Origin of the sequence: Alkalinema sp. FACHB-956 (genome assembly GCF_014697025.1) — a bacterium.
GTDB lineage: Bacteria > Cyanobacteriota > Cyanobacteriia > Leptolyngbyales > Leptolyngbyaceae > Alkalinema.
Window position 1 is genome coordinate 56206 of record NZ_JACJRC010000021.1, and the last position, 42315, is coordinate 98520.

The 42315-nt window shown below is 51.9% G+C and carries 29 protein-coding genes (1 of these 29 only partly in view); 16 read left to right on the forward strand and 13 right to left on the reverse strand.

What is annotated here, in order from left to right; genetic code table 11:
• Positions 1–110, reverse strand: partial view of a hypothetical protein gene (locus tag H6G21_RS19135; RefSeq protein WP_242041937.1) — the 5' portion only. The gene continues 82 nt to the left of window position 1, outside the view; only the first 110 of its 192 coding nucleotides appear in the window; it begins with the start codon at positions 108–110; the stop codon falls past the left edge of the window.
• 102 nt (positions 111–212) lie between these two features.
• On the opposite strand from H6G21_RS19135, the gene H6G21_RS19140 reads away from it, so the two are divergent.
• A complete protein-coding gene (locus H6G21_RS19140; protein ID WP_199307318.1) occupies positions 213–1328 on the forward strand; it encodes a GGDEF domain-containing protein in 1116 nt (371 codons plus the stop codon).
• Between the two features lie 55 nt (positions 1329–1383).
• Here H6G21_RS19140 and carB read toward each other — a convergent pair whose 3' ends face one another.
• The 5 genes from carB to galE all read right to left on the reverse strand — a co-directional run bounded on the left by carB (position 1384) and on the right by galE (position 9283).
• Positions 1384–4620 (reverse strand): carbamoyl-phosphate synthase large subunit, encoded by a 3237-nt coding sequence (gene carB / locus H6G21_RS19145; protein ID WP_190575015.1) that lies wholly within the window; start codon positions 4618–4620, stop codon positions 1384–1386.
• 384 nt (positions 4621–5004) lie between these two features.
• Positions 5005–6057, reverse strand: a complete 1053-nt coding sequence (locus H6G21_RS26310) for a helix-turn-helix domain-containing protein (protein ID WP_190575016.1) — start codon at positions 6055–6057, stop codon at positions 5005–5007.
• Positions 6058–6378: 321 nt separating this feature from the next.
• The gene (locus H6G21_RS19155; RefSeq protein ID WP_190575017.1) at positions 6379–7296 is read right to left on the reverse strand and encodes a HetZ-related protein 2; all 918 of its coding nucleotides are present in this window, start codon (positions 7294–7296) and stop codon (positions 6379–6381) included.
• 517 nt (positions 7297–7813) lie between these two features.
• A complete protein-coding gene (locus tag H6G21_RS19160) occupies positions 7814–8128 on the reverse strand; it encodes a hypothetical protein (protein WP_199307319.1) in 315 nt (104 codons plus the stop codon).
• Between the two features lie 135 nt (positions 8129–8263).
• Positions 8264–9283: a UDP-glucose 4-epimerase GalE gene (gene galE, locus H6G21_RS19165; protein WP_190575044.1), complete on the reverse strand. Its 1020-nt coding sequence runs from the start codon at positions 9281–9283 to the stop codon at positions 8264–8266.
• Between the two features lie 896 nt (positions 9284–10179).
• Between galE and H6G21_RS19170 the strand changes: the two genes are divergently transcribed.
• On the forward strand, positions 10180–11382 hold the full coding sequence (locus H6G21_RS19170; RefSeq protein WP_190575018.1) for a YdcF family protein: 1203 nt from the start codon (positions 10180–10182) through the stop codon (positions 11380–11382).
• A 252-nt stretch (positions 11383–11634) separates the two neighbouring features.
• On the forward strand, positions 11635–12414 hold the full coding sequence (gene panB, locus H6G21_RS19175) for a 3-methyl-2-oxobutanoate hydroxymethyltransferase (RefSeq protein WP_190575019.1): 780 nt from the start codon (positions 11635–11637) through the stop codon (positions 12412–12414).
• Between the two features lie 138 nt (positions 12415–12552).
• On the opposite strand, the gene H6G21_RS19180 is transcribed toward panB, so the two are convergent.
• Both H6G21_RS19180 and gltB read right to left on the reverse strand, forming a co-directional pair.
• Positions 12553–13116: a Uma2 family endonuclease gene (locus H6G21_RS19180; RefSeq protein ID WP_190575020.1), complete on the reverse strand. Its 564-nt coding sequence runs from the start codon at positions 13114–13116 to the stop codon at positions 12553–12555.
• A gap of 311 nt (positions 13117–13427) precedes the next feature.
• Entirely contained in the window at positions 13428–18056 is a 4629-nt protein-coding gene (gene gltB, locus H6G21_RS19185; protein ID WP_190575021.1) for a glutamate synthase large subunit, read from the reverse strand.
• Positions 18057–19353: 1297 nt separating this feature from the next.
• On the opposite strand from gltB, the gene H6G21_RS19190 reads away from it, so the two are divergent.
• The 9 genes from H6G21_RS19190 to H6G21_RS19230 all read left to right on the forward strand — a co-directional run bounded on the left by H6G21_RS19190 (position 19354) and on the right by H6G21_RS19230 (position 29108).
• The gene (locus H6G21_RS19190) at positions 19354–21207 is read left to right on the forward strand and encodes a phosphodiester glycosidase family protein (protein WP_190575022.1); all 1854 of its coding nucleotides are present in this window, start codon (positions 19354–19356) and stop codon (positions 21205–21207) included.
• 587 nt (positions 21208–21794) lie between these two features.
• On the forward strand, positions 21795–22241 hold the full coding sequence (locus H6G21_RS19195; RefSeq protein WP_190575045.1) for a cupin domain-containing protein: 447 nt from the start codon (positions 21795–21797) through the stop codon (positions 22239–22241).
• Between the two features lie 388 nt (positions 22242–22629).
• Positions 22630–22965, forward strand: coding sequence for an iron-sulfur cluster assembly accessory protein (locus H6G21_RS19200; RefSeq protein WP_190575023.1), 336 nt, complete (start codon positions 22630–22632; stop codon positions 22963–22965).
• Between the two features lie 143 nt (positions 22966–23108).
• Positions 23109–23492: a 30S ribosomal protein S12 gene (gene rpsL, locus H6G21_RS19205; protein ID WP_190575024.1), complete on the forward strand. Its 384-nt coding sequence runs from the start codon at positions 23109–23111 to the stop codon at positions 23490–23492.
• Positions 23493–23812: 320 nt separating this feature from the next.
• Positions 23813–24283: a 30S ribosomal protein S7 gene (gene rpsG / locus H6G21_RS19210; RefSeq protein WP_190575025.1), complete on the forward strand. Its 471-nt coding sequence runs from the start codon at positions 23813–23815 to the stop codon at positions 24281–24283.
• 65 nt (positions 24284–24348) lie between these two features.
• Positions 24349–26472: an elongation factor G gene (gene fusA / locus H6G21_RS19215; protein WP_190575026.1), complete on the forward strand. Its 2124-nt coding sequence runs from the start codon at positions 24349–24351 to the stop codon at positions 26470–26472.
• 22 nt (positions 26473–26494) lie between these two features.
• A complete protein-coding gene (gene tuf / locus H6G21_RS19220; RefSeq protein ID WP_190575027.1) occupies positions 26495–27724 on the forward strand; it encodes an elongation factor Tu in 1230 nt (409 codons plus the stop codon).
• A 172-nt stretch (positions 27725–27896) separates the two neighbouring features.
• Complete coding sequence (gene rpsJ / locus H6G21_RS19225; protein ID WP_018399487.1) at positions 27897–28214, forward strand: 30S ribosomal protein S10; 318 nt, start codon at positions 27897–27899, stop codon at positions 28212–28214.
• A gap of 240 nt (positions 28215–28454) precedes the next feature.
• A complete protein-coding gene (locus H6G21_RS19230) occupies positions 28455–29108 on the forward strand; it encodes an LON peptidase substrate-binding domain-containing protein (RefSeq protein ID WP_190575028.1) in 654 nt (217 codons plus the stop codon).
• 99 nt (positions 29109–29207) lie between these two features.
• Here the strand turns inward: H6G21_RS19230 and pheA are convergent, their stop codons facing one another.
• Positions 29208–30062: a prephenate dehydratase gene (gene pheA, locus H6G21_RS19235; protein ID WP_190575029.1), complete on the reverse strand. Its 855-nt coding sequence runs from the start codon at positions 30060–30062 to the stop codon at positions 29208–29210.
• Between the two features lie 253 nt (positions 30063–30315).
• On the opposite strand from pheA, the gene H6G21_RS19240 reads away from it, so the two are divergent.
• A complete protein-coding gene (locus H6G21_RS19240; protein WP_190575030.1) occupies positions 30316–30876 on the forward strand; it encodes a DUF1997 domain-containing protein in 561 nt (186 codons plus the stop codon).
• 225 nt (positions 30877–31101) lie between these two features.
• On the opposite strand, the gene H6G21_RS19245 is transcribed toward H6G21_RS19240, so the two are convergent.
• From H6G21_RS19245 to H6G21_RS19260, 4 genes are all read right to left on the reverse strand, one after another.
• Positions 31102–31740 carry a ribonuclease HII gene (locus tag H6G21_RS19245; protein WP_190575031.1) on the reverse strand — a complete coding sequence of 213 codons (639 nt, stop codon included), beginning with the start codon at positions 31738–31740 and terminating at the stop codon, positions 31102–31104.
• A gap of 603 nt (positions 31741–32343) precedes the next feature.
• Positions 32344–34542 carry an Rne/Rng family ribonuclease gene (locus H6G21_RS19250; RefSeq protein ID WP_190575032.1) on the reverse strand — a complete coding sequence of 733 codons (2199 nt, stop codon included), beginning with the start codon at positions 34540–34542 and terminating at the stop codon, positions 32344–32346.
• Between the two features lie 480 nt (positions 34543–35022).
• Positions 35023–37743, reverse strand: a complete 2721-nt coding sequence (locus H6G21_RS19255) for a TIGR03960 family B12-binding radical SAM protein (protein WP_190575033.1) — start codon at positions 37741–37743, stop codon at positions 35023–35025.
• A 420-nt stretch (positions 37744–38163) separates the two neighbouring features.
• Entirely contained in the window at positions 38164–38499 is a 336-nt protein-coding gene (locus H6G21_RS19260) for an STAS domain-containing protein (RefSeq protein ID WP_190575034.1), read from the reverse strand.
• Between the two features lie 766 nt (positions 38500–39265).
• On the opposite strand from H6G21_RS19260, the gene H6G21_RS19265 reads away from it, so the two are divergent.
• The 3 genes from H6G21_RS19265 to bchI all read left to right on the forward strand — a co-directional run bounded on the left by H6G21_RS19265 (position 39266) and on the right by bchI (position 42090).
• Positions 39266–39457: a hypothetical protein gene (locus tag H6G21_RS19265; RefSeq protein ID WP_190575035.1), complete on the forward strand. Its 192-nt coding sequence runs from the start codon at positions 39266–39268 to the stop codon at positions 39455–39457.
• 152 nt (positions 39458–39609) lie between these two features.
• Entirely contained in the window at positions 39610–40845 is a 1236-nt protein-coding gene (locus tag H6G21_RS19270; protein ID WP_190575036.1) for an LL-diaminopimelate aminotransferase, read from the forward strand.
• A 177-nt stretch (positions 40846–41022) separates the two neighbouring features.
• Positions 41023–42090, forward strand: a complete 1068-nt coding sequence (gene bchI / locus H6G21_RS19275; protein ID WP_190575037.1) for a magnesium chelatase ATPase subunit I — start codon at positions 41023–41025, stop codon at positions 42088–42090.
• Positions 42091–42315: the final 225 nt, after the last annotated feature.

Consider the following 42315-nt stretch of genomic DNA (forward strand, 5'->3'; position numbering starts at 1 on the left):
CCACGGCCCTGGTCAAACTGCTGCAAAAAACGCGCCATTCCCACCGCACCTAACGCCTGCACCAAAGCCTTAATGCCAATCTGCCGTAATTGCGCTGGACTCAAATACAAGTAAGCTATGCACTGAATCCTCTGCATTGAGATGATCTGAATCATTTCGGGGCAAAAACTGGATAATTTGTCTATCTTAAATTCAGTTTTACCACGCCCCCTATGATCTTTCGAGCAGACGATTCCACAGCAGCCCTCAAGCGCAAAGCCTCCATTTTCATCCTAACAGTCATGGCCTTAGCAGGACTATTGGCAACCGTTCTCCACGCCTTTGAACCCCAGCCCCACCTCCTATCCAGAATCATTCCGCCCGCCAGTGCTATCTTTTGCTTCGGCCTTTTGCTATACCTGCTGAAAGTGCCTCAGCAACTCCCCCTCGTCATCAAACTCACATTGGGCTGGAGTTGCTTAATTTTTCTACTCCCAGAATACTTCTTTGTCATTGATGCTTGGATACATCCCGATCGCCGTTTAGTGGATAGTTTCCCACCTATTTCCTCAGGACTGTTTCTGCTAATTTCCGGAATCGTCGTCTTTCTTCAACCCCATCGCGCTATCCAACTTGCGATTGCACTATGGATAACGATCGCAGCACCTGTCGTCATCTATTTTAGTTTCCATTTGCCAGAACTATCTACTCCCCGTGGCATTGACTTAATGATTACCCTTCTGCCTTCCATGGCGATTAACTTTACATTACTTCTGTTTTACTCCCAGCTTCAGGATGCCGTTGTCAAACTTTATCTAGAGCGATTACATTTCAAGGAAGTCGCCGAAAAAGATGGACTCACCGGTATCTTTAACCGTCGAGCGGGTGAAAAATTCCTGCAAACCTTGCTCGATCAGGCGGAAGCGTCGATCGGCATCATCCTCTGCGATGTCGATCACTTCAAACAGGTGAACGATCGCTATGGTCATTTAGTCGGAGATCGGGTGCTACAAGCGATCGCCCATTGTTGCCAAACCCATTTGCGGAAACAGGATATCTTCAGTCGCTGGGGCGGCGAAGAATTTTTAGTCGTCGTGCCTGGAGAAACTGCAACGGAATTGCTACACCTGGCAGACCGGCTGAGAATGGTTATCGCCAATCACCCCATCCCGGAGGTTGGCCATGTCACAGCATCCTTTGGAGTCGCCGTCTTGCAACACCAAGAAACCCTCGCGCAATTGTTTGACCGGGCAGACCAAGCCTTATACCAAGCAAAAAGACTGGGGCGCGATCGTGTGATGCTGGCCCCAGCCTCTCAACCCGTTACCAGCGATCGATCGCTGCGTTAACTCACCGCTGCATTCACGAACGGCGACTCGGTATAACTGCTAGCTGTTTTAGCCGTTAAAAATAATCCTGCAACGCTTTCACCGCTAGGGTTTGGGATTGCATCGATCGAATCGCCGCCGCCGTTGCCTTAGCCCCCGCGATCGTCGTCACGATGGGGATTTTATACATCAGCGCCGCCCGCCGAATCGTGCGCCCATCGGATTGGGCCTCTTCCCCAGAGGGTGTGTTGATAATCAACTGGATTTGCCCGTTCTTGATCCAATCCAGTACATGGGGCCGTCCCTCGTGGAGTTTATAGACCAACTCCACTTCCACACCGTGCTCCTTCAACACTTGACGAGTTCCGCTGGTGGCCACGATCTTGAAGCCCAGATCGATGAACTCCTGCACCACCGACACCACCAGCCCTTTGTCCCGGTTATTGGTGGATACAAACACCATGCCTTCCCGAGGCAAGCGTTGACTCGCACCCAACTCCGCCTTCGCGTAGGCCGTCCCAAAATTACTATCGATGCCCATGACTTCGCCCGTCGATCGCATCTCCGGCCCCAGAATGGTATCCGTTCCCGCGAATTTTTCAAAGGGCAACACTGCTTCCTTCACCGAGATATGGGTCGGAATAATTTCCGATGTAAAATCCAATTCCGCTAGCGTTTTCCCCGACATGATCCGCGCTGCTAACTTAGCCAAGGGTTTTCCGATCGCTTTAGAAACAAACGGCACCGTTCGAGAGGCGCGGGGATTGGCTTCTAGGATGTATACCTGTTCCCCTTGCACGGCGAACTGGATATTCATCAAGCCCACGACTTTCAGAGCTTTGGCCAGTTGCACCGTCCAAGTACGAATTTGCGTCAGCACGCTCTCGGGCAACGACACCGTCGGAATGGAACAAGCGGAATCCCCCGAGTGAATCCCCGCCTGTTCAATGTGCTCCATGACGCCCCCGATTACCACCTGACCCGTCGCATCGGCGATCGCGTCCACATCCACCTCGATCGCGTTTTCTAAAAACTTATCGATCAAAATCGGGTGATCCGGCTCCACCTGTACGGCGTAAACCATGTAGCGTTCCAATTCCGCATCGGAATAGACAATCTCCATAGCCCGACCGCCCAGCACATAACTAGGCCGCACCACCACCGGGTAACTAATCCGGTTGGCCACTTCCCGCGCTTCCTCGTAACTGCGGGCGAGGCCGTTGGCGGGCTGCTTGATGTCCAACTCCCGCAGAATTCTTTCAAACCGCTCCCGATCTTCGGCAGTGTCGATCGAATCCGGTGAGGTGCCCAGAATCTTGGTTTCAACGGTTGCGGAATCGCTGGCTAAATATTCTTGCAACGGGACTGCCAACTTCAGCGGCGTTTGCCCCCCAAATTGGATAATCACACCCCTGGGATTTTCCGCTTCCAAAATGTTGAGCACATCTTCCTTGGTCAGCGGTTCAAAGTACAGGCGATCGCTGGTGTCGTAGTCCGTGGAAACCGTTTCTGGGTTGGAGTTGACCATGATCGTTTCATAGCCATCATCCTGTAAGGCAAAGGAGGCATGGCAACAGCAATAGTCAAACTCAATCCCTTGCCCAATCCGGTTTGGCCCCCCGCCCAGGATCATAATTTTGGGTTTATCGGACGGCAGCACTTCCGTTTCCGTTTCGTAGGCGGAGTAATAGTAAGGCGTCAGCGCTTCAAATTCCGCCGCGCAGGTGTCAACGGTTTTGTAGACCGGAATCACCCCGAGGGATTTGCGGTAGCTGCGGACTTCATCCTCGTGGGTGCCCGTCGCAAAGGCAATTTGCCGATCGCTAAAGCCCTGCCGTTTGATGGCGTATAGGGTGTCCTGATCGAGGCTGGTTAAGGCGGTCGATCGGAGGAATTGTTCCGTTTTCAGTAAATCCTGCAACTTATCCAGGAACCACAGATCGATCGCGGTTAATTCATGAATCTCCTCAACGGTCATCCCACTCAGCATGGCGTGGCGCAGGCTGAAGACGCGCTCCGGGTTGGGTGTCCGCAGGCTAGCCCGAATTTGTTCAATCGCTGGCAAGGTTTCCTCGCGATCGCAGCCCCAGCCAGCTCGCCCCGTTTCCAGCGATCGCAAGGCTTTTTGGAAGGACTCTTGGAACGTCCGCCCGATCGCCATCGCTTCCCCCACGGACTTCATTTGCGTGGTTAGGGTGGGCTGGGAACCGGGGAACTTTTCAAAGGCAAAGCGAGGAATTTTGGTGACGACGTAATCGATCGTCGGTTCAAAGCTGGCCGGGGTCTTTTTCGTGATGTCGTTGGGGATTTCATCTAACGTGTAGCCCACGGCTAACTTCGCCGCCATTTTTGCGATCGGGAATCCCGTAGCTTTCGAAGCCAAGGCCGACGATCGCGACACGCGCGGATTCATCTCAATCACAATCACTTCGCCCGTTTCAGGATTGACGGAGAATTGAATGTTCGATCCGCCGGTTTCGACGCCGATTTCGCGAATGATTTTAATCGAGGCATCCCGCAGGCGTTGGTATTCCTTGTCCGTTAGCGTTTGCGCTGGTGCAACAGTGATGGAGTCGCCGGTGTGGACGCCCATGGGATCAAAGTTTTCGATCGAGCAGATAATCACCACGTTATCGGCTAAATCCCGCATCACTTCCAGTTCGTATTCCTTCCAGCCCAGCAGCGATTTTTCAACTAGAATCTGCGAAACGGGGCTGGCGTCTAACCCGGACTGGGCGATCGCTTCGTATTCCTCTTGGTTGTAGGCAATACCGCCGCCGGTGCCCCCGAGGGTAAAGGCTGGACGAATAATCAACGGATAGCTACCAATTTCCTGGGCGATGCGCTTGGCTTCTTCCATCGTTTCTGCCAAGCCGGAGGGACAGACACCGACGCCAATCCGTTCCATGGCCTCTTTAAAGAGCTTGCGATCCTCCGCCATTTCGATCGCGGGCAGTTTCGCGCCAATCAGTTCAACGTTATAGCGATCGAGCACCCCACTCTTAGCTAGGGTAACGGCAAGGTTTAAGGCGGTCTGTCCCCCCATGGTGGGCAGGAGGGCATCGGGGCGCTCCTTGGCAATGACTTGCTCCACCAGTTCGGGCGTTAGGGGTTCGATGTAGGTACGATCGGCAGTCTCCGGATCCGTCATGATCGTAGCCGGATTGGAGTTGATGAGAATGACCTCATATCCTTCATCCCGCAGTGCTTTACATGCCTGCGTCCCCGAATAGTCAAACTCGCAAGCCTGTCCAATCACGATCGGGCCCGAGCCAATTAACAGGATCTTTTTGAGGTCATTACGACGCGGCATGGCAATTAATCTTGAGGTGCAGAAATCCAAACTATTGTAAGGGATGAGGGGCTTTCTAAAAGAGCCGACCCAAGGAAGAGTTCTGGAGAAATTCTAAAGGAACGGCAAGCTGAAATGCTCCTCCTAGGGGACAACCTATCCAGGTCAGTCTAGGTAGTGAGCCATGTCAGAATTAGCTGATAAGTCGTCAGCATTCGCTGATAGTCTAGGCAGTTGCTGATAGTCTAGGCAGTTGCTGATAGTCTAGGCAGTTGCTGATAGTCTAGGCAGTCGATCGCGACTATTGCGCCACCAATTGTGCTGTTAGGTGTGACATCAGTCATCCTTCCATTCACCCTTTGGGTTCTGGAATCGACGCGAGTCTACGGGTTGCTGCGATCGTGCCTAGAGGGGACTTTCCCCCGTTGGCGTAAATTTTATTCCTTGAGGGTTGGCGGTTTTCCCCAGGGCTTTGGCGGCACCTTGGTTGCGGGAAACGGAGACGCCCTTGGCATTCCCTGAGTAAACAATGATTTCCTTCTGCCCAGACCAGGTTTTCTGGGTTCCCTTAGGCAAGGTTGCCGAGGTTTCGACCTTGCCATCCACTTCCACTTCCACCCAACTGTCGTCTGTCACATTGAGATTCACCGTGACGGCTCCGGGTTGGGGGGCGGCGGATGGGCTAGCGGCAGCTTGAGGACTGGCGGCAGCTTGGGGGGCTGGCGTGGTCGAAGTTGCGGCGATGGTTCCCGATCGCCCGTCGGTGATTGGTTGGGGGCTTGGGCTGGGAGCCGGGGGAACGGTCGTTGCCCCACTAGGACTGGCGGGTTCGGGGGTGGGCGTCCGGTTTTGGGTGAGCAGGAATACCATACTGCCCAGGAGAACTACCCCTAAAATTCCGGCCAACACCGGCAGTCGCCAATTGGGCCTGTCAGAGGGGGTGTTCAGCGATCGCGTCCAAGAACTCGGCAAATCCTGGAGCATTGTGCTGGAACTAGCGATCGGTTCAGCGGTAGGTGCAGAAGAATTGGAGCGATCGCCGACGGTTGAAGCGTTGCGAGGGGTCGCGTTCGAAGGGCTAGTTTCCACCCGCCGGGTCGGATTGGGCACAGAAGACTGGACAGGAGCTTGGATCAAAGGCTCAGCAGGACGGGCAGTGACAGGTTGCGAGTAGGTGACGACGGGATTGGGAATGCTACTGGTGGTCTGTTCCAGCGGAAATTCATGGGAAATGGCGGTACCATCCAGCCCAACCAAATCGGCATAGCGTTTGATAAACCCCTGAACAAAAATGGGTTCCGGCAGCTTGTAGGTCTCTGCTGCCTCCAATGCCTTCAAGAGCCGCAGCGGAATGTAAGTCTTAGTAGAAATCTCATTCAAAGAAATTCCCTGAGCTTCTCGGGCTTGGATGAGCTTTTCTGCGATCGCTTTGAGTGTTTCTGCTGCAAACTTGTCCACTGCTTTCTCTCCCTAAGCCGATACACCAACACCCTGAAAATTTCTGCCTGAATACCCTATTTCTAAAGACCTTAGCAATGCGATGGAACGTTCATCAAGCCAGTCTTCACCTTCATCAAGCCAGTCTTCACTTTGCTGAATGAATCCAGGGATGGCTGAATTTAGGGGTGTGATTACGCAGGCTAGAACATCTTTGGGAAATCGCAAGAAATTCTCAGGTTGCCCACGAATCTATGGGACAGTTTACAGGGTCAAGAGGCGGATGAGAACACTCTCTGTGGAGATCTCAAGGGAAGATGGGCCGTGTTAATTGCAGCTAATCTAGCCCCCCAGCCACTCTGCAACCAATTCCGGTTGCTTTTTCGTGGCAAAAACTTTGATGGCGTGATAGCTGACTTTTTCCCGCAGGCGGTAGACCTGCTTGATGGGCATATTGAGGGCTTCGGCAATGGTTTCCTGAGTTTTTCCCTGCAAGTATAATTTCAGCCATTCAGAGGCTTCCGGGCCAACTTTTTCATCGAGGTAGGCAGCCAAGTTATCCACCACCGCTTCCCGAATTTCCTGCTGTTGGGCTTGGGCTTGGGCATCTTGATATTCGCTAATGGCTTGGCCATCCAATAGGCTAACGGATCCGTCAGCATCATCTGGATTGACCTCTTCAGACACCAGACGGATAAAGTCGGCGGTGGGCACTTGGGTCATGCCGCCCCGCTGCGATCGGCGCAGATAGTTGACAAAGCGATACATCAGCAAGGGCTGGTTGCGGATGGGGCGCAGGCAATATTCTTCAGTCGCGGCAAGTACCAAGGCATTCCGTAGCCGGGGATCGGGGGTGCATTGGCTGATCCAAGCAGTTTGCTGTTGCAGATAGGAGTCCTGCTGCATTAACTCTTGAATCACTTCCTGCAATACATCCACCACCGTCCGCTGCCGATCGCGGGAGAGGGAAATCCAAGTCTTAATTTTATTGCGTAGTAAAAATAAGCCGCTGAGGCGTTGGATCAGATTGCGATAGGCCCGTTCAGGGGAGGCGTTGAGATAGCGATCCCGCAGGATGCGATAGCGATAATCCATTGCTTGGCGGGCAATGTCTAATTGGGTATGACTAAAGGTATCGAACTGCTCTTGGTTTTCTCCCAGTAACCAGGACACAATGGCCCCATGGGCATTTGCTTGGCCCGGTAAATCTGTCTGCAACTGCGATCGCCATTCCTGCGCTAACTTGCCTGCTAGAGTCATGGTTCACTGTCCTTCCATTCCCGCTTAACTTTAGAGTGTGCCGCACTTCGTCAATTTCACACACTTACCCGTTCGGGTAATCTCATTTCTCCGATTGTTTGGTAGCTCCAGCTAACTAGGTATATGGCTGTTGTCAACGTGGTTATGCAAAGGAGGAATGCAAATGCGGGGGGGCAAATGCAGGGATGTCAATGCAAGGGGGGATGCAGGGACGCCAATACAGGGACATTAGAGGAGACTCCAACGAACTAATTGTGAAGTTTCACAACAAATCGGGGGATCTACTGATGCTGAGTGTAGGTATCGTAGGACGACTGCACTCAGCTAGTCAGTGATCTCATCCCACTCGCAGACTGATCCCACAGGCTGATTCCCCAGACTGATTCCAACGCTTCCAACCATTCCTATCGCTTCCCGCCATTGCCAGCCATTCCCAATACTTCCCGCCCTTCCCGAGGCGGCTAGAGCCTTTAGGGACGTGAAGCATCGGCTGGGGCCACGGAGTTGTTCTAACCCATCACGCTTGTCGAAAAGACGTCGCGAGTTGCTCAAGAGTTGCGGTTAAGTTGCCCAACTGTTCCAGCGTAGTTTGGTGGGTCATGGTGAGATTCTCCACCTCCTCGCTGAGGGCAAAAATTTGATACCCCTGTTGCTGAACTTGCTGGGCCATTTCCTCCACGCGGGCGGCCAAACAGTCTACTGTCTCGGTGGTGGCTAAGACAGCCTCACCAATTTCCAGGACGATCGCCTCCAAGCGCGCTAATGGGGTTTCCTCTGCGGGCGTTGGGGGGCGATCGGAGGTCATGGGTTCCAAGTCTTTTGCTGCTTCCATTGTTCCGCTGAACCTATACTGAGATCCGTTTTGGGGGCACGTACTGGGGTACGTCTCTTGCGGCTGTATGACTTGTATTCTGCCGTTTCCTATCGGTTCTTGCATAGCCCTCCACCCAACTCAAAGGTTCAAGGCTTATGGGGTGACACTAGAGGCGAGGCCATGGCGACTTTGGTGCCAAGCCCAGGCATGGGTCAAAATTTGTTTCAAGTCCGCATATTTGGGCTGCCAACCCAAAAGGGTTCTGGCTCGATCGCTACTGCCGACTAGGGCCGGGGGATCTCCGGGGCGACGATCGTGCTCCTCCGCAGGAATGGGCTGTCCAGTCACGGCCCGAGCGGTTTCAATCACTTCCCGCACAGAAAACCCGTTACCATTGCCCAGGTTAAACCGATCGCTCGCGCCACCCTGAAGTAGATATTCCAAGCCCAAGACGTGGGCATCGGCGAGATCGCTAACGTGAATGTAGTCCCGGATGCAGGTGCCATCGGGGGTGGGATAGTCGGTGCCAAAAATAGACACGGAAGGCTGGCGACCTAATGCCGTCATCAGAACCAAGGGGATCAGGTGCGTTTCCGGCTGATGATCTTCCCCCAGTCGGCCCTGGGGATCGGCCCCGGCAGCGTTGAAATACCGGAAAGCGACCGATCGTAAATCATAGGCGCGATCGAAATCGGCCAGTATCCGTTCCACCATCAGCTTCGTCGCTCCGTAGGGATTGATGGGGGATTGGGGATGATTTTCAGGAATTGGGACTTCGGCGGGCACACCATAGGTGGCACAGGTGGAAGAAAAGACAAATTGCTTGATATTGGCGGCAACCATCGCCTCCAGTAAGGTCAAGGTGCCCAAGACGTTATTGCGGTAGTACTTGTCGGGGTGACTGACGGATTCCCCCACGTAGGCATAGGCCGCAAAGTGCATGACGGCAGCGAAATCATGGGTTTGAAACAATTGATCCAGCAAGGCCCGATCGTTGGTATCACCCACGACCAGTTCTACTTGAAGAACTTCTTTGACCAGGTCGGCGTGCCCGTAGACCAAATTGTCCAAAACGACGACTTCATAGCCAGCTTGCTGTAGAGCTAAGACTGCATGGGATCCGATGTAGCCTGCTCCACCCGTGACCAAGATTTTGGCTGGTTGTTTCACGATATTCACGCTCTTTAACTCCCCACAAGACTGAATAACACCTTCGGGATCTCTGAGAGGAGACCCCAGCTAGATTGATCTTCCAGCCTAGGATGCCAAATCTGGAATCACGCTTAAGTCTGGAATTACGCTAAGTCTGGAATTACGCTAAGTCTGGATACCCGTGCAATCAATCTATAGAATCCCTAACTTACTTTTGCAAATCTTGAAAAATCCAGAACAACAAAATCGCAAAAAACGCGATCGCTACGATTAACGTCATTCTGTGCTTCTCCTTGTGAGTTAACTAGATGGGTTGACTTTCAGTGAATTAACTAATGAATGGACTGGGCCAATTCACTGAATGAATTACCTGGGGCCATTCACCCGGTGCGTTCGTTAATCTAAACAAACGTTAAGGACAGGTTCAACATTCTAGGGAACCTTTTTCCCAACCGCTTGCCTCATCCCAATGGGATGGAACCTAAGTAGGCTAGCTCAAAAGGTGGCTTTTGGCATCAAAGAGATTGGGGGGGCAGTGCAGAAGATTAATAGGTGAACCCCAAAAAAATCGTGCGTTTCGCAATTCTTGCTGTAGCATACTCGCTAACTCAGACAGTTTTGAGGGGTGAATTTTCACCTAACCCAATTTTTCTGATGCGTCACAAAAGCCCGTGCTTGGCTCAAAAGCGTCAAGGTTATCAAGCTTTAATGACATGAACTGCTACTGATATGGACTGCTACGCTGCGGTGCTTCCAGGATTAGGGGGGACGATCGTCCAACGTTGGGGGTCAGGTCTGCTTCTGCTTGAGAGGCTCTACCAGTTGCGATAGTCGGCTTTGCTAGGGCGTAGTTTATGCAAAATTTGGCAAGACCCACACAGCGCGAGGATTATCACAGCAACTAAGGGAATGACTCAATGCTTCTATTGGTGACTGATGTATTTCTACTCTTAACCCAGGTTCTTCTGTGGATTTTGGTGGCGCTAGCAGCTCGCTTTGTTCTCCTCAAAGCGCTACCCAAGGCTTTTTTGGGTGGATTGGTACTAGTGCTACTGGTGGTGGTTGCGGCACTGACCTTTTTTAAAGGTGCGCCGGAACAGGGCCTGTTAGGGGATATTTGGCAGATTATCTCCCTGCTGTTTAACCCCCTAGGTTTAATTCTGGTTTTTCTGGCGATCGTTTGGCGAGACGCGGAAAATAAAGGCGTTAATGCAACGTCCAAGTGGTTACTGCGCATTGCAGTGGCGGCATTAATTCTATTTAGTTTGCCGGTATTTGCGAACTTTGTGGCCCAGCGGACAGAGTTGGAAGCGATCCAGATTTCGCAACCCGATGTACCAGCTTTGCCCGCAGGTGCGCAGCGGGTGATTGTGCTGATGGGGCAAAATACGACGCGACTGAAGTTGCGGCCCCGTACAGAAGCGCCTCCCACTGGCCAAAGCAATCCCGAGAAAAATGCAATTTTTGGACCTCCAGAACAAATTTCTGAAGGCCGATTTAGCTTGCTAGCCAATCAGCCGGTTCAACTGACGGAACAGGGCGATCGCATTCTCTATGCAGCGCAACTCTATCAATCGGAGCGGTTCAATTCGCCGGTCATTATTGTGAGTGCGGGACCGCGTCCGGGGCGATCGAAGAAAGAGGGCGATAACGCTGACAATATCTCGGAAGCCAGCGATATCAACCGATTACTGCAAAGTCAGTTTGGCATTCCCGGTAGCGCGATTATTCAGGACAATGACAGCACCTCTGTGATTGAGAGTGCGCAAAATACCCGTAAGATTCTGGAAAATCGGCGTATTAACTACGGGGGGCAGGTGATGGTCGTCACCTCCGCGATCGAAGCAAGTCGAACGGCTTTGACGTTCTCTAGTGAATTGGGACAAACGGGACAAAATGTTACCGTGATTTCCCGCCCCACGGATTTCTACACCATTCCACCTAAGGGTTCAATTACCCAACGGGCTAAAGGCCGTGACTTAATTGAACGTAATCTGATGGTAGCGGACTTCCTGCCTAGCATGGATGCGCTCAACATCAGTACTAAGGTGGTGGGAGAATCACTAACGTCGCTCTACTACTTCCTGAGAGGATGGGTTCGTCCCTTAAGAGCGGGCTAGGATTGTCAGTCCAGGTGCATCGAGTTCATCATCTCGTCATCGCAGCAGTTTAGTCATTCCTAGCAAGGGGAATCTCTTCGGAGGTTCCCTTCGTTCTTTTCGAGCACGATCGCACGGCAGCCCACCATCAACCTTTGCTATCTTGGTCAAAGACTTGTGGTCAAAGACTTGTAGTCAAAGACTTATGGTCAAAGACTTGTGGTCAAAGACTCATGGTCAAAGACTTTTTACACCCCATTCTGGACTGGTCCCATGCCCGTTACGCTTCAGCACTTTGCCCAATGGAAACAGCAAGGACGACGGATTACGGCGTTAACTGCTTGGGATTACGCGATCGCACAGATTTTGGATCACGCTGAAGTCGATTTAATTCTCGTGGGCGATTCCTTGGCGATGGTGGCTTTGGGGTACGAAACAACGCTGCCTGTGACGCTGGAGGAAATGCTGCACCATGCCAAAGCGGTACGTCGGGGGGTGAAGCATTCGTTTTTAGTGATGGATTTGCCGTTCCTGAGTTATCAGGAAGGTTGGCAGCAGGCGATGCGATCGGCGGGGCGGGCGCTCAAGGAAACGGGGGTTCACGCCGTCAAGTTGGAAGGGGGCTACCCGGAAATGGCGGATACCGTGGCGCGCTTGGTGCGGGCCGGGATTCCGGTGATGGGCCATGTGGGTCTCACGCCGCAGTCTGTAAGGCAGTTGGGCTTTAAGCAGCAGGGCAAGACGGATGTAGAAGGGGCAAGAATTTTGGATGAAGCGATCGCCCTAGAGCAGGCGGGGGCCTTTTCGATCATTCTGGAACACATTCCCGCTGATCTGGCTCAAACGATTACGGAAAAATTGTCGATTCCCACGATCGGCATTGGGGCCGGAGTGCACTGTGATGGGCAAGTGCTGGTAACGACGGATGTGTTAGGTATGGGGGCTTGGAAACCGCCGTTTGCTAAGTCCTATGTCAATTTACGGGACACGATCGGCCAAGCGGTGCAAGCTTTTTCAGAAGATGTGCGATCGCGGCAATTTCCGGCGGAGTGATGCCCAAAACGACTCTACTCCCCCGACACCCCCCGAAAGTGAATTCTCCGTCCCAGTACAGGGGATTTGTCAGGGACACTTTATATTCACAGAAGTTTATAGAACATATTCACAGAAGTTTATAGAACTCACATTAGGTTATTCAGATAACCAGCCCCAAAAGGTTGCCACCGTTAAGTTGAGGTGATTGGCAAAAGCAGGACAGGGCAAAATTTGCGCAGGTTCATCAAAGACGGTGAGTTGTTGCTGCGGCAGATAGACAAAAATGGTTTGCTCTGCGGGGTCAATTAACCAGCCCATTTGAGTGCCGTGATTAAGGCAATGCAGAATATTTTTAGTGACCTTGGTTTGGCTTTGATCTGGGGAAAGAATTTCGATCGTCCAGTCCGGCGCGATCGAAAAGGAATTGGCAATTTCCCCAGTTGGATCCCGTGGAATTCTTGCCCAAGAGAAGACTGAGACATCGGGCACGATCGAGCGTTCACCAAATGTACAGCGTAGCTCTGCAAAGGCTCGGCCTATTCGCTGCGATTTGAGACTGCTGTTGACGATCGTAGATAACTCAGTTTGAATAACGCTGTGTTTCCCTTGCGGCATCGGCTTTGGAAGCACTTGTCCATCAATGTATTCGCTGGCAGGTTTAGTTTCTGGCAGCTTCAGAAACTCCGTTAAAGTGATGGGCTTGGATGGAGACTGAACCATAGAGAAATCGATTGATACAGAATTGATTGATCACTGCTACAGATTCGATCCCCCCTGGCCCCCCTTCACAAGGAATGTGGCCAAGTTCTTTCAAAGTCCCCCTTATTTCTTTCAAAGTCCCCCTTATTAAGGGGGATTTAGGGGGATCTTATGGGATGCAATCACAAGTTGATTTGGTATGACATCGGCTCTAAGGAGCGAGATTGATCGAACGGTAATTGAGGGCCGACAAAAAACGCCATCCCTCTAGCGTAATGGCTTTTTTGAGGGATGGCGTGATTCGTTAGTGGGGGAGTAGAGCGGTGAGGGGATTACACCGAACTTGCAACTTTCTCAGCCCCCGCATTGGCTTCTGCGGTGTCCTTCTCCGAGGGGGGAACCACTTGCCAGAACTGCGGCAAGTAAGCCGACCAGTTAGCCAGAATTGCCTGGGCCTTGGGACTGCCGGTGCGATCGGCATGGGCTTGGATCAGACCCTTCAACTGGGCTTCACCTGCGGGGCTCATCACCCGTTGCACACTGACGATTTCCGGATTGACCTTGGCTTGGAAGCTGCCATCCTCATCTAAGAAGTAGGCCAAACCGCCGGTCATCCCTGCGCCCACGTTGCGGCCCACTTTACCCAGCACCACGATCGTGCCGCCGGTCATGTACTCACAGCAGTGATCACCCGTGCCTTCCACGACCGCCTGGGCCGCCGAGTTCCGCACCGCAAACCGTTCCCCAGCGCGGCCATTGGCAAACAGAGTGCCCCCCGTCGCGCCGTAGAGACAGGTGTTGCCGATAATGACGCTCTCTGCGGGGTCGAAGGTCGCCGCTGCGGGGGGATGGATGATGATTTCTCCACCGTGCATCCCCTTGCCCACGTAGTCATTGGCTTCACCGTCCAGGCGCAACGTCATACAGGGCAGGTTAAAGGCCCCAAAGCTCTGGCCCACCGATCCGGTGAAGTGGAGATTAATCTGTCCGCCAAAGCCGTTGTTGCCGTAGCGCTTGGCAATCACGCCCGCCACGCGAGAGGCGATCGTGCGATCGGTGTTGATCGCCTTAAACTGCTTCGTCACCGTTCCCTGCTGTGCGATCGCCGCTTGCAGATCGGCATCGGCCAGCATGTCGTCATCTAGCACGGGGCCATTGCTGTGAACTTCAGCGTGCTGCAACCAGGTGCGATCGCTGCGGGTATCGGGCAGGTTGGTCAGGAAGGACAGATCCAGCGCCTGGGTTTTGGCAATTTGCACACCTTCCCGTACCTTCAGCAGATCCGCCCGCCCGATGATGTCTTCCAGCTTGCGGTAACCCAGTCGGGCCAACAGAGAACGGACTTCCTCCGCCACAAAGATGAAGAAGTTGACCACATGCTCCGGAATGCCGTTAAAGCGCTTGCGGAGTTCTTCCTTCTGGCTGGCGACGCCGACAGGGCAATTGTTGGTGTGGCAAATGCGCGCCATGATGCAGCCCTCTGCGATCATCGCGATCGAGCCAAAGCCGAACTCTTCACCGCCCATGAGCGCCGCCATCACTACATCCCAACCAGTTTTGATACCGCCATCGACCCGCAGAGTGACGCGATCGCGCAGTTGGTTTTCCATCAGGGTGCGGTGCACTTCCGTCAGACCCAATTCCCAGGGACTGCCTGCATGCTTGATCGAGCTGAGTGGAGACGCACCTGTGCCGCCGTCATGCCCGGAAATTTGGATAATATCTGCGTTGGCCTTGGCCACCCCAGCGGCGATCGTGCCGATGCCCACTTCCGCCACCAGTTTGACGGAGACTTGGGCCAGCGGGTTGATCTGGTGCAGGTCATAAATCAATTGCGCCAAATCTTCGATCGAATAAATGTCATGGTGCGGCGGCGGGGAAATCAGCGTCACACCGGGCTTCGATCGGCGCAGCATGGCAATATAGGGGCTGACCTTGGGGCCGGGAAGTTGACCGCCTTCACCGGGTTTTGCCCCTTGGGCCAGCTTGATTTCGATCTGCTTGGCACTCATCAAGTACTCTGGGGTCACCCCAAAGCGCCCGGAAGCCACCTGTTTAATGGCGGAACTGGCGGTATCCCCATTGCGCAGGCCCTTCAGGTAGGGGAAGGTGGGCGAGACGCCATCCACCACATCATCCAGCACCTTAAAGCGCACGACATCTTCGCCACCCTCACCGGAGTTGGATTTGGCTCCGAGGCGGTTCATGGCGATCGCCAGCACTTCATGGGCTTCCCGTGACAGGGCACCCAGGGACATACCGCCCGTGGCAAAGCGATGGCAGATATCCGCCGCTGACTCGACTTCGCTGATGTCGATCGGGGTGCGATCGCTGGTGAAGTCCAGCAAATCGCGTAAAGCCGTCAAAGGCCGCTCTTCCAAATACTTCTGGTACAGGGCGTAGTGGTCGTAGCTCTTCTGATCGACCGCCTTGTGCAGATACTTAGCCATTTCCGGGCTGTTCATGTGGTACTCGCCACCGGGACGGTACTGCACAAAACCGTAGTTTTCCAGTTTCTTCCCGCTCAGTTCAGGGAAGGCTTTGCTGTGGAAGGAGAGGGTTTCGTTGGCCAAATCCGCCAAGGTCAGGCCCCCCAAGCGGGAAGCAGTGCCATTGAACGCCGTATGCAGCAGGTCGCCGCCAATCCCGATCGCCTCGAAGATTTGTGCCCCATGGTAGCTAGCCAAGAGAGAAATTCCCATTTTGGAGAGAATTTTAAACAACCCATCCTGCACAGCTTTGCGGAAGTTGGATTGGGCTCCGGTGAGGCTAACCGACTTCAGCTTGCCCGTTTCCATCAACTTCTGGGTCTTGCCATCATGCCACCAGTGGCGCACGGCTTCCAGCGCCAGGTAAGGACAAACAGCACTGGCTCCATAGCCGACCAAGCAAGCAAAGTGGTGGGTGCTCCAAGCCTGGGCGGTATCGGCCACCAGGGAGGCTTTCATGCGCAACCCTTGGCGGATCAAATGGTGGTGCACAGCGCCCACAGCTAGCATGGGCGGAATGTAGCTGGTTTCCGCATTCAACTGCGCCGCTTGGCCCTGGGGATTGGCCCGATCGCTGAGGATCAGAATTTCTGCCCCCGCTTGCACCGCTTCCGCCGCCTTTTGGCAGAGGGCTGCCACCGCCTGCTTCAGTCCGGCGGGGCCATCGGTGATGCTGTATAGCGTAGACAATGTGGCGGTTTGGAAGCCAGACTGACGCACCCCCTCCAGTTCCGCATCCCCCAGGACCGGGGTTTCCAGGAACAGTTGCTTGGCGTGCTCCGGTGTCGCTTCCAGCAGGTTATGCCGTGCCCCCAAACTCATGGACAGGGACATGACGAGGTTTTCCCGCAGGGGGTCGATCGCTGGGTTGGTCACCTGGGCAAACCGTTGCTTGAAGTAGTCGTACAACAGGCGCGGCTTGGACGACAGCACAGCCAACGGCGCATCATCCCCCATACAGAAGGTGGGTTCTTTGCCCTGGGCTCCCATTTCGTTGATGATCATGTCCACATCTTCCGCCGTGTAACCAAAGGCGGTTTGCAGACGCAGTAGGTCAGCTGCTTCGTAGGTGCGGCTGTCTGCGAAGGGTTGCAGTTGCAGGGTCTGGCGATTTTGCCGTAACCATTCACCGTAGGGGCGTTCGCTGGCGACTCGCTGCTTCAGTTCCCAGTTCTTCAAAATTTCCTGGGTTTCCAGATCGACAGCAATCATTTGGCCAGGGCCAAGGCGACCTTTCTCAATGATGTCTGCTTCCGGCAGATCCACCACACCAGCTTCCGAAGCCACCACAATGTAGCCATCGCGGGTAATGGCGTAGCGGGCCGGTCGTAGGCCATTACGATCGAGGGTGGCCCCGACTTTTTTACCATCGCTGAAGACTAGCAACGCAGGGCCGTCCCAGGCTTCCTGAATGCCGCTGTAATATTCGTAAAAGTCTGTAATTTCGGGATGTTCCAGCAGATCCGGCTGGTTACGGAAGGCTTCCGGCACCATCACCATCAGTGCTTCCATGGGGCTGCGGCCACAACGTACCATCAGTTCCAGCACGTTATCCAAGGTGGCGGAGTCGCTGTTGTTCGGATCGACGATCGGTTTGAGATCCACCATGCGATCGTCCCAGGTTTCATGGGCCAGATCCGCTTCCCGCGCCACCATCCAATTGATGTTGCCCAGCAGGGTGTTAATTTCGCCGTTATGACCCACTAACCGCATGGGTTGCGCCAAGGGCCACTTGGGCATGGTGTTGGTACTGAAGCGGCGGTGATAGACGGCAAACGTTGCGGTGTAGGCCGGATTGGCTAAATCTCGGTAAAACTCGCCCAAGACCGCCGATCGCACCATGCCTTTGTAAATAATGCGTCGGTTGGAGAAGGAACAGAAGTACAGTTCCGTCAAGCCAGCGGCCTTAGCTTGTTTTTCAATGCGCTTGCGGCACAGGTACAGCACCCGTTCCAAGTCATCACCCGTTTGACCGGCGGAGACAATCACCTGTTCGATCTGGGGTTGATTGTCCCGTGCTTGAATGCCGAGAACCTCTGGCTGGACAGGTACCAAGCGCCACCCCACCAGGGTTAAGCCTTCCTCCGCCACCACTTGCTCCGTGATCTGGCGGGCTTGGGCGGCTTGGGCGGCATCCTGGGGCAAAAACACCATGCCGACGCCCGTATTTTGAATCGTCAGGGAGCCTTTACCGGCTGCTAGACTCCATTGATTCAGGATTTCCCAGGGCATACTGGTCATGACCCCGGCCCCATCACCGGAATCTTGGTCTGCACTACATCCGCCGCGATGTTCCATGCAGCCTAGGGCAACCAAGGACTTCTGCACTAGATCGTGGCTGCTTCGACCCTGCCGATCGGTAATGAAACCAACGCCACAGGCATCCCGTTCTTCCACTAGCCAGCGTTGGCCTTTGTATCCACTCAAAGATAAATCCAGTGGAGCATTTAAATTTGAACTTGCGTTACCCATGACATGGCTCATTTCGTTCATTTCACCGAAAAGTTAAGGATTAGGCTTTTACATTCCTAGACAAACTATCCAGAATCAGCGGCATCCTGAATGAAACTAGGGCTATAAAAGGTTGACAGGGATCTTTTAAAAATGGCAGCTAAGGTGCCTTCTACCGGTTGACTGGGACTATCAGGTGAGCATCATTCCTCGATCGGGAACGTGACCTGAATACTCGGTTCAGCAGGAGTGGGGCCGGTTATCGCGAGCCTGCTTGAAGAACTTCCCTCGGATCGTGCAGCCAAAATAAATCGATCGGTCGCAACTTTCTAGGGAGTGCGATCGAACCACTGAAGCTTCTACTCTGTGCCAAACAATTCACGGAGTTTCCCCAATTCAGCCTTGAGAAAAAGCTTTGATCTACTTTGATCCACTAAGTCTCTACAAACAAAGAAGTCTCTACAAACAAGTCTCTACAAACAGACTCATCCTGAAACAATCACCCAATTGACCAGTCTGTGCGCCTCAATGGGGTCACTTTGGAAATACCTAATACCTAGGCTACCCAAAACTAATCAAGGCACAGAGACAGGGGCTAAAAGTAGCTAACTTTAGCCCACACCATCATCTCCCAAACCCGTGGCCTAGCGCAATTGGGGAGTGTTGGTTGACAGTTGAGGGAAATCCATCTCAGACCCAGGAAAATGAATTTCAATATCCTCATCTTAAGGAGTCAGAGTAGAGCATTCTATAAAATAAATCACCCTCTGACAATCCCTTGCCGTGGGTTTGTGTGGTGGATAGGCCATAGTGGGTTCTCCATCATTGGTCGTACCACAGGTGATTCTCAAAAGACGATTGATAGACAACGATTTTCAATCTTTCTCGTAATCGCTTGCATAATGTTTAGGTTTCACAATGTTTTTTTCGGTGTAGCGTTGAAGGACGTGTTGGGGCCTGGGCGATCGTTGAACGGTGTGGTAACTGGATAGTGCACGCTGGATAGCGAGGTTGAGGCTGCTGTCTTGGATGACAATGGACTCGGATCAAGCCTGCAAGCGGTTGCTGTTGTTTAAACACTTGCTGTTGTCTAAACACTTAACTGTTGTCTAGAAACCGTGCTGAGTTGTCTAGAAGCAGCGCTGGCCTAGGGCCGACGATCGTGTCAAAACGTCCACAGATGGGTGATGTTCTCAGGAAATCCAGCAGGAAACACCGTAGTCAGGAGACAGCGCGTCAAAAAGCAGCGCGTCAAAAAACAGCACATCAAAAACAACAGTCATCAACAAGCGTGGATAGGCTTTGTAAGGAGTGGGGCATGAACTTAAATCAGGGACAGTCTAGGCAAACCTTCTCCCTCAAAGGGTTGGGGACAACAATACTCGTCATCGGGCTGGGAATCGGGACAGCTTTACCAGCCTTGGCGGTTCCGCCCAAGCCCCCGAGCTTAGAACAACCGCCCTCGGCTCCTACCCCCAATGCGCCAATGCTGAGATCCCAAACGAATCCATCCTGGATACAGGGGCGGCAAATTTTGCTCAATGGTCGAACATTTAATGCTGCTTGGGGCCAATGGCAAACCTCGACAGGCAATCGCATCGCCCTTTCGGAAGGAGCATTAATGCAGCTAATCGGACTGCGTTTTCTCAGTACCGAAAATCTTGGGCAGCAGCCGATCGACTGGTTTGTAGACCCCCAGCGCCCCCCGGCTCCGCTGCCGGTGCAGCGGATTCCCCCCGTACGCTATCTGGATATCACGGCCTTGGCCAACCAGTGGGGTTGGCAAGTCCAAGCCAAGGGAGAGGTGCTCGAACTGAAAACCCCGAGTGCGGCTTTGGTCAATTTACGTCAAGGTCAGCAGCCTTGGGGGGAACGCCTCGTCGTGGATCTCGATCGCCCGACTCCCTATCAAGTGGATGCCCAAAGCCAGGAATTGTTGATTACCCTAGAGGCCAAAACCGACGCTGCGTTGATCCAACGGTTTAAGCCAACGACCACTGGGATCATTAAGTCTCTGAAACTAGAATCGATGGGCGATCGCACAACCCTGCGCCTCGGCGTGCCCATCACCCAACGGCCCTCCCTATTTACCTTAAGCAATCCTAATCGCTTAGTCATTGACATTGGAGCCTTCCCCCTCCAACCCCTTGATATTGCCTGGGGCAAGGGCTTACGGTGGCGGCAACAGGCGTTAACACTGGGGACAACGCGCTTTCCAGTCATTGCCCTGGAAATTGATCCCAAGCAAACGGGGGTTCGGCTGTTGCCCGTTCTACCCAACTTCCCCACGATCGCCGGAACGGCCAGTCTGCTGCAAACGGCACAACAGTCCCAGGTGAGTGGGGCCATCAATGGCGGATTTTTCAACCGCCTTAATCAGTTGCCGTTGGGTGCAATTCGCTTAAATGGACAGTGGCGATCGGGGCCGATTCTCAATCGCGGGGTCGTCGCTTGGACGGAGCAAGGGCAGTTTCGCTTCGATCGCTATAGCCTCAAAGAAACAGCCATTTTGGCCAATGGGCAACGCTTTCCCCTGACCTATTTCAATAGCGCCTATGTGCAGGCGGGCATTGCCCGGTACAACGCGGAATGGGGCAGTACCTACACCACGCTCTCGGATAACGAAATTCTGGTCACGGTGCAAAATAACCAGGTGACGGAACAAAAAAATGCAGGCAAGGCGGGAGAAACGGTGGCCATCCCGACGGGATCTGCCTATCTGCTGGTTTTTCGATCGAACCGGACGGCGGCAAATCAGTTTACTCCAGGCACCGCAGTACAACTCGATCGGGTGGAATCGATCCCCGGCTTGGAAGCCTACCCCCATATGGTGGGCGGCGGGCCTCTCCTGGTCAAAAACCGCCAAGTTGTTCTCGATCCCGCTGCGGAGCAGTTTAGTGTCGCGTTTGCCCAAGAGCGGGCCGCCCGCAGCGCGATCGGGCAACTGCCTGATGGCAAGATTCTGCTAGTGTCTGTCCATAACCGCGAAGGAGGGAGTGGGCCTAGCCTGGGTGAAATGGCTAGTATTATGCAACAGTTAGGAGCCGTGGATGCGCTGAATTTGGATGGAGGGAGTTCAACAACGCTGTATCTAGGAGGCCAAATTCTCGATCGTCCGCCCCGCAGTTCTGCCCGTGTCCATGAAGCGATCGGCGTTTTTCTTCAGCCTTAATTTTGAATCATTTTGGAGACAGGACTACGTTGCATCCAGTTGCAACACCACTGTAATTCCAGTGAATGCACTCAAAATGCACCAGAATTGCACCGATTTCATGGGATAGTTCAGCATTCTCCATGATTTCTCTTCCGTTGTGGATGTGAGACAACTCATGGGGATAGTCAAGTGCACAGGTGTCTCAGGGATGCTCAGGGATGTCCCACCCCGTTGAATGTTTTTATTCAAACTGATTGGACTTCCACCTCAATTGAGTCCCAATTGAGTCTCAATTCAATGAATCCCATTAAGCCCCCTTGAAGCTGATTTCCTATCCCCGTGAAGAATGGGTGAAATTCAGTGAAATTACTCACTTCGCACTAGTCGCACAGAAACGGGTTTGTTAGGGTGAAAGGGCAAAAGTTTTCGGGCTGTTCTTCGAATTCGTGAAACACTGTCGATCGGGTTCATCGCACCCTGTATGCAAATTCACACAGCCGTTCTCTTCGTGACTCGGTTCTTCGACCGCTCGTAGCTCAACGTTAGGTGACGATCCCTGGGCACAACGAAAGTTTTGAATTTTTACGGTTACAGTTTTACGAATTATTGATTCTAAGGAGTGGAATATAGTGGCTCAACCTCAAGAAATGACTCAAGTTCCCGCCCTCACGTTGTCTACTTCTAATTTGAAAGGCATCGCAGCAACTGAACTCCGTCCCTGGGGGTCGTTCACAATCCTAGAAGAGGGGCGGGGTTACAAGATTAAGCGGATTGAAGTTAAGCCGGGACATCGCCTCAGCTTGCAAATGCACCACCACCGAAGTGAGCACTGGATTGTTGTCGCAGGGACTGCGAAAGTGACCTGTGGAGAAGAGGAATTGACCCTAAGTTCGAACCAATCCACCTATGTTCCCCAATGCACACCCCACCGATTAGAAAACCCCGGTGTGATTTCTCTGGTTTTGATTGAAGTCCAAAATGGCGAATACTTGGGTGAAGACGACATTGTGCGTTTCCAGGATGACTATGCACGGGCAACGCCCGATCGCTAATTTGGTAGTTGATCATTTGACCAATTTCGGGCTACTCATCCATCCATGGTTCGATACGGCAAGCTCCCACGCTGCACGCCCCCCTGAACAATGGACAGGTAAACTATCTTAAACATCAAGAGGGAAGGACCCGGTGCGATCCTTCCCTCTTGCCGCAGAAGGAAAGCGGGTGTGGAATTTCTGGAACGGGTGTGGAATTTCTGGAACGGGTAGTGCAGCGACGGAATCCAAGCAATCTAATCCGCTTTAACTTCAAACACAATCCGCTAGAACGGTCGATCGCTGGAACAGAGAGTGCGCTTGAGGGGGCGATCGTCCATGGGGAATTGCGGCATATTAGGATGGCAACAGTAATGTTTCCCCTTCTAGTTATTCCTCGTTTAAATTCATGGTTTATCTCAGTGCAGCAGCGCTGGCAGAAGTCAAGCGTACTCGGCAGCGACAACATCCTACTGCATACTATTTGCGGATTATGACCCAGGAAGGCGGCTGTTCCGGCTGGAGCTATCGGTTAACTTGGTGCGATAGCCGCGCGTCCGATGACGTAGAACAGCAGTGCGAAGATATCACAGTCATTGTGTCGGCGGCCCAATGGCCTCATCTGGAGGGACTGAAAGTTGACTATGCTGAAGATCTGATGGGCGGTAATTTTCAGTTTGACAACCCGATCGCCACGGCGGTTTGTGGCTGTGGTTTTTCATTTTCGATCAATTCACCATCATAAAGTAGCAATTGGATCCTAGAAAGTTTACCTTTAACTTTTGAGCTTTAACAAATACACCCAAAAAGTTTGACAGGGGTCGTCAAACCTTGGTACCTTTAATATTTGTTGAAAGTTGGAACAAGCAAAAATTTACAGGCAATAAGATGCCCACAATCCAGCAACTCATTCGGGATGAGCGCAATCGCGCTCGAAAGAAAACTAAGTCCCCGGCGCTCAAGGCTTGTCCTCAACGTCGTGGTGTCTGTACTCGTGTTTACACAACAACGCCTAAGAAGCCCAACTCGGCTCTGCGGAAAGTTGCCCGTGTTCGGTTAACCTCTGGTTTTGAGGTGACCGCTTACATTCCAGGGATTGGTCATAACCTCCAAGAGCACTCCGTTGTCATGATTCGGGGTGGTCGTGTGAAAGATCTGCCTGGAGTTCGCTACCATATTATTCGTGGCACCTTGGATACTGCTGGTGTGAAAGATCGCAAGCAGGGTCGCTCCAAGTATGGTGCGAAGCGTCCTAAAGCTGCTGCTAAGTAACGCACATTTAGATGTCGTTTAGATGTCGTTCTTGTTAGGTGACGTGCTTAGGTAACGTACCTTGTTTTAGGTTTGGTCAAGAAAGTGTCTGGGGTTTCCCATGAGTTGCGGACACTTTCTTCAGTCGTACTAGTTCCAGTCACAAACTAGATGGAATTGGTCTGCTAGGTTGCCCATAAAGGATTTTGGTTTCACGAAGGGATTGATGCTGAATTCCGAAGCCATCCTTGGGTTGGGAATACCTAGCTTTTCACTGTGTCTGGGCTGATGATTTCTAGGTCGGTCTTCAGACTGTATTTCTCAACTCTGAAAGGATTCTTATGTCTCGTCGTACGGAAATCAAAAAGCGTCCGATTCCTCCCGATCCTGTCTACAATTCTCGTTTGGTAACCATGACTTCCCGTCGCATCATGCGCAGCGGTAAGAAGTCTTTGGCGAACCGCATTATCTATCAAGCCTTTGACATCATCAAAGAACGCACTGGGGCTGATCCCATGGAGGTTTTTGAGAAGGCTGTCAAGAATGCGACTCCTCTGGTGGAAGTCAAAGCTCGACGGGTGGGTGGTGCAACCTATCAAGTGCCCATGGAAGTTCGGAGCGATCGGGGAATTGCCTTGGCGTTGCGTTGGTTGATCCAGTTTTCGCGGCAACGGGCTGGGAAATCCATGGCGAGCAAATTTGCCAATGAACTGATGGATGCAGCCAACCAAACTGGTAGTGCAATCCGGAAGCGAGAAGAAACTCACCGGATGGCTGAAGCGAACAAAGCCTTCGCACACTATCGGTATTAAAACGTATAGAATCTTTACAGCGTCTTTACTGACGTTATCCCTATCCAACGATCGAGGAGGTAACCGTGGCTCGTACCGTTCCGCTCGAGAGAGTACGAAACATCGGAATTGCTGCCCATATTGACGCGGGCAAGACCACCACAACGGAACGGATTCTGTTCTATTCCGGTGTGGTTCACAAAATTGGCGAAGTACATGATGGTGCTGCCACCACTGACTGGATGGAGCAGGAGAAAGAGCGCGGTATCACCATTACTGCGGCTGCAATCAGTACCCAGTGGACTCGTCGCGATCCAGAACAACCGAATAAGCCTGCTGAAGGTGCGCTGGAACACAAGATCAACATTATTGATACTCCAGGACACGTAGACTTCACCATTGAAGTTGAACGTTCTATGCGAGTACTCGACGGTGTGATTGCAGTTTTCTGCTCCGTCGGCGGTGTACAACCCCAGTCTGAAACGGTGTGGAAGCAAGCCAACCGTTATAGCGTCCCCCGGATTGTGTTCGTTAACAAAATGGATCGGACAGGGGCTGACTTCTACAAGGTTTACGGTCAGATTAAGGATCGCTTGGGAGCCAATGCAATTCCCATGCAGATTCCGATCGGCGCTGAAGATAACTTCAAAGGGATTGTGGACTTGGTGCGCATGAAGGCGTACATCCACAAAGACGATCTTGGCAAGGAAATTGAAGTCACTGACGTTCCTGCTGACCTCAAAGATCGGGCTGAAGAGTTTCGTGTCCAGCTGATTGAAGCCGTGGCCGAAACCAGCGAAGAACTGATGGAAAAATATTTCAGCGGTGAAGAATTCTCCGTTGAAGAAATCCAAACAGCCGTTCGTAAAGGCGTGCTGGATGGCTCGATGGTTCCAATGTTCTGTGGCTCTGCCTTCAAGAATAAAGGCGTTCAGCAACTGCTCGATGCAGTGGTGGATTACATGCCCGCCCCGATCGATGTGGCCGCTATCCAAGGCACTCTGCCCGATGGTTCTGTCGCTGAGCGTCCTGCCAGTGATAATCAACCACTAGCGGCTCTAGCCTTTAAGGTGATGACGGACAAATTTGTAGGTCGTTTAACCTTTGTGCGGGTATACTCGGGTGTTCTCAGCAAAGGCAGCTACATCTACAACACCAGCAAAGGTAAAAAAGAGCGCGTCTCTCGCCTCATCGTCTTGAAAGCCGACGAGCGGATTGACGTGGACGAGCTACGGGCTGGCGACTTGGGTGCAGTCCCTGGTTTGTCTGATACCTTGACGGGTGATACGCTAGCGCCCGAAGGCGATAATATTGTTCTGGAATCTTTGTTTATTCCTGAGCCGGTTATCTCGGTAGCTGTAGAGCCTAAAACCAAGAGCGATATGGAAAAGCTTTCCAAGGCGCTTAAGGCTCTTTCTGAGGAAGACCCCACCTTCCGCGTCAGTATTGATTCTGAAACGAATCAAACCGTGATTGCAGGGATGGGTGAGCTGCACTTAGAAATTCTCGTCGATCGTATGATGCGGGAATTCAAGGTTGAAGCTAACGTTGGTGCACCTCAGGTCGCCTACCGAGAAACGATCCGCAAGCAAGTTCGTGCTGAAGGAAAGTTTGTCCGTCAGTCCGGGGGTAAAGGACAGTATGGTCACGTGGTGATCGAACTGGAACCCGGTGAAGTCGGTTGCGGTTTTGAGTTTGTCTCGAAGATTGTCGGTGGTACCGTTCCTAAGGAATATGTCGGGCCGGCGGAAAACGGGATGAAGGAAGCTTGCGAATCGGGGATTTTGGCAGGCTATCCGCTGATCGACGTTAGGGCAACCTTAGTCGATGGATCCTACCACGACGTGGACTCTTCGGAAATGGCCTTCAAGATTGCCGGTTCTATGGCAATTAAGGAAGCCGTGATGAAAGCTTCTCCGGTTCTCCTCGAGCCTGTGATGAAAGTTGAGGTCGAGGCACCGGAAGAATACCTGGGTACAGTGATGGGGAACCTGATTTCCCGTCGCGGTCAAATTGAAGCCCAGGGTGTGGAACGGGGTACTGCAAAAGTGGTTACCAAGGTTCCACTGGCTGAGATGTTTGGGTATGCGACAGACATCCGGTCTATGACGCAAGGTCGAGGTACCTTTACAATGGAATTCAGCAACTACGAGGAAGTGCCTCGGAACGTGGCTGAGGCCATCATTGCGAAGAACAAAGGGAACGCATAATTTGCAAGAGGAACTGTAGAAAATGGCACGCGAAAAGTTTACACGGACTAAACCCCACGTCAACATTGGTACCATCGGTCACGTTGACCATGGTAAAACCACCCTGACCGCAGCAATCACCTCGACCTTGGCTGCTCTGGGTCAAGCTGCTGCTAAAAAGTATGATGAAATCGACGCAGCCCCTGAAGAAAAGGCTCGTGGTATCACCATCAACACAGCTCACGTAGAGTACGAGACTGCAAGTCGGCACTATGCTCACGTGGATTGTCCCGGTCACGCAGACTACGTGAAAAACATGATCACGGGTGCTGCTCAGATGGACGGTGCTATTCTGGTTTGCTCGGCAGCAGATGGCCCCATGCCCCAAACCCGTGAGCACATCCTGTTGGCTCGTCAGGTGGGTGTACCTCGTCTGGTCGTGTTCCTTAACAAGAAGGACATGGTGGATGATGATGAACTGCTGGAACTGGTAGAGCTGGAAGTTCGCGAACTGCTCAGCTCCTACGATTTCCCCGGTGATGACATTCCCATCACCGCTGGTTCTGCCCTGAAGGCCCTAGAGCAAATGCAGGCTAACCCCAAAACCCAACGGGGCGAAAATGAGTGGGTTGATAAGATCTACGAACTGATGGATTCCGTGGATGACTACGTCCCCACCCCTGAGCGGGAAGTGGATAAACCCTTCTTGATGGCAGTGGAAGATGTGTTCTCCATCTCTGGTCGGGGGACAGTGGCTACCGGTCGGATCGAGCGGGGCATGATCAAGGTCTCCGAAGAAATCGAAATCGTCGGGATTCGTGACACTCGTAAGACCACGGTGACCGGGATTGAAATGTTCCGGAAGCAGCTGGAAGAAGGTCAGGCTGGTGACAACGCAGGTCTGTTGCTGCGCGGTATCAAGAAAGAAGATATCGAGCGTGGGATGGTATTGGCTAAGCCCGGTTCTATCACTCCTCACACCCAGTTTGAATCTGAGGTTTACATCCTCAAGAAGGAAGAAGGTGGTCGTCACACTCCGTTCTTCCCTGGCTATCGTCCTCAGTTCTATGTGCGGACAACCGACGTGACCGGTACGATCAATGCGTTCACCGCTGACGATGGTACCACTGCGGAAATGGTGATGCCTGGTGACCGGATCAAAATGACCGTGGAACTGATCAACCCGATCGCAATTGAGCAAGGGATGCGCTTTGCTATCCGTGAGGGTGGCCGTACCGTTGGTGCGGGCGTTGTGTCCAAGATCCTCAAGTAGAATGACTTAGGATTACTGGGGGAATTCATCGGTTTTCCCCCAGTAACTCCTGTGATTTATGTTTGCTAATCTTTCGTATTTTCGTCAGCGTTGACCTTAGCATTAATCACTACTTTTGTTATTTCAACGCTTGATGTCATCTGAACCTTGACAATATAGATAGGCATTTTCAATGGCAACGATTCAACAGCAAAAAATCCGGATTCGACTCAAGGCCTTCGATCGTCGCCTTCTGGATACTTCCTGCGAGAAGATTGTAGACACAGCAAATCGTACCAATGCAACGGCGATCGGCCCGATTCCCCTTCCTACCAAGCGCCGGATTTATTGCGTCCTGCGCTCTCCCCACGTAGACAAGGACTCCCGTGAGCATTTTGAAACACGCACCCACCGCCGCATCATTGATATTTATCAACCTTCGTCTAAAACGATCGATGCATTGATGAAGCTCGATCTACCAGCGGGTGTTGATATTGAAGTTAAGCTTTAATTACTAACAACATTAATTAGTTGTTTTTTAGGAGACGGCTTTTACCGGGTGAAGGTAAGAGCCGTCTCTAGTCATTGTGTATAGGTTGTTCTAGAACGTCATTTCTCTAGAATGCAATTGGCCTGCACCACAATTTGGCTGGGACATACCCTGAGTGCCTCCATCAAATACATTAAGATTGGATACATTAAGAGATACATTAAGAAAAGTAAGCAACGTCTCCTCTCCTTAGCAATTCCCATGGCTTTCTCCTCGATCGCGGTTCGTGAACTTCCTCTTTTCCCGTTGCCCGGTTTAGTTCTGTTTCCAGGCCGACCCTTGCCGCTACATATTTTTGAGTTTCGTTATCGCATTCTGATGAATACGATCCTCGAAACCGATCGGCAATTTGGGGTTTTGATGTGGGATCAGGTTAAGGGTGAGCCTGCTCTAGTTGGGTGTTGCGCAGAAATTATCCAATTTTATCGCCTGCCCGACGATCGCATGGAGATTTTGACCTTGGGGCAGCAGCGCTTTCGGGTGTTGGACTATGTGCGTGAAAAACCCTACCGCGTTGGACTGGTGGAATGGTTAGAAGATGAACCGACCCAGAAAGATTTGCGGCCCCTGACCCAAGAAGTAGATCAACTTTTGCGGGATGTGGTTCGTCTATCGGCCAAGTTGAGTGGCGAGGCGATGGATTTACCCGAGGATCTCCCGACCACCCCGATCGAACTATCCTACTGGGTTGCCAGCAATCTTCGAGGGGTTCCAGAAGAACAACAAACGTTGCTAGAGATGCAGAATACGTCAGCGCGCTTAGAGCGGGAAATTGAGATTTTGTCCTCGACCCGCAAACACTTGGCAGCAAGAACTGTTTTGAAAGATACTTTGGGCGGAGATTTTCCGAATTAATCCCAAATTCCCCAAGTAGTTCCGCACAACCCGAAGTCGTCCGAACTAGCGGAGATTTCCCGAATTCGCTCCGATTTGCTCCGAATGGGTAAAGCCTACTCATTCGGCAATTTCTGCATAGTTTTTAAGGTCATAGCTGCCAAACAGTTTGACGGTTTCAGCTTGCGCGATGAGTTCCCGCAAAGCTGCTTGTGTAATGGCTGCTCTGGCATCCGCTTCTAGATCTAGAAAAAATAAGTAGTCACCCATCGATCGCTTGCTGGGGCGAGATTCAATCCGACTCAGATTGATTTCTCTGTCAGCAAAAATTTGCAGCATTTTGAGCAAACTGCCAGGCCGATTGGCTGCAATACTAAAAGCCAGTGAAGTATAGGCTCCGCCGGGGGATTCTTCTCGGCTGAGGACTAAAAATCGAGTTTGGTTATCTGGATGGTCATTAATTGGACAGGCCAGGATAGGAAGCTGGTACAGTTCGGCAGCTCGTTGGGAGGCGATCGCCCCGATCGTTCGATCTTGGCTTAAGTTGCCCAAGGCTTCAGTCGTGGAATTGGTCGGCTGTGCCTGAGCCTGTGGTAAATGGGTTCCTAGCCATTGTTGGCATTGGGCTAAGGCTTGGGGATGGGAATAGACCGTACAAATGTCACTAATCTGCGAGGCACAGGAAATCAACGCATGGTGAATGGGAATCGTGAGTGCATGCTGAATGTGAAGTTGATCCAGCTGCCATAGCGTATCCATCGTCATCGTGACGCCGCCTTCCACGGAATTTTCCACTGGAACGATCGCCAAGTCTACTTGATTTTGGGCGACGGCTTGGAGGGTTTGGGCGATCGTGGGATAGGCAACAAGGTTCGATGCCTGAGCGCGATGCTCTAGCAGCCAAGTCTGAAAGGTCAGCGCTGCCATCTCCGCATAGGTGCCTGTGGGACCGAGGTGGCCAATAGAAACTGTCATAGGGAATGGGAAGACATCTTGAATGGGGAGAACAACGGGTCAGTCAGAACTGCCATGGAACAGTCTTTCTAGAAAGACTATTAAGACCCTTCAATGGCAAAAAGACTGCAATTTATGAAGGTAATCCAGATGGGTTACCTGACTATCCTATACTTCAGTGAAAATCCTGAGAAAGCGGTTTCATTTTCTAAAATTGAATTAAGTGCAACTTGAAAATCCGTAAACCTCCGGTTCCCTTCTTCTATTTTTGTCTATGGATACTTGCTTCGCCTCCTCACAAACGATTGATCTTCGCGTTCCCAGTCAACCTGTTCCCATTCACCACTACCTTCGCCAAGCCCAGCGGTTAGTTTATACCCTGGCTACGCCCGATCGCGTGACTCCTTTAGATGATGAGCATTACCAATTTCAGGTTGCTCCGTTGAGTTTTATGAACCTAAAGTTTCAGCCCGTAGTAGATTTGCGAGTAACGGCTACGGAACAGGGGCATGTCACGATTAGTTCATCCCGGTGTGAATTACAAGGTTTGGAATTATTCCGCGATCGCTTTAAGTTCAGTTTAGAAGGTGAACTTTACCCTGTGATGGTGCAGGGGGCAACTTATTTGAACGGCCAAGCTGATTTGATGGTGGGTGTGGATTTGCCGATGCCCTTCAAGCTCATGCCAAAATCGTTGATTGAGGCAACGGGAACTGCATTGTTAAACAGTATTCTCCTGACAGTCAAGCAACGTCTCATGACTCAGCTGCTAGAGGATTACCAAAGATGGGTCAACCAACAGCAAGCGGAACTAGCAGTGCTGCCGAGAGGATGATAGCAGTCGAGAAGATGATAGCAAACGCGAGTTCGTCTGCTTTGCAAACATTGCATTCCTGGTTTGCAAGTTAAATCCCTGGTTTGCAAGCAGTGACTCAATGCTGAGTCCATTTTGGTTGACCATTTTCAGGGGGCCTATTTTTGGAATGCCTGTTTTCAGAGTATATGACTAGGCTAGCTAGAGCCTTTGGGTGAAGAGCATCTTTCTCAAGGCTCAACTTTCTTAAGGCTCAAATAACGGTAATTGCTGCATCACCGCTTGAACAGGCGCGTAGCTTTTACGATGCCAAGGCGTAACTCCCAGGGTCTGAAGTGCCTCGCGATGTTGTTGAGTTCCATACCCCGCATTTCGTTCCCATCCATAGCCGGGATAGCGTTTTGCCAGACATTGCATGAATCGATCGCGCCGCACTTTGGCCACGATCGAGGCACAGGCAATGCTGTAGGACAGGGCATCTCCATGGATAATCGTCGTGACACTACCCAGATCCGCATGGTAAATTTCCCGTCCATCAATCAAGGCATGATCCACAGGGGCAACCCGTGCTAGAGCCCGCTGCATGGCTAAGTAGGACGCCCGTAGGACATTCCACTGATCCACTTCCGCCACGGATGCGACCCCCACTCCCACCGCGATCGCCTGGGCTTGAATTTTTGGCAGCAACTGAATCCGTTTGGCGGCGGAGACTTGCTTAGAATCGCGTACCCCCGGAATCGGTGTCACTTCGGGGGGCAGAATGACTGCTGCTGCCACGATCGGCCCTGCCAAGCAACCTAAGCCGGCCTCATCCACCCCTGCCACCCGCACAATCCCGGTCTCCCAAAAGCTTTGTTCAATATCGAGTTTTGGATCCTGTACCATTTCACCCACCTCTTTGAACCCATGCCACCATTGGGCGAGCCCGTCAGTTAGGCTCTCGCAAGCCTGTTCTCTCTAAGCCAGTTTCTTGCAAACCATTTCTCTACAAACCATGTCCCTACAAACCCGGCTTTAGTGTTTGATCTAACGGATGATTGCATTTTGTTCACAGTCGGTGGGTTGGTAGATTGAAATGGGGTTTGCAGATTGAGACGACGGTGCAAATTGAGTAGCTGGGGATTGCCATAAGAAGCCTACCAACGGAGACCCCCTGACAAACAGTACAAAAAAACAAACAGCACAAAAAAATTGTGCAAATTGATCAAGCTTGTAAAGGACAGATTATGGGCAAGATCTGCGGTGGTCTAGGAATGTTGTATTCTTCGTTCCATACTCTATTCATACTTTAAGTGACACCTCCAGCGATGTAGAAGTGTCACTTAAACAGTATCAGAAGCAGTATCCAAAGATAATCTGCTCAAAGCTAAGAAGACAGATGGACGATCGAACCTATTAAAGCGATCGTGTTCTAGAGCTTGTAGAGCCCATCGGTTTTAGAGCCAATGGCATCACGACCCAATGAGCCCTCAGGAGGGCTAGGAACCATTATTCTTCCAAGACCGCAGAGGAGCGACGACGACGGCGACGAATTCGACCATCATTTTCTTGGGCTGACTCTTCTGATTCCTGATTGAAAGGGCTGGACTCTTCCACAGATGGGCTTAAGGATGGGGCAAAGCCAGAACGACTGGAAAAGGTGTCTGCCTCATGGATTTCATCCACGGAATCTGTCGAGCTCGCGGAGAACTTTCCCACAGAAACCGCGACATCATCCTCATCTTCGTCATCCCTATCCACCAATCCAGCTTCAACCTCTGGTACAGGGGGAGCTTCTCCCGGTAGAAAGACCGAAATCAAGGCTGCCTTAGGATTTTTCACTTCCTGAGGGGAGAGAATGAGGGGAGAAACGCCCATCAATGCATAGACATCCTGTTCCTCTTCGGTCATTTCCACATGCACCACTTCTGGGGGTTCGGAAGGGAAGCGATCGCGGCGGTTACGACTGCGACGATCTTCTCGTTCTGGACGTTCTCCCCGTTCTGGACGGGCGTCTCGCGCTGGCACCTCTTCTGTAGGAACCGGACTGCCATTACCTCGAGCACCTGCTAACACCGGTGATCCAACAGTTCCGGGGTAGCGGCTAGGCTCTTCCCAGGAGGTTGCTTTTGCAACGGTCGGCTCTTTCGTAAAAGGTTCTTTGGCAAAGGGTTCTTTGGGCAAGGACTCCTTCGCAAAGGTCTCTTTGGTGACCGCCTCTTTGATAAAGGGTTCGCCTGGACGACGACGGCGACGGCGACTCCGACCCCGTTCTTGGTAGCTGGGATGGTGTAATAGCTCCAGGTCCCCTTCGTTCGATTCCGTCTCAAACTCATCAAAGTTGGGCCGGGGGGCGTCATAACTTGGTTGAGGTTCGCGGCGATTAAAATCGCGACGGGCTTCAACACTGCGATCGCGGGGTTCCGTAGCGGCCAGACGTTCCACGGCTGCGAGATCGATCGCAGACACCCCTTCACCCGGTAGTTGCGCGGTGAGACCCAAACCGCCACAGGTGTGGCAGGGTTGGCCAAATAATTCGTAAATGTTTTTCCCTTGGCGTTTGCGAGTCAGTTCAACCAAGCCCAGCTCAGTCAGTTGAGCAATTTGGGGCTTGGCTTTATCGGCGCGGAGGGCTTTATTAAAGTGCTCCAGCACTTGCAACTGGTCGCGCCGGGATTCCATGTCGATGAAGTCTACGACAATTACCCCAGCAATATTCCGTAGGCGTAACTGACGGGCGATTTCCGTTGCCGCTTCACAGTTGGTCCACAGGACGGTTTCCCGAGCCGTGGCCGATCGGGTGAAGGATCCCGAGTTCACATCGATTACAGTTAACGCTTCCGTTTTTTCAATGATGATGTAGCCACCGGAAGGCAGATCCACCCGAGGTTTCATGGCTTCACGAATAGCCGCATTCACCCGGAAATATTCCAGAATCGAACCCCGATCGCGGTGCTGATCAATGAGCACCCCTTGGGGGAGTTTCCCCCCCCCCCAATTGGTTAAGTGCTGCTTCACCCGTTTTAGGCCAGGAACCGAATCCACTACGATGCGGTTGACATCGCCGCTATAGACATCCCGTAAAACCCGTTGCACGAAGTCATCATCCCGGTTCAGCAGCGCGGGAGCACGGGTCGATGTCGCTTCCTGCAACACGTTTTCCCACTGCCGTTGCAGCATTTCCAAATCTTCGATAATGGCCTCTTCGGGGACGCCATCGGCTTCGGTCCGCACCACCATACCCATGCCAGCGGGTTTAATCAGAATCGCCAAGGCCCGTAAACGATTCCGTTCATTTTCGTTAGTAATCCGTCGGGATAGATTAACCCCCCGTCCGTTGGGCATCAAGACTAAATAGCGACCGGGTAGGGAAATATTCCCCGTAAGCCGAGGGCCTTTACTGCCGGTCGGTTCTTTCATGACCTGCACTAGCACTTTTTGCTGCGGTGCCAGTAGTTCTGTGATGGAGCCTGCCGATCGCTTGAGCCGCAGGGGTCCTAAATCGCTGACATGGATAAACCCATTGCGTTCAGAATCCCCAATATTCACGAAGGCTGCATCGATGCCGGGAAGGACATTTTCAACAATACCGAGATAAATATCACTGACCTGATGGGTTCCAGTCGCAACGATGAGTTCTTGAATCTGATCTTCTGCAAAAACAGCCGCAATGCGGTGCTGTTCGGCAATAACAATTTGCTTTGACATTCAACTTCCTCAAATTTGGCGTCGATCAGCCCCTCCGAGGATCGTTCACTTCTGGTGGATGGCTGAATTCAGCGCGAATCGATTTGGAAATAAACCAAAAAATAAGCCTTGAGGTGAGTGGACAGGATTGCAACTGGGTTTCCGAAACATCTCAAGACAACTCCTCAGCTTGCAACCGAGTTCCAGCGGGACGCTAACGATCGCTCCAGAAATCAACCAACTTCAACCCCATGAGTTGGATCGGTACATTTCTATAGAAGGTGTAAAAAACCTAAGCTTATCGGAGATTGGGCTTGGTGACAAAATCACATCCAGCAGCACCTAACAGGGACGATCCGTCCACAACAATCTCTATTGCAAAGCATTATAGCCTGTCGGGATCATTCTGCCACGCACCATCCTTAAAAATCTTGACACAACCTGAAAGAGGGCATAGTCCCCTATCCGTCATACTGATCCCAATTCGCTGCTTCAGGACTCTCAATCCTGAGGGGCTTCAGGGGCTTCAAGGGCTTTAGGGGCTTCAGAAACAACTTCAGCCAATTCTAATTGCACTCGATGAACCCGAGTTAACCTTAAGGGCTGCGCCATCACCCGTTCTAGCAAAATCACCATTTCATGGGGCCGCAGCATGGTGCCATCGTTTTTGCAACTGCCTAGATAGCGCAGGGTGGCTCCGGTTTCACCGGCTGCAACTAGCTCGAGTTCAAACAGTCGATCGCGCAGATTAGTGGGAATTACTTTGCCGGACTTAGTGGTTCGATCGATCCAGCATTCCGTCTGGTTCAGGACTTGTTGCACCCAGTTTTGCCAATTCAAGACTTGGGGCAAGACTTGGGGTTGCCCAGGATGGCTGACTGCATTGATGACTGGATGGGTGACTGCATCCGCCTCATGATCTTCCCCGAGTCCCAGTTCCACTTGAATTTCGTAGGTGGCTCGTTCCAGTAAGGCGGTGGCGGAAGGCTGTTTGAGATCCACAGCTTCCACGCGGTAGATGGGTAAATCGGCAGGCAGGTGGGTCGCTAACCGTTGGCGAAAGTCTTCTACGTCTACAGATTGCGCTAATTCAAAATCAACAATTTCCCCCGAACTGGTATGTCCCAGGGACAAAGCATTCGCAGGCATAATCCTTGGACTGGGATGAAATCCGCCGGTAAAGGAAATCGGTAAACTGGCTCGGCGCACGATGCGATCGAACAGCCGGAGCAAATCCAAATGACTGACTAGGGCCATGTCTCCCTGCTTGCCATACCAGACCCGCAGCCGTTGTACCCGCTCCTGATTGGGTTTGAAGTGACCGATAAAGTGGGGAATGGAGGGGGGAGGTACCACCACATTATGACCAAAGTCTACGCTGCATACCCCACAGTGGGAACACCCCTCAAAGGAACAGTCGGGGACAACCGCCGCTTCTAGAGCCCGTTTGAGATCGTCATGTAACCATTGTTTATCAATGCCGGTGTCGAGGTGATCCCAAGGTAAAGGTTTGCTGCAATCCGGGAGACGGTAACCGCCAATTTCTTCATCTGCAGCGAAAATATTCCATTCACCATCTTCGACTTGGCGATATTTCCAGTCCAAACCGGCTTCCGCGATCGCCTGAGTCCAAGCCCCAAAGGCTTTATCCAAGCTTTCCCACCAGGCATCCATCCCAGCTCCCAGTTCCCAGGCCCGCCGCACGACCGCAGATAACCGCCGATCGCCCCGTCCCACAAAGTCTTCCATCGCGGAAATGCGGACATCGGTGAAGTTGGCCTTGATGCCCCGTAGTTCCCGGAAGGCCGATCGCAGCAATTCCTGTTTACGGGCAAACTCTGTAGTGGAAACAGAGTGCCACTGGAACGGAGTATGGGGCTTGGGCGTAAAATTGGAAATCGTCACGTTGAAGTCTAGCCGCCGCCGTCCCCGGGCAGAACATTCCCGTCGTAGCCAATCTAGGGTTTCCACAATCCCTATGACATCAGCGTCGGTTTCCCCGGGCAGCCCAATCATGAAGTAGAGCTTGACCTTATCCCAACCCTGTTGCCAAGCAGTTTTAACCCCTCGCAGCAGTTCTTCGTTGGTTAATCCCTTATTAATAATGTCCCGCAGCCGTTGAGTTCCGGCTTCTGGGGCAAAGGTGAGACTCATGGGCCGGTTGCCGCCAAGGATATTGGCAATGTTTTCATCAAAGCGATCGACCCGCTGACTGGGTAAAGACAGGGAAATGTTTTCGTCCTTGAGGCGATTTTTAATCTCCATGCCCACCGCAGGTAGGGCGAGGTAGTCGGAGCAACTCAGGGAAAGCAGGGAAAACTCGTTATAGCCCGTTGCCCGCATGCCATCTTCGATCGCTTCAATGACGGCCTCCGGGGCCACGTCTCTCGCTGGACGGGTTAGCATTCCCGGTTGGCAAAAGCGGCAGCCTCGGGTACAGCCTCGGCGGATTTCCACAGTCAAGCGATCGTGGACAGTTTCCACGTAGGGAACTAGGCCGATGGAATAGGCCGGGATCGGTACTGCGACACGACGCAAAATCCGATGGGGAACCTCCGATCGATTAGGAGCTACGGATCCATCCGGAGCCATATCGTAGAACTGCGGCACATAGACCCCGGGCACTTGGGCAAGGTCGAGTAAGAGGGCCTCCCGACTCAAGCCTGTCTGCTTCCCTTCTTCTAGAATTAACCCAATTTCCGGGAGTAATTCTTCGCCATCTCCTAGAACGATAAAATCGAAAAACTCAGCGTAGGGCTCTGGGTTGGAAGTCGCTGTCTGTCCCCCCGCAAAAATCAGGGGAAAGTTGGTGCCATTGCGCTCCTGCCAGGTGAGGGGAATGCCTGCCAGATCCAGCATTTCCAGGATATTCGTTGCCCCCAATTCATAGGACAGGCTGAACCCTAAAATGTCAAACTCGAGCAGCGATCGCCGGGATTCCACCGCGAACAAGGGTGTCTGGGTCTGACGCAGCTTTTGGGCTAGATCCGGTGCGGGTAAATAGGCTCGATCGCACAGTTGTCGAGGCTGGGCATTGATAATGCTGTAGAGGATAATGTGGCCGAGGTTGGATGCCCCCACCTCATAGACCTCAGGATAGGTCAGTGACCAACGCACGATCGCGCTATCCCAAGGTTTATGGACTGCGCCGACTTCATTGCCCAGGTAGCGAGCAGGGCGCAAAATTTCAGGGGTCAGTAAACTTTCAACGGCAACAGCCACAGCAAAACCTTTCCCAGTACAAGAATTCTGATCTAGTCAAGCTTTCAGTATACGAGGATTTGAGCGTAGGGCTATGACAGCAAGGGCCTATGACACCAAGTTTTTTAGGTGCTGGGACTGCTAGGAATTGAGAGCGTTCGAAACTGAGGACTTATGCGCCATGGGTCAGTCTTGACCAACCAACCCAGGTAAGTAATCCCAACGAGCCAGACCGAACAGTCTGAATCAGACCGAACCATGTCAATATTGGCAAGTAATTATCGGCAAGTCAGTATTGGCAAAAGCAGAACGCCGCGAGCACCTAGACCTCTGCTGATCATGGCTACGTTTAAACTGGGTTCAAACTGCAAAGGAGTATCTAGGTGCTCAACCTGTCTATGCATTGGGCGTAATGGCTGTGCTCAACCCTCAAGCTGCAAATTAAGCAGCCATGGCCTCAAAGGTGGAGGGATGATCAAGAATTTCAAAGGCCCGATCTAACTGAGACAGTTCAAAAATAATCCGGATCGGGGCTGGCAAGGCACAAAGCGTGAACCGTTTGTTTTCTTTTTGGGCTAGGTGGAGGGTAGAGACGAGCGCCATTAACCCTGCACTATCGAGGGATTCAACTTGACTCATATCTACAACCAAGGCATCACAATGATTAGAAAGAACTGCTTGAGTCAATTGGCTGTGGAGTTCTGATGCGGTTGCTGCAATCACAGATCCTTGGGGACGAATGACAGCTCCTTGGGGACGGGTGAGTACGCTCTGCATGATGAAACCTCTGGCTAGATTGCTTGGAGAACTTAAATCTGAGGATGCTATCGACGATAACTTCAGGGTCCGGCTAAAGGCCAGTTACAGAATGGGGTTTATCCAAATCTTTATTGGATAGTTTGCAATCTTGAAATTTCAGTAAGTGATATTTCAGAGAAGTGTATTAAAAAACACTTAATTCACCCCTAACCTTGAACTATCCCCTAGACAGTCGGTGAAAAACCTAACTGAATTCATCGATCCAACTCCTTTTTGTTAAAAGTAAAAACTGTAAAATCCATCACTCAATTGGTGATGCGATTTAACTCCTTTCAACAAATGGATTGCAAAGATAAAGACTGAGGGGATGTTTAACTGGAGTGCTACAAAACTCTACTCAACAGCTTACTCAACATCTTGATTGCAAGCGGTATCAAGTCCGCCTTGACAAGGCTCAAATTTGGTTAACTCGTCTAAAGCAACTAACCAACGAAACCTATCAATAGAATCAATTTACTCAGTGAACCAGGAATCGGTGGAAAAGTCGAGCAATACGGAATTCCAGACAAAATATCTGCTTCCTAATCAGTTTTTGCCTAAACTTGCCTATCCCAATAACGATTCCTGTCTGGATTCAGTGATTTTTCTTGGATTCAGCAGTTCTTATCATATGGGGCGGTTGCGGTGTTCCTAGGTGATGAGAATCACGATCGAGATCGTCTCGGATCACGCGGTATTGGAGCCTGCCGTTCGATGATTTGAAGGTACGCGTTGAAGGTTGCGTATGCGAACTATCACAATTCGACGGCTTGTTGAAGAAGCTCTCCACACAAAGTGTTTGACTCCTTATATCGAGAATGCCATCAATTTAGAACTTTCTCGATTGGGCTACGTCTCCGATGTGGACTATGAAGCATTAGAACTCTTGATGGAAGAGTTGGATGCAGGGCGTATCAAGTTAGTACCTAGTTTCTAGCTCGTCAGATCCGATGGTCAAGCTATGCACAGGACTAGATAGCTTGTCTTAACAGGTCGATGATTCAGGGTTGAACTTTCGGATTCGCTCGACTGTCAATTCGGGGAAGTCTTGGCGCTACACTGTCCTAGTGACATCTGTAGCGTATCCCAATGGCTAGAATCAACGACAATTACCTTAAGTTAAAAGCGGGTTATCTGTTTCCCGAAATCGCCCGTCGGGTCAATGCCTTTGCCCAGGCTAACCCTGAGGCCAAAATTATTCGTCTTGGCATTGGCGACGTCACCGAACCCCTCCCCCAAGCCTGCCGTGATGCCATGGTTCAGGCGATCGAAGATATGGGCGATCGGGGTTCGTTTAAGGGGTATGGCCCGGAGCAGGGCTACGAGTGGCTGCGGGAAAAAATTGCCCAGCAAGATTTTCAATCCCGAGGATGTGAGATTGACGCCTCAGAAATCTTTATCTCCGATGGCTCCAAATGTGACTGTGGCAATATCCTCGATATTTTTGGGGATGACAACAGCATTGCTGTTACTGACCCGGTATACCCTGTCTATGTAGATACCAACGTTATGGCTGGCCATACTGGCGAAGTCAACGACAAGGGGGAGTATGGTGGGCTGGTCTACCTGCCCATCTCGGCAGATAACGGTTTCACCGCAGAAATCCCGAACTACAAGGTGGATCTGATCTATCTTTGCTTCCCCAACAATCCCACCGGGGCTACTGCGACCAAGGAACATTTACAAGCTTGGGTCAACTACGCTCGTACCCATGGGTCGATTATTCTCTTCGATGCGGCCTATGAAGCCTTCATCCAAGATCCTTCCCTGCCCCACTCCATTTTTGAAATTGAAGGGGCGCGGGACTGCGCGATCGAATTCCGATCGTTCTCCAAAAATGCTGGATTTACGGGAACCCGTTGTGCCTTTACCGTTGTGCCTAAGAGCTTGAAAGGTCAGACCAAGGATGGTCAAACGGTGGAACTCTGGGGCCTGTGGAACCGTCGCCAATCTACGAAATTCAACGGCGTTTCCTACATTGTGCAGCGGGGGGCCGAAGCGGTTTACTCCCCTGAAGGGCGATCGCAAACCCAAGCTCTGATTAGCTTCTACATGGAAAATGCCCGCATTATCCGTGAGCAACTGACTGCCGCTGGAATCCAAGTCTATGGCGGTGAGAATGCACCCTATGTGTGGGTGAAAACGCCCAATGGATTATCTAGCTGGGACTTCTTCGATAAGTTGCTGCAAACCTGCAATGTTGTGGGGACACCGGGTTCGGGCTTTGGGGCTGCGGGTGAGGGCTATTTCCGCATTTCCGCCTTCAACAGCCGTGCCAATGTGGAAGAAGCGATGAAACGGATTACGGAGAAATTTAAGGTCTAACTGAGTAAGGTCTAACTGAGGCGAATATCCCAGCATTATTTCTGGATAGCGTTATTGCTGGATGGGAGGGGCGATCGTCCCTCCCTCAATTCAGGACAGCCCCGCCCGTTCCAGCAATGTGAGAGAATAGGGAACGCAAAATAAACGACCTTTAACTCCTGTACTAGAGAAAATCCTGTGGTATTTACTCCTGAAGCCCCAACCCAAACCCGTCGTCGTGCCGTGTTTCCCTTCACCGCCATCGTTGGTCAGGAGGAAATGAAATTGGCGCTGATCCTCAATATCATTGACCCCAAGATTGGCGGGGTGATGATCATGGGCGATCGCGGTACGGGAAAATCGACGACAATTCGTGCCTTGGCGGACTTGCTGCCGGAAATTGAGGTGGTAGCAGAGGATCCGTTCAATAGCCATCCCAACGATTTAGAGCTGATGAGCGATGAAGTTCGCCAACGGATCGATCGTGGCGAAGCGGTGGCCCTGGCTAAGAAAAAAGTTCAAATGGTGGATCTACCCTTGGGGGCGACGGAAGATCGCGTTTGCGGCACGATCGATATTGAAAAAGCGCTTTCGGAAGGGGTCAAAGCCTTTGAACCAGGGCTACTGGCCAAGGCCAATCGCGGTATTCTCTACGTCGATGAAGTGAACCTGCTGGATGACCACTTGGTGGATGTGTTGCTGGATTCAGCAGCCTCCGGTTGGAACACGGTCGAGCGGGAAGGTATTTCTATCCGACACCCAGCCCGCTTTGTTCTAGTCGGTTCCGGCAACCCGGAAGAAGGCGAATTGCGGCCCCAATTGCTCGATCGGTTTGGGATGCATGCTGAAATTCGGACAGTGAAGGATCCAGAACTGCGCGTGCAAATTGTGGAGCAGCGCACCGAATTTGACTCCAACTCTGCCCAGTTTTTGGTGCAATACCAAGCAAAACAGGATGAGTTGCAGCGACGGATTGTGGAAGCCCAAGACCGTTTGAAAGCAGTCTCGATCGACCACGAACTGCGGGTCAAGATTTCCCAACTCTGTGCCGAGTTGGACGTGGATGGGTTACGGGGTGACATTGTGACCAACCGCGCTGCGAAAGCCCTGACTGCCTACGAAAGTCGGACGGAAGTGACGGTGGATGATATCCGTCGGATTGCCCCCCTGTGTCTGCGGCACCGTCTGCGGAAGGATCCTCTGGAATCGATCGACTCGGGTTCCAAGGTCACTAAGTTAATCGATCAAGTCTTTGGCATGGCCTAAGTTCTGAGCCATCAAGTTTTTCCTTGGCAATGGCAGGACGTTTCCCAGTGAAATGTCCTGTTTTTTAATGTCTTAGTTTTGATTATCTTGGTTTTAATTATAGCTGTAGCCAGTTTAGTTAGGACGCTGCCTGATGGAGGACAGCTTCTATGGCCTCGCGCAAAGTTGGGTACTGATCTAACTGGCGACGAATCCGACTTTTCAACCAAGCCCAACACTTTTCAA

Excerpts from the sequence above, each read along its gene's own strand:
- H6G21_RS19140 (WP_199307318.1), top strand. The coding sequence starts at position 213 with ATGATCTTTCGAGCAGACGATTCCACAGCAGCCCTCAAGCGCAAAGCC.
- carB (WP_190575015.1), bottom strand. The coding sequence starts at position 4,620 with ATGCCGCGTCGTAATGACCTCAAAAAGATCCTGTTAATTGGCTCGGGC.
- H6G21_RS19155 (WP_190575017.1), bottom strand. The coding sequence starts at position 7,296 with ATGACTCTAGCAGGCAAGTTAGCGCAGGAATGGCGATCGCAGTTGCAG.
- H6G21_RS19160 (WP_199307319.1), bottom strand. The coding sequence starts at position 8,128 with ATGGAAGCAGCAAAAGACTTGGAACCCATGACCTCCGATCGCCCCCCA.
- H6G21_RS19170 (WP_190575018.1), top strand. The coding sequence starts at position 10,180 with ATGCTTCTATTGGTGACTGATGTATTTCTACTCTTAACCCAGGTTCTT.
- panB (WP_190575019.1), top strand. The coding sequence starts at position 11,635 with ATGCCCGTTACGCTTCAGCACTTTGCCCAATGGAAACAGCAAGGACGA.
- H6G21_RS19180 (WP_190575020.1), bottom strand. The coding sequence starts at position 13,116 with ATGGTTCAGTCTCCATCCAAGCCCATCACTTTAACGGAGTTTCTGAAG.
- gltB (WP_190575021.1), bottom strand. The coding sequence starts at position 18,056 with ATGGGTAACGCAAGTTCAAATTTAAATGCTCCACTGGATTTATCTTTG.
- H6G21_RS19190 (WP_190575022.1), top strand. The coding sequence starts at position 19,354 with ATGAACTTAAATCAGGGACAGTCTAGGCAAACCTTCTCCCTCAAAGGG.
- H6G21_RS19200 (WP_190575023.1), top strand. The coding sequence starts at position 22,630 with ATGGTTTATCTCAGTGCAGCAGCGCTGGCAGAAGTCAAGCGTACTCGG.
- rpsL (WP_190575024.1), top strand. The coding sequence starts at position 23,109 with ATGCCCACAATCCAGCAACTCATTCGGGATGAGCGCAATCGCGCTCGA.
- rpsG (WP_190575025.1), top strand. The coding sequence starts at position 23,813 with ATGTCTCGTCGTACGGAAATCAAAAAGCGTCCGATTCCTCCCGATCCT.
- tuf (WP_190575027.1), top strand. The coding sequence starts at position 26,495 with ATGGCACGCGAAAAGTTTACACGGACTAAACCCCACGTCAACATTGGT.
- rpsJ (WP_018399487.1), top strand. The coding sequence starts at position 27,897 with ATGGCAACGATTCAACAGCAAAAAATCCGGATTCGACTCAAGGCCTTC.
- H6G21_RS19230 (WP_190575028.1), top strand. The coding sequence starts at position 28,455 with ATGGCTTTCTCCTCGATCGCGGTTCGTGAACTTCCTCTTTTCCCGTTG.
- pheA (WP_190575029.1), bottom strand. The coding sequence starts at position 30,062 with ATGACAGTTTCTATTGGCCACCTCGGTCCCACAGGCACCTATGCGGAG.
- H6G21_RS19240 (WP_190575030.1), top strand. The coding sequence starts at position 30,316 with ATGGATACTTGCTTCGCCTCCTCACAAACGATTGATCTTCGCGTTCCC.
- H6G21_RS19245 (WP_190575031.1), bottom strand. The coding sequence starts at position 31,740 with ATGGTACAGGATCCAAAACTCGATATTGAACAAAGCTTTTGGGAGACC.
- H6G21_RS19250 (WP_190575032.1), bottom strand. The coding sequence starts at position 34,542 with ATGTCAAAGCAAATTGTTATTGCCGAACAGCACCGCATTGCGGCTGTT.
- H6G21_RS19260 (WP_190575034.1), bottom strand. The coding sequence starts at position 38,499 with ATGCAGAGCGTACTCACCCGTCCCCAAGGAGCTGTCATTCGTCCCCAA.
- H6G21_RS19265 (WP_190575035.1), top strand. The coding sequence starts at position 39,266 with ATGCGAACTATCACAATTCGACGGCTTGTTGAAGAAGCTCTCCACACA.
- H6G21_RS19270 (WP_190575036.1), top strand. The coding sequence starts at position 39,610 with ATGGCTAGAATCAACGACAATTACCTTAAGTTAAAAGCGGGTTATCTG.